Below are 57,671 nucleotides of genomic sequence, written 5' to 3' on the forward strand. Positions count from 1 at the left end.
TGAAGCAGCTATTCTTCTGCAAGATATTTAATCAAGTAAGTGCCGTAATCGGCTCTTTCTTTTCCCTGTCGTTCAATTAGTAGATATATATAAGGTGTTTGAATTAGTATATTTGATTGTATTAAATTAGCAAACTGGATCAGTTTTAAAAACTAAAAGAATATGCTTTTTTTGTTTCCATGTCAATTACGTCCGCACTGCGAACGCAATGGAAATGTACTTCAAAACTTGTGATATCGTCGCAGTTGATTTTTTTGCTGTAAATGGAGTAGGTTCTTTAAGAGACTTCAAATTCAGAATCCTCTTTAGAAAATCACTTAAACTTAGATTTCAGTTTCTCCATGTCTTCCATTATATTCACATCCAAAACTTTTGCATAATGCTGTGTCTGCTTGGTATTAGTATGTCCCATCATTGCAGAAACATTCTCGAGTCTCACACCATTTCCTAAAGTTACAGTGGTAGCAAACGTATGTCTGGCAACATACCATGTAAGATGTTTGTTTATGCCACAGACATCAGCAATTTCCTTTAGATAAGCATTCGTTTTCTGATTGGAAATTTTCGGGATAAGACCTTTCTGTTGGTTTTTATATTTAGAAATAATTTTCTCAACGGTAGGCAGTACCGGGACATTGGCCCTGATGGCAGTTTTCGCTCTGCTGGTCATAATCCATAAATTTCCAGTGGAATCTTCTGATAGGTTTCTTTCAGTCAGTTCCAAAGCATCGACAGGCGCATATCCAGTTTTATACATTTTCATATACTTTCCATCGAATTGTTTTTGATTCCTGTCTGGTCTTTAAAATTGCTCTCATATTTAAGGAACTGTTCCAGTTTAAATGCAAACGAGCTTGATAACTCAGATGCCGGCATGTCTTCTTGTTTATAGGTGCTGCTAATGAAGTTTAAAAGCAGATCTTTGGCTCTTTTGTATTTCTGCAGTGAGGCTGGAGCGCGTTCTCCCGAGTTCACTCTTTTGGTAAAAAAAATATTGTATGTTTCCATAATTTCAATTATGGTTGAACCTTTTGGCTGGTCTATTTTGGCTTTGCCTGTAATTTCAGCTTTTAATAATTGAAGGTTAACCTCAGGATCTATCCTGAAGAGTTCAGTAAATTTTTTGGCTGCATTAAGTTGGAAAAGATCAAGTAGATTTTTGATTACTATTTCCTTTTCAATTTTAAGCGGGTTTCTAAGGTTATTAGTGCTGGCCCATCTTTCTTTTGAAATCGCTTGTCCGGTTGACATTGAAATTTGTCTGTTATTGTAACTCAAACGCGCATAGATTGGAGATTCGCCGTTCTTGTTTACTCTATCAGATTTCTGGTAGAAAAGTACTTTTAACATGTTATCTAGTTTTAAAATTAATAATCAAATTGAATTAAAAATTTTAAGAGAGCCCATTGATAGCAGGGAATTCCCGGGGAATTCTTTTACTTTAGTTACCCATTTTTGAGAAAAAAGATTCAAAAAAAGACTGGGTAACTAATAGGGTAACCATTCTTTGATAAAACATGTGCTTTTTGAAAAGTGTGTAAAAACGAAAAAGCCTTTAAACACTAGTGTTTAAAGGCTTTTGACTTTTAAAGTTTCTTCTGAAACTTCTACTGGCGGAGAAAGAGGCTCCGTAGTCCTTATGTTGATCTCAGTAATTACAGATGTTTTGAGCTTTTTTAAAAATTAGGTACACCGATAGGTACATTAAAAATAGACTCTCACTAGTTATTGCTAAATTACAAAATATATGTATGGGTTGTTGTTTTTTGCTTTTTATATTTTTGCTAAATATTGACGATAATATCAATATTTGAAGTTCATGTGATTTTGGATTTCATCTATTTAATAGATTTTTTCTGATTCTGCTTAAAGTTTCTGGGGAGATGCCAAGATTGGTGCTTTCGTAGCGCATTAAGAGAATATCTATTTCTAAATCTAAGAAATTTAATTTTTCAGTTAATTAAGTAATTAGTTTAGAGATTTTATTATTAGTTCTCAATTTATTTACTTTATAAAGGAATAACTCTGTTTCCTCATTTTGCTATAAAAAAGCACTACAGGCTTATGGAACAGATTTCTACAAGTACTAAAATGATATAATTATTTTTAGTTTAATATAGCTCACAATGAATTGGTCGGAGTAAGGCTAGTGATCCAATACTCTAAAATTGTTTTCAATACTGTTTTATATTTAGAGAATTCCTCCTCTTTTTTAAAATATCCCTGTGCGTGGCAAGAGTACGCCTTAATAACATTTTCGGGAATTTTGGACGTCGACAGAAAGATATAAGGGATACACTTCTTGCTTATTTCTGTATTAGCAAGAATCTGATTGCGTAGTTCAAATCCATTTATCTTTGGCATATTAATGTCAGAAAATATAATGAAGGGTATAACCAAAGGATTTGACAGATAAGCTATGGCGTCCATTGGATCTTCAATAAATGTTATTTTATTCGGGTAATCTAAAGCTTCAAATATATCCTTTAACAATAACCTGTCATCTTCATCGTCTTCAATAATTATAATTTCATCGTTTTTTCTCATAATATTGTAAAGATAGTCTTACTTCTTCAGCTTAGCTAATTATTTAGTAATTAAGTTAGTATTTATGCTAACTATAATCAAAAGTTGGTAATTTGAATTTCTTAAAAATAACACAATTCAACTATAATACACTTGCAGATAATATTACAGAGCATAAAAATCGTCATAATTTATACACAGAGATTTTCCATTTTAAGATCAACGATATTTGCTTTCGTTGGTAAATGCTATAGTTATTGCCCGATGTAAGTCTTACAACCTCCTGTCGACACACTATTGGAAGGATTAGTTTAAATATTTAGATATGATATAAATAAAAAAAGAGCAAATAGTGGTTACTTGCTCTTTAGTGTGCCTTTAAAATTTAAAAAAAAAATTGTAACCATGATGTTATGGTTTATTATTATTTTAAAGGCATAAGCATATGCTGCGTTAATTTTGCTTTGGCATATAAAATAAAAACTTAGGTTTTCTGAAATGCAAGTAACACATTATCAAAGATATATAAAAAATAGCGAAATAAAAGAATTTACTTACATTTTTTTTATTAATATTTTTAGTATTTCTACATTCTTAACTTTTCTTCTGCAATAATGCCGATTTATTGAGTATGAAATTCTAGATAATGATGTATAATTTTAGTAAGTAATTAGATAAACTTAAACTCTATAAATTCATAATCTAAATATTGAGTTTCACATATGAAAATAAAACGCAGAACTTATGACAAGATTTTCAAAGAAAAGGCAGTTCAATTATCTTATAAAAAAGGTAGTATCATACAAGTTGAAAATGAGCTTGAAATATCAGGTTCATTAATATGTAAATGGCGACAGCAATATGAAAAATTTGGAATTGACAGCTTTTGTGGAAAAGGGAACGGATACCAAAGATTAAATTCAGGACAACAAAAAATTAATGAACTTAAAAGAAAAGCTAAACAATCAGAACTAAATTATAAAATTTTAAAAGAAGGGAGTAAGTATATTTCACAAGGGAAATCGATGGTTTTTAATTTCATAGAAAATAATGAAAAAGTATATTCTACAAAAAAAATGTGCAGAGTTTTAGGAGTAGGCGAATTGAGCTATTACCGATGGAAAAATAAAATTATTTCACCGACACAATCTCGCATAATTTTATTGAAACAAGAAATGTCTTCTATATTTATTGAAAGTAAAGAGCGTTATGGAAGTTCTAGAATTACTAAAGAGCTTCAAAATCGCGGCTATCAAATAACGCACTCCACTGTATCAAGACATATGATCCAATTAGGTTTACATAAAAAATCAATTAGAAAATTTAAGGTAACAACGAATTCAAATCATAATCATTATATTGCTCCTAATCTATTAAATAGAGAATTTAATGTGAATAAACCAGGTATAGCGTGGGTTTCAGATATCACATATTTACAAACTACAAAGGGTTTTTTATATCTCACTATTATTTTGGATTTGTTCGACCGAAAAATAATCGGCTGGAATATTAGCAATGAAATGTCTACAAAGATGACTATTATACCAACTTGGGAGATGGCGGTTAATAATAGAGAAATTACAAATGAATTAATATTCCATTCTGATCGAGGAACTCAATATGCCAGTAAAAGTTTTACAAAATTATTGGACTCCCATATGATTGTTAAGAGAAGTATGAGCCGTAAAGGAGATTGCTTTGATAATGCTGTTGCTGAGAGTTTTTTCAGTACATTAAAAAGAGAACTAATATATAGAAATACACTGTTTACCAAAAAAAAGATGAAGGAGGAAATATTCGAGTTTATAGAAAATTGGTATAATAAAAAAAGAATTCATTCTACCTTAAACTATATGACTATAGAAGAATTTAATAAAATGAATAATCAACTTACTTTAATTTTCTATATAAACTATGAAAGAAAATAAAAAAAATTATGATTCCACTTTCAAAGAGAAAGTAGTAAAGTTAAGTTATGAAAGTGGTACTATAAATGAACTTGAAAAAGAATTTCATCTATATGACAGATCTATAGCTATTTGGCAAAAAAATTATGAAAAACTTGGAACGGTTAGTTTTCCTGGGAAGAGTCACCAAAGATTTAGTCCAGAACAAGAAAGAATTTACTGGCTTGAAAAAAAAATTAAAGATTTAGATTTAAAATTTGAGATTTTGAAAAATGGCAGGTGGAATATTTCACAGGGAAAACCAATGGTGTTCGATTTTATAAAAAGCAACGAAAAAACATACCCTATTAGATTAATGTGTAAAGTTTTTGGTATAAGTTATATTACATATTGCAGATGGAGAAGCGAGTGTATTTCCGAAGCAAAAAAGCGAAGAATCTTAGTAAAGGAAGAAATAAGATCTATATTTTTTGATTCTAAACAAAGGTATGGAAGTGTTAGAATTACCATAGAGCTTCAAAATCGCGGCTATAAAATATCACGATCTTCAGTATTACTTTATATGAGAGAATTAAATCTGTACAGTAAGTTCACAAAAACAGCTTATAAGTAGCAAACTGATAATCCAGCATTTTTAAAAAGATTTTCATTAGAAATCTAACTACCCCTCATTGACTTGGATGTTCTTTTAATTTGTATTACTAAAACTCCTTTGAAGTAGCGAAAGCCTTTCTAAACTGCCTACGAATATCTACCATTTGATCAAACAAAACTATAATATAGTCGACCCTAAATTTCTTAAGTCTTAAATATTGCTAGATTTTTAATTGTTTTAAAAATATATGCCTTGATTTTGCAATAAAAATTCAAAGTACTCGCCTTAATAACATAATTTTTTTCCATTTATCTTTTTTGTGGATCATGAATTTGCTTGCCATTATGTATTTTTATATTTCTCGATTACCTTATTCATATCTTCTTTGATATTAGCATCTAAAACTTTAGCATAATGCTGTGTTTGTAAAATGTTTGTATGACCCATCATCGATGAAACATTTTCTATTCGCACGCCGTTTCCCAAAGTAACTGTTGTGGCAAAAGTGTGTCTGGCGGCATACCATGTCAATTTTTTTTTAATGCCGCATAACACTGCAATTTCTTTCAGATATTCATTCATCTTCTGATTTGATAATGGAGGCAGAAGAGTAAGCTGCTGCTGGCTGTATTTGTTAATTATTTTATGTGCTGGGTGAAGTAAGGGGGACATTCTCTTGTGTTGAGGTTTTTGTTCTGTTTGATATAATCCAGAGGTCATTGTTATTGTCGGCTACGAGGTTTTCTTTTGTAAGGGCAGAAGCGTCCGCCGGGCCGTATCCTGTATAACAACAGAATATGAAAATATCTTTGACTTTGGCTAACCTTTCCACGAAAATCTCTTACTTCAAATATTTTTAATTCTTCAGGTGTTAAGTAGATGGCACTTTTCTCGAATACTTTACCGTCATATGAATCGAAAGGGTTGTTAGTGATTAAACCTAATTTTACTGCATAATTAAATGCAGTTTTATACATCCGCATATATTTTACTGTTGAGTTGTTTTTAATTCCTGTGCGGCCCTTAAAACTGCTGTCGTATTTAAGAAATGATTCGAGATTATGAATAAAACTGTTGTTAATTGACTTACATATTATGTCGTCTTTTTGGTATTCTTCTTTTAAAAAATTGGAAAGCAGTTCCTTGGATCGTTCATATTTTTTGAGGCTTGCATAAGATCTTTCATCTTTAGCAACTTTCCGATTGAAATTGCTGATATGGGTTTCCAGAATCTTTAAAGCTGTGACTCCCTCTGCAGTAGTTTTTTTATTAAATTCATTTTTGAGTTTTAAAAGAGAAAAATCACCGTCTCTTTGAATGATTTCATTAAATTTTTTTTCAATATTCATTTGGAACAAATCTAATGTTTTTCTAAGAGTTTTTTCCTTTTCCATTCTGAGCACCCTGCGTAGTTTATTGGTAAAATTCCATCTTTCTTTTGTTATATACTGGCCCGTTGTCATGGTAATCGAATTTTCATAATACCACAGGCGTGCATAGATTGGAGATTCATCTCTCCAGTTTAACTTTCCAGGTTTAAGAAAAAAATAGATTTTTAGCATCACTTATTGCTATTTGTGTTTAATAATAGTTAATTAAGTTCTTGCTAAGGTCTGAAATTTTAATGAATTTATATATGAAGGTGCTGAAAATGAGATGTTTTTAGTGTGTTTTTACTAAGGGAAAGGCTACGATTTACGTGAAAAAAAGGGACACTAATAGGGACACAAAAATATACTAAAAAGTCACTTAATTTTGAAAACTGAAAAAGTGAAAGAAATGACGGTCTCAGTATTTAAAAGGATTGACAAAGGATAACCAGTCTTTTTAAAGTTAGGTTCCGAAGTTTTGAGCTAGTTCTAAAAACGTCGAAACCCCTAGTAAATGCTAGGGGTTTCATTTTCAGCGGAGAAAGAGGGATTCGAACCCCCGGACCTGTTACAGTCAACAGTTTTCAAGACTGCCGCATTCGACCGCTCTGCCATTTCTCCAGTATGTTGCGATCATTTGCTGATTGCGAGTGCAAATATAAGACGCTTTTTCGGTTCTCAAAACTTTTTTTAAGCTTTTTTACTGATTATTTTAAATTAATTTTCAAGTGCTTCATAATCAGTATTTATTTTAAAAACAATTTTACGTTAAATAATGTAATTAATCTAAAATAGGCGTCGGTTTCTTGTTTTCATCAACTGCAACAAACGAAAAAGTTCCTGAAACTACAGTTTCGCGAAGCTCAGAATACATTTGTTCCATGAAAATATCAACGTGAATTTTACAGCTGGTTCTTCCAACGTTAACAACTTTTGCTACTAATTCGATTAAAGTACCCGCCGGAATTGCTTTTTTAAAATCAATTTGTCCTGTTGAAATAGTTACTACTTTCTTGCGGCTAAATCTTGTCGCACAAATAAAAGCAACTTCATCCATGAGATGCAGCGCAGTACCTCCAAATAAAGTATCATAATGATTTGTTGTACTCGGAAAAACGGCTTTAAAAATATGAGTCTCAGATTTTGCAATTCTTTCTTCTAAAGTACCCATATATTAGTAGTTTACGTATTCAGTAATTTCAAGCCCGTATCCAATCATACCAACACGTTTTGTTTGCTCTGTATTAGACACCAACCTAATTTTTGAAATATCAATATCATGCAGGATTTGAGCTCCAATTCCGTAATCTTTACTGTCAATAATTACTTTTGGCGCTTTCATTGTCCCTCCGGCCTGTAAAGCTTTAAGTTCAGAGATACGGCTTAATAAATTAATCGCCTGCATATCCTGATTAATAAAAATAACTGCGCCCTTTCCATTCTCATTAATTACTTTAAACATACCATCCAGTTGTTGTTCAGCATTATTGGTTAAAGTACCTAGTAAATCATTATTTACCTGCGAAGAGTGAATTCTCGTTAAAATTGGTTCTCCAAGATTCCACGTTCCTTTCGTTAAAGCAATATGAATTTGTTTATTTGTCGTTTGTTCGTAAGCTCGTAATCTAAAAGTTCCAAAACGAGTTTCGATATCAAAATCTTCTTTTTTAACAATTAAACTATCGTGCTGCATTCTGTAAGCAACAAGATCTTCAATAGAAACTAATTTTAAATTGAATTTCTTAGCCACTTTTACAAGTTCAGGCAAACGAGACATAGTTCCGTCTTCATTTAGAATTTCGCAAATTACACCAGCCGATTTAAATCCTGCTAATCTTGCAAAATCAATTGCAGCTTCTGTATGACCGGTTCTTCTTAAAACGCCGCCTTGTTTTGCAACCAAAGGAAAAATGTGTCCCGGTCTTGCCAATTCATGTGGTTTTACATTTGAATCTGTCAATGCCAATACTGTTTTAGACCTGTCTGCTGCCGAAATCCCTGTCGTTACCCCATGTCCTTTTAAATCTACAGATACTGTAAATGCAGTTTCCATATGATCCGTATTATTAGTAACCATAGGTCTTAAATCCAATTCCTTACAACGGCTTTCTGTTAGCGGCGCACAAATTAATCCACGTCCGTGTGTAGCCATAAAGTTGATCATTTCCGGAGTTACTTTTTCGGCTGCAGCTAAAAAATCACCTTCATTTTCACGATCTTCATCATCGACTACTATAATTACTTTACCTTGACGAATATCTTCTATAGCTTCTTCAATGGTATTGAGTTGTATTTTTGCTGACATAATTATTGTTTGTTTTGAGCGGGAAAAAAGCGCTCGGAAATTTTTTGAAACAGTTGTGATATTGGAGTAGTAATGGCATCAAAATTAATTAAGCCATTATCGTTTGTAGCGCGATATGTTAATAAAACTGCTAACGGCAGCAATATAAATGACGACATCCATGAACCCATAAAAGGAGTCATACCGCCCTCTTGTGATAGTCTTTTTCCAAAAGTATTAATAAAGTGGAAGGTAATAAAAATCAAAACCGCAAATACAATAGGTAAACCCAGTCCGCCTTTACGGATAATAGCACCTAGCGGAGCGCCAATAAAAAACATTAAAAAGCAGGCAAAAGCAATGACAAATTTTTCGTATAATGCCGTTAAATGCTTGTTGATGTCTCTTTGTTTATCTTTTAAATCTTTTTGAGTAGTTTCGATAGAGTATATATTGCTCGTAACCGTGCTGCTCGCCATTTTTAAAATATCAGACTTTTGTTTGTTGGTATATAAAGATAAAAGATCGTTTGGCAATGCTTTTTTCTTTTTGTCTGTTTTTAAAACCTTAGGCGAAGGTTTAATTCCAACGCGCTGATTTATATTTTCAGAAAATGAAACTATTTCGTTATTCAGGTTTTTGTTTAAAGAATCTAAAGTATAGCGCAATTCATTCACATTCAGCATTCCGTTTGTGCTACTTACACTTGCTTTATCTTCATCAACCTTATTTAATTCAGATAAATCAATATTGATGATTTGTTTTTTAAACTCACTTTTTATAAAAGGAAGTTTAGAACGATCTTCGTATTTTTTTGGAGTAACATCCTGATAATAATAACCGTCATTCAGAACGAGCTTTAAGATACTTGATTTTTCATTACTGATTAATTTACCATTTTTAGCTTTTATAACTGTTTTGTTTTCACCATAATTATTCGCTTTTTCATGAATGGTAACGCCTGTTAAGATATTCCCGTTTTCTCCTGACTTTTTGTTTACTTTAATATTATAAGTCCCAACATCATTAAACTGACCTTCGGCAATAGCCATAGCGGGTTTAGCCTGAGCAATGTTTTTTCTGAAATTAACAAATTTATATTCGGCATACGGAATTACATTATTGGCAAACCAAAATGCAACAATACTTAAAACGAAAATAAAAATGATTAAAACACGCATTGCCCTTTGCAACGATATTCCTGAAGATTTCATAGCGGCAAACTCATAATTTTCGGCTAAATTTCCGAAAGTCATAATAGAAGCCAATAAAACCGAAAGCGGTAAAACCAGCGGAATAATTCGGGGCATTGAGAAAAGAAGGAATTTTACAACCAATATCAAATCAAGGTCTTTACCTGCTAATTCAGAGATAAAAAGCCATACAGTTTGAAGAATGAATATAAAAAAAAGGATTACAAATACCGTAGTAAATGTAATCAGAAATGTTTTTAGTAAGTATTTGTCTAAAATTTTCAACCTTTGATTAATCTAATTTGTTGATGTAGTATTTTGGATATTTGCTCGCTACAAAGGTAAATTGATTTTTTGATAAAGGCTGATTGGTTTTAAAAGAATTAACGGTTAAAGTGGTTTTTGTTCCATTTTTTCCTGTTTCAATCAAATTATAGATGTGTTTTGTTTGTACATCAATACCTAAAAGAATTTCTTTTCTTTGATCTTTAACATTTGTTGGAGCTAATTTAATGTACTGAATTTTTCTTCCTTTTACATTTTGAACAATGTCCATATTGTATTTATATCCGGAATTAAAGAAAGTAAGCATTTTGGAAGGTGTTATAGCTACATCATCTTTTTCGTTTACTTTAGAAATGGTAACTTCTTCATCTTCAGGAACAATAGTGTAAGTTTTTTGTCCGTCGAATATTTTAGTAACACCCATAAAATTCAATACATATTGATTGCCTTTCATAATAACATTTCCTTTGCTGTCCTGATTGATATTTTCTTTTGCATTATTCAGAGAATATTTAAAGTCAATAGCAATATTGTCGTAGCTTTTTATTTTGGCTGTTACCTCGTTCAATAAATCTTTGGCTTTTTTATCCTGAGCCTGAATAGAGGTAAAGCTCAAAAGAAATAAAAGTGCTATTTGCAAGCATTTTTTAGTTCTGTTTTTGATAGAATTGTTGTTGATTTCTTGAATTTTTGCTTTCATGATTGGATTAATTTTGTTCATTGTTAAAAAATTGATCAAGAGCACTTAAATCTAAGATGTTCACGCTGCGGGCTTTACTGCCTTCAAACGGACCAACAATACCGGCTGCCTCCAGTTGATCGATTAAACGACCCGCTCTGTTGTATCCTAATTTTAATTTTCTTTGCAATAAAGAGGCTGAACCTTGTTGTGCATTGACAATAATTTCAGCGGCTTCTCTAAATAAAGTATCTCTGTCAGAAATATCCATATCAAGATTAATGCCAGTTTCTTCTCCAACAAACTCCGGAAGTAAATAAGCTGTCGCGTATGCTTTTTGTGAGCCAATGAAATCCGTGATTTTTTCAACCTCCGGAGTATCAATAAACGCACACTGCACACGAACAACATCATTTCCGTTCGTATATAATAAATCTCCACGACCAATCAACTGATCAGCTCCCTGCGTATCCAAAATAGTTCTTGAGTCAATTTTTGAAGTTACTCTAAATGCAATTCTGGCAGGAAAATTCGCTTTAATCAAACCTGTAATTACGTTTACAGATGGTCTTTGTGTCGCGATAATCAAGTGAATACCAATAGCACGCGCTAACTGAGCCAAACGCGCAATCGGAATTTCGACTTCTTTACCGGCAGTCATAATCAAATCGGCAAACTCATCGACAACCAATATAATATAAGGTAAAAATCTATGTCCCGCTTCCGGATTTAATTTTCTGGCTTTAAATTTATCGTTGTATTCCTTGATATTACGCACCATTGCATCTTTCAACAATGAATAACGGTTATCCATTTCAACACAAAGGGAGTTTAATGTGTTCACTACTTTTGCATTATCCGTAATAATCGCATCTCCAGCATCAGGAAGTTTGGCTAAATAATGTCTTTCTATTTTATTAAAAAGTGTAAGCTCGACTTTTTTCGGATCGACCAAAACAAATTTCACTTCCGCCGGATGTTTTTTGTATAAAAGCGAAGTCAAAACCGCATTCAATCCAACAGATTTTCCTTGTCCTGTCGCACCAGCCATCAATAAGTGAGGCATTTTGGCTAAATCGACAACAAAAGTTTCGTTCGAAATGGTTTTTCCCAATGCAATTGGCAATTCCATTTCAGCTTCCTGAAATTTAGCTGAACCAATAACACTTTTCATCGAAACCATTGTAGGATTTTTATTCGGAACCTCGATACCAATTGTTCCTTTTCCTGGTATTGGCGCAATAATACGAATTCCCAAAGCCGAAAGAGACAAAGCAATATCATCTTCTAAACTCTTAATTTTAGAAATTCTGATACCCGCCTCAGGTACAATTTCGTATAAAGTTACCGATGGACCAACGGTCGCTTTAATTTGTGCAATTTCAATTTTGTAGTTACGAAGTGTATCTACAATTTTGTTTTTATTTTCTTCTAATTCTTCCTGATTAATCGTGATTCCGCCCGTCGAATATTCTTTTAATAAATCAATTGTTGGAAATTTATAATTCGATAAATCTAAAGTTGGGTCAAATAATCCAAAATCAGCTACTAAACGAGATGCCAGATTTTCTTCGATAATATCTTCTTCTTCTGCTTTTTCGATAACAAATTCCTCATGATGCGCAGGAGTTTCCGTTACCGGATTTATATTCATTTGAAGCGGTTTCGCAACAGGATTCAAATCAATTTCAGACGAATGATTTATCGTAGGTTTTAAGGCTTCTTTGTTGATTTCGAACTGAGTATCTTCTGTTTTTAAGTGAATATTATCCAATTCAGGATCTTCCTCCTCAATTGCAAATTCTTCTAAATTATAAGCGCTTTCCGTTTGTGGCTGCGTATTTAAAGAACTTAATTCTGATTTGATTTCTTTTTTAGTAGAATCAAAATAGGATTGAATTTTTTCAGGAGATAGTTTTATTTTGAAAATCAAGTACACAATTAATCCGAAAAGCAGCGCCAGTAAAGTTCCTGTTTTTCCGATATAATCCTGCGAGAATAAATTTAGTTCATAACCAATAGTTCCGCCTAATTCAGGGGCAGATGTGGCAAAGAATCCAAATAATATAGATACAATAATAATGGCAAATAAATCCCAAAACCAAATGTTTTTAAGTTTTCTAAGCGATAATTCCAGCGCTAAAAACATTCCAGTCAGGAAAAATAATCTAACAAGAATAAAAGATGCAATTCCAAATCCTCGATATACAATCAAATCTGCAAGATAAGCGCCAAATTTCCCCAGCCAGTTTTGCACCACTTCAGAACGATCATCAAGCTTACTAACAGCACTTTGATCTAACTGCCATTGCCCGTTGACGTAAAAAGAAATAAATGCAACTAATAATGCAATAGAAAATAATATCAAAAGACAGCCCATAACAAAACGTTGCTGTTTGTTGGGTCTCCAAGATTTTAAACTCTCAGCTTTTGGTTCGGTTTTTTTGTTTACAGTATCTTTTTTGGTTGTTTTTGCCATTCTTGCGTTTAGTATTGCCTATATAAATTTGGGTAAATAAATAATCAAGCCTATTGCTATTGCGGTCATTGCGGCAAAAAATACCGCCCCGGCAGCAATATCTTTAATAAATCCGATTCTTTTACTGTAATCAGGATGAATAAAATCGGCAATTTTTTCTACAGCCGTATTCAGTCCTTCAATACTCATTACCAAGCCGATGGCTAATACCTGGAAAAGCCATTCGGTTTGTGAAATTTTAAAATAGAACCCGGCAATAGTCATTACAATTCCCAATGAGAACTGTACCATAATGCTGTGCTCTGTTTTTATAAGTTTAACAGCACCGTTAAAAGCATACGTCATGCTTTTTAACCGGCCTGTTACAAAAGTATTATCTTTTTCAAATGTCATTATATGGATATTATAATGCTGCTAAAGCTGCTTCGTAATTTGGTTCGTTTGCAATTTCAGCAACTTGTTCTGTATGAGTGATTTTACCATTAGCATCAACAACAATAATCGCTCTAGAGTGTAAACCTGCTAAAGGTCCGTCAACAATTTCTAAACCATTTGTTTTACCAAAAGTTCCAGCTTGAAAATCAGATAAGTTTACTACATTTTCTAAACCTTCGGCTCCACAAAAACGTTTTTGAGCAAATGGAAGATCTCTTGAAATACATAAAACAGTAGTGTTTTCTAAGTTACTCGCACTTTCGTTGAATTTTCTAACAGAAGTTGCACAAGTTCCCGTATCAATACTTGGAAAAATATTTAAAACTAATTTTTTACCGGCAAAATTGCTTAATGAAGCTACTGATAAATCATTTTGTACTAATTTGAAATCAGCAAGTTGAGATCCAACTGTTGGTAATTCTCCCGAAGTATGAATAGGATTTCCTCCTAATGTTATTGAAGCCATGATTTTTGTTTAAATTTATGAGGTTCAAAAGTAAGGATTAATATTTGAATCTAAAAGTATTTGTTAGCGTTGTGATTAGAATTAGGCTACTTTTAAGATAACGAATAATTTGGCATTTTTGTTGTAAACGCCTGTTGTTTGTCTTTGAGGGGAACGAAGCAATCTCGCTGGCAAGAGCAAACTTTGAGGATCATTAAAACGGATCAACTGCGTGAGGTTGCTTCGTTCCTCGCAATGACTTTGCATGTGCTGAAAACTGAAAACTGCGACTGAAAAACCTAAAAACTGAAAACAGAGCCTGAGACTATAAACTAAAAAAAAGCGTTTTCTTATTCAGAAAACGCTTTTTTTAGTCATGTTTTTTATTTGTACTGAGGAAAGGCCGATTATTTATCTATAGAACCTAAAACACGTTTCATGAACGCATTCAATGCTTCTTTTTTGTCTGTGCCCTGAACCACCATTTTGTGTACTTCAAGTGCGCCATACATGTTTGAAATTAATTCGCCAATTACATCTAATTCTTCATCTTTTAGAGAAGGAATTTCAGTCATAGCCTCCAAAACTTCAATAGTTTCGATGATATAATCCTGATCGTTTTCTTCGATAAATTGCGTTAATTGCTTTATTACGGGTAATTTCATTTTTTTAGATTTTTAGATTACTCGATTATTGGATTTTTAGGTAAGATTCAAAAAATCTAATAGTCTAAAAATCTAATGATCTGTTTACGCAATTGCGTTTACCAAGTCGATTAAAACTTCTTGTTTGTTGGTTTGAGTTTCTCCAACTAATTTTCCGTTTACGAAAGTTGCGAATGTTGGCAAGTTGCTTACATTGGCTAATTTTCTTGATTCAGGAGAATTTTCAGCATCAACCAAAACAAAAGTGATAGCTTCATTTTCTGTTGCTAATTTTTTGAATTTTGGTTTCATAATACGGCAATTTCCACACCATGAAGCTGAATATTGTACTACTACTTTTTCGTTTTTAGCAACTAAATCTGCTAACGTATCTTCGTTTAAGTCGATTAACATTTGTTTGTTTTTTAAGGTTCAAAGTGGCAAAGGTTCAAAGGGACAAAGTTTTTGAAACTTCGTTTGTCTTCGTTGCTGTGCAACTTTGTAAAATTTTGAGTGGTTTAAGAGGCAAAGGTTCAGGGATATTAAGTTTAAAACTTAGTAAATCGCAGCAAAAAACCTTTGCTGCTTTGTACCTCTGAACCTTTGTACCTTTATAAAAATTAGTTTGCGCTCAAATACTCAGCAGTACTGATTCTGTCAGCAGACATAGCTTCTTTACCAGCTTCCCAGTTTGCAGGACAAACTTCTCCTTTTTCCTGAATGTGAGTGTAAGCATCAACCATACGTAAGTATTCGTTTACGTTACGTCCTAATGGCATATCGTTAACACTTTCGTGGAAAATTTTTCCAGTTTCGTCAATTAAATAAGTAGCTCTGTAAGTTACGTTTGAACCTTCGATGATAACTGAATCAGTTTCTTCGCTGTATTCTGTAGATTCAATATCTAAAATTCCTAAAATGTTAGATAAGTTACGGTTTGTATCTGCTAAAATTGGGTAAGTTACACCTTCAATTCCACCGTTGTTTTTTGGAGTGTTTAACCAGGCAAAGTGTACTTCGTTTGTGTCGCAAGAAGCTCCGATTACGATAGTATTTCTTTTTTCAAATTCTGGTAATGCAGCTTGAAAGGCGTGTAATTCAGTTGGACATACAAAAGTGAAATCTTTTGGGTACCAAAATAATAATACTTTTTTGTTATTGTTTACTGCTTCTTCAAAAATGTTAATTTTTAAGTTATCACCCATTTCTGAGATAGCATCTACTGCAATACTTGGGAATTTTTTTCCTACTAAAGACATATTTTTCGTTTTAAGTTAAATATTTATTTAGTGCAAAAGTAGGGTATAACTAAAGCTATTTACAATAAGATGTAATTATTAATATTTATTTAATAATAACTTTTAATTATGGTTTATGGATAGTGATTTGTAACTTATTGAAATTCAATATTAACGGGTAAATTTCCTGAATATTTTTTATTTTCAAGAAATTGAATTCCTGCAATTTTTTGAAATTCTTCAAAATCCTGATATGCCTCAATCAATCCTGAAGCCTTTGAAAGATCCGGAATTAATGGTAAAACATAAGGATTTCCGAAAACATAAATAACGCATTTTTTAGTTTGAAGAAGATGCGAAAGCAAAGCTAAAACTTCATCATTAACTTCAAAATTATTCAAAGGTTTTGCCTTCGGAACAAATAAAGATATAAGAATAGTTTCAAAATTTTCCAGTTCTTTTTTTATAGATGAAATATCAGAAATTTCTAAATTTTCAAAAGCAAATTCCGGCGAAGATAATTTTGAGTTTAAGGTTTTGAAAAAAGTATTCTCAACATTTTTATACAAACTCAATTTTGCTAATTTGTTTCTTTTTTGAGCTTCAAAAATCAATTCAGAATTTTGATTATCAATAACTTTTGTAATGCAGTTTTCTGCGATTTCAAGATTTAAAACGGATGCTTTTTCGAAATTTAATTCTCCGGTTGCAGAAAAAGAATCATTTAAAAGACCCACTTTTTCTTTGGCTTTCATAATTCTGTTGAAACTTTCTTCAATACGATCCGGCGAAGCATTTTTAAGAATGGCTTCAATTCCTTCGGGAACATTTTCGGCGAAGCATAAAATATCATTTCCGGCGTTGAACGCTTCCCATTCTAATTCACCTTTGGTTTCATACAATTTAGAAACGCTGTGCATGTTTAATGCATCAGAAATTACCAAACCATCATAACCTAATTTCTCGCGCAAAAGCGTTTCAATAATAGGTTTTGATAAAGTTGCCGATGTATTTTTTCCGTCATTTAAACTCGGAACCGCCAAATGTCCAATCATAATCGAGTCGACATTATTTTCAATTCCTTTAATGAACGGATATAATTCGTTTTCTAATAATTCTTCAAGAGTTTCATTTAAAACCGGCAATCCCAAATGCGAATCGACATTCGTATTTCCGTGTCCGGGAAAGTGTTTCAGGCAGCCTAAAATACCAACTTCCGACATTCCTTTCAAATATTCAACAGCAAAATCAGCAACTTTCTTTTTATTTTCACCAAAAGAGCGATACCCAATAACCGGATTATTTGGGTTATTATTAATGTCTGCCAAAGGAGATAAATTATAATGAATTCCGGCAGCTTTTAAATCTAAACCAATTTGTTTTCCAACTTCATAAACCAAATTAGATTTATTTTCGGGTAAAGCGCCAAGTGTAATGGCATACGGATATTGCGGTGTTTTTTCTATACGCATCGCCAAACCCCATTCTGCATCAATACTAATTAAAAGTGGAGTAGAAGCGGCCTTTTGATAGCGAACAATTAAGTCTTTAATTTTTTGATAACTATCGTCATTAAAAACAACTTTTTTCTTGCTTTCATAATTCGTTGCAGCGCTCGCCCGACTGTGAAAAAAAGTCAGTCCGCCAATGTTGTGTTCTTTGATCAAACGTTCGGTTTCCTGAATATTTTCTTCGGTATCGTTTATAAAAACAGCAGGAAAAAAGAATTGTCCCACTTTTTGTTTTAATGCTTCAGCTGTCATTTTCATTATTATAAAGTCTTTTTCATGCAAACACTATTATCCACGTTTTCATAAGGAGGATAATTAGGAATCTTTTTCTCTAAAAGCGCCACAACCCATAGCAATATCATTTTCATAAAAAACGACCGCATGTTTTATTTTATCAATTTTATTAAACTGATTATAAAAGCCGTGATCTTCTCCGTCTCTGATTGCTAAATCTTGGTCTAATAAAGCAACCAGATTTATAAAATCAATATCATCAGAGTTTGTGCGTTTTAAGCTAATCATGATACATGTTTGAAATTTATTTTATTTCAATTTGCTTTTCTTTTGTTTGGCAAGCAGCGTTTTAGTGTGTAATGCTTTTTCGAGTCGGTTTTTAAAACGAAAAAGTTTTGGCAAACCTTCAAGACGATCTTCAAGTGTGATTTCTTCAAAAACAATAATTGCTTTTTCTAAAACGCGAATCTCGTTATCGATGTCGTTTTGGTTTTTGTAGATCGTAGCTAATCGATCATAAGGATGATTTCCTTTAAAGCTTTCCGCGACATTTTCTTCATATACTTCAATTGCTTTTTCAAAATTTCCTTCTTTTTCGAACTCAGCGCCTTTTAGGTTGCGTTCGTTTTGCAAATTTTCATTGATTTCCATATTTCAGATGTTTGATTTGGGGTTAAACTTCTTCTGATTTTTTCCCAAAATCTTTCGGGAAAATTAAAAAACGGGAGAGAATCAATCCCGGAATTGTCGCCAACAGAACCCAGATAAAAAAGTGCTGATAGCCTAAATATTGTTGTATATAACCGCTTAACATTCCCGGCAACATCATTCCTAAAGCCATAAATCCGGTTGCGAGCGCGTAATGTGCTGTTTTTGATTCTCCTTCGGCGACATGTATTAAGAACATCATGAAAGCGGTAAAACCAAAACCGTAACCAAATTGTTCTAAAATTACAACGGCATAAATATAATGAATTGAAGCAGGATGGAAAAAAGCCAATAAAATAAATCCGATAATAGGAAGATGCATCGCTAAAAACATAGGAAACATCCATTTTGTAAGTCCTTGTTTTGAAATCGCAATTCCGCCTAAAATTCCGCCTAAAGTTAAAGCTCCAACACCAAAAGTTCCGTAAATTATTCCAACAGCTTCTGTATCTAAAGCCATTCCTCCAAGATTTTTTGCATCTAATAAAAACGGACTTAGCATTTTAAGTAATTGTGATTCTCCTAAACGGAATAATAAAATAAAAGCCAATACTAATCCGATTTGTTTTTTCTTAAAGAAACTTACAAAGATAGTAGCGAAGTTTTGATGGTGAAGTTCTTTGTTATTTTCAACGGCATTTATTTCATTTCTTGGTGTAAAAATGAAATTATAAACGGTTATAAAAGTCATTAATAAACCAACAGCGATCATTGTATAGGACCACGCTTTTGTATTGTCTCCGTATTTATGTTCTAAATATCCGGCAAACAAAACGATTAATCCGTTTCCGGCAAGTAATGAAAGTCGGTAAAAAGTACTCCTGATTCCTAAAAAGAAAGATTGTTGATTTTCAGGTAAAACCAATAAATAAAAACCATCGCTGGCAATATCATTAGAAGCAGATGCAAAAGCGGCAACCCAAAATATAGCCAGTGTCATGATGAAAAATCCACTTGCCGGAATTGTAAAACCGACCAATAAAAACGCAATCGAAATAAGCAATTGCATAGATAAAAACCATTTTCTTTTGGTTCCATTCAATTCAATAAACGGGCTCCAAAGCGGTTTTATAACCCAGGGAAGATATAATAAACTGGTATAAACTCCAATGTCTTCATTTGAAATTCCAAGATTTTTGTACATAATGACCGAAACGGAAATAATGACGGCGTAAGGCAAGCCAGAGGCAAAATTTAGTAACGGAATCCAAAACCACGGTTTATTATCTGTTTTCATTCGGTTGCGCAGGTGTATAGGTTTTAAATGTCTTTTTTGTGTCGATAGTAGTTGGGGTACTTTCGTTCGCAAAATAATCAATAAATGTTACAGCGCAAGCTTTATATTGATTCATTTTTTCGGCAGGAATAGAAAATGAGATTGTACCGTCGATTTCATGAACCGTAATCTTGTCAATTATTTGCGTAGCATCATTTGTATTGATTTTCGAAATATGATCTGCTCCGTAAATTACCATATAACGAACTTTGGTATTTAGTGGCGATTTAATATTGAAATAATATTTTGTACTGTCTTTTGAGAATTCGTTTACCGTTGGAATATCAATTACAATGCGCTTTAAATTAGGAACTGCCGGCGGAAGCGCAGGATATTTATATTGATTTTCTTCTAAAAGACGAACGATATCAAAGTTTTTATTCATGAACCATTTTGAACTGAAATAAGCACTTCCGCCCACTTTTTTGAAACTTCTGGCATAATCAATTTGAGTTGGAATCTCACTCACATAATTCCAGCTTTTGTCGCCATCTCCTCGAATTTTATAAGAAGCGTGACCAATATAAAGTGCTGTATTATTCGAGTTTTCAGACCACCATTTTACGAGTTTTGAATATGAAGCTCTGGGATTATTCATGCTCCAATATAGTTGAGGCATAATATAATCGATCCATTTTTGATCCATCCATAAAATAGGATCTGCATATAAATCGTCATAATTTGAAGTCGATTGTGTCTCGGAACCTTTTGGATCAACTGATTTATTTCTCCAAACTCCAAACGGACTAATTCCAAATTGAACCCAGGGTTTGCTTGCTTTTATAGTCGTAGAAATTGTGTGCACAAAATTGCTCACATTGGCACGACGCCAATCCGCAAGTGTTAAGCCGGAACCATATTTTTTGAATGAAGCGGTATCGTTAAAAACTTTTCCGGGAACGGCATACGGATAAAAATAATCATCAAAATGAATCGCATCGATATCATATTTGTCAACAACTTCTTTTACCACTTTCGTTAAATGTGCCTGAACTTCTGGCAAAGCCGGATCGTAATATAATTTTCCGCCATATTCGATCATCCATTCCGGATGTTTAAAAATGTCGTGTGTTGGGCTTAAAAGGTTTTTGTTTAAATCGAAAGTTGCACGATACGGATTCATCCAGGCATGAAATTCAAAACTTCTTGAATGTGCCTGCTCAATCATCCACGCCAAAGCATCGTAATACGGAGTCGGAGCCTGACCTTCTTTTCCGGTTAAAAAACGCGACCACGGCGCGAGTTCTGAAGGGTAAAAAGCATCGCCAACACTACGAATCTGAACGATTACGGCATTATAATTTAGTTTTTTATAAGCGTCTAAAATTTCAATAAAATCAGCTTTTTCTTTTTCAACATTGTCGGTTGCCGTTTTTGGCCAATCGATATTTACAACGGTTGCAATCCAGACACCTCTAAATTCATTTTTAGGATGTGTCAATTTTTCCTGAGAATTGGCATTCCATCCAAAGATTAGTAAAAATATGATAGAGTATATTAGGTGCTGATTTTTATGCATTTCAATCTTTTTTAAACAGAAATCAAAAATAGTTTTTTTAACGGACTATAATAAATAATTCAGAAATTATAATTTGAACGTTATTTGTTTGATTTTCATGTGTTTGGTTTTGAATAAATTTACGATAAATATTTATTATATGATGTGTTTGATTTTTTCGCCACGAATTGCACGAATTTTCGCGAATTTGTGAATGGTTTTTTGCCACAGATTTAAAAATGTTAACACAGATTATTTTAAATATGAATTTCACGCAGATTCAAAAAGATTTAAGCAGATGCCAGCAGATTAATTTATAAAAATCTAAAATTTAATCTGCTTAAATCTGCCGAATCTGCGTGAAACAAAATCATTTTAATCTTATAATCTGTGGTAAAAAACATTTTTAATCCGGAAAAGAAATTTTGCCCATTGTAACTGAAGGAATTCCTTTGTTTGTGCCAAAATTATAATCTCCGCCCGCAACTGTTTCATTGGCTAAAAGCGCAAATAAAACCGCTTCTTTGGCATCGCTTAAAATGCCTAAATCATCGCTTTTGTAAAATTGGCAAGGCAATAAATCTTTTAACCATTTTACTAATAAAGGATTATTTGTACCGCCGCCCGACATATAAATTTTAAAATCTTCGATTGGCTTTCCCGTATTTTTTACCACAAACTGAATCGCTTCGGCAATTGTTTCTGCACTTAATCTTGTTAAAGTCGCCAGCAAATCTGGTGCCGAAATAGTTGTGAGGTTTGTTTTTGAAAGCGCTTTTTGGACAAAATCAAAATTGAATAATTCTTGTCCAATGGTTTTTGGAAAGCTTTTCGTGAAGAAACTATTGTTTTTTAATTCTGCTAAAAGAGCTTGATTTACTGTTCCTGTTTGTGCAATTTCGGCATCTTTGTCGTAACTTTTTTCAGGAAAATAATGTTTGGTATAAATGTCGATTAAAGTATTCGCAGTTCCGGTATCGGTTACAAAAACGTCGCTGGCGTTTTGGGAAGCTGGCAAATACGTAAAATTTGCAATTCCACCCATATTTAGCATAATGCGGTTTTCGCCTTTTTTGCTAAACAATAAATAATCGCCATAAACGGCCAAAGGTGCGCCTTCGCCACCGGCAGCAACATGTTTTTGTCTGAAATCAGATAAAGTAATAATTCCCGTTTTTACGGCAATATGATCGCCGTCGCCAATTTGTAATGTCGCGTTTGGAAATTTTTCCTGTTGATGTAAAAACTTCGGAGCGTGTAAAACCGTTTGTCCGTGCGAGGCAATTAAGTCGACTTCTTGTGCGGGAATATTCCATTTCTCGAGACATTCGTTGACCATTCCTGCATGCAAAATCCCGATCCATTCGTTTAATAAAGCCAAATGCTGAAAATCGATTGTTTTCTGTGCAAACACTTTACGGATTTCGGTTTTAATGTCTTCGGTATAATTGATGGTTTCAAATTCCAGAATTTTCACAACAGTATTTTCGCCTGAACCGGAAATATTACAAAGCGCAATATCAAGTCCGTCAAGCGAAGTTCCGGACATTAAACCTATTATTTTTCGGGTCTCTTTTTGAGCAATTTCATAAAGGGAACTTATATTTTTATTCATTAAAATGATGTTTTAAGGAAAGTCTTTTGTTTGATAACGCTAAAATCAGATTTATTTGGATATAAATATAGTTAAAAAGGAATTTTTTATTTGAAACTAGATTTTATCAATGATCTGCATTTAGATTAAAAACATTTAACTTTGCTTTTACTAAAGTTAAGATACCAATGTTTGCAGTTTTTCAAAAATATCTTCAGGATAAAGCTTCTTTTACAGATCAGGAAATGGAGCTGATTACAAGTGTATCAAAAATAAAAAAACTCCGCAAAAGGCATTATTTATTACAAGAAGGAGATATTTGGAAATTTAACGCTTTTGTCTGTAAAGGTTTTTTGCGTACTTATTTTGTCGATGATAAAGGCGGTGAGCACATTATGAATTTTGCCCCTGAAAATTATTGGACAGGAGACAGGGAAAGTTTAACAAATGGTTCTCCGTCTAAATATAATATTGATGCACTGGAAGACAGTGAAGTTTTATTGATTAATAAAGTTGATTTTGATATGCTTTGTAAAGCAATACCAGTGTTCAATGACCTTATTAATACTATTTTACACAATAGCTTCTTGGCATCGCAACAGCGAATTCACTCAAACATAACAAGTTCAGCCGAAGAAAAATACAATAATTTCATTACCAGGCAATCCCATATTGCTAACCGTATTCCACTTCATATGATTGCATCTTATCTTGGAATTTCTGCCGAAACCGTAAGCAGGATAAGGACACAAGCCACAAAAAAATAATTTCCTTGACATTTATCAAGAGTTTTTTACCTCAAAAGTCAATGGAGTAAAGGGCTTCTTGTGTGCAACTTTGCATCATTAATTAACAATTTAAAGTTTAATAAAATGAGCAAAAAAATCTTCATTACAGGAACAAGTACAGGATTTGGAAAATTAACAACTATTACTTTGTCAAAAGCAGGACATACTGTTATTGCGGGTATGCGTGATATAAAAGGTAAAAACGAAGCGGCAGCTAAAGAACTTTCGGCATTGCCAAATGTAGAAGTCGTAGAAATTGATATTACAAATGATGGATCGGTAACAAAAGCATTTGAACAAACATTACATAAATACGGAAATATTGATGTATTGGTAAATAACGCGGGAGTTGCAGGTTTTGGATTGCTGGAAGCGACTTCAATAGATCAGATTCGTAATATGTTAGAGGTTAATTTTTATGGTGTAATTCGAACTTATCAAGCTGTTTTGCCTAGTATGCGAAAAGCAAAAAGTGGTTTGGTAATTAGTCTTACTTCTGGAGCAAGCGGACATACTTTGCCATTTATGATACCGTATTTAGCTGCTAAATTTGGAGTAGAAGCTATTGCAGAAGGTTTACAGGCAGAATTAGCACAATTTAATATAGAAAGCGTAACGATTCAACCCGGAGTTTATCCTACCGAAATGAATAATGGCAGTAAAACGGGAATTGGCGCTGATAAGCCTGAAATTGCTGCAGCATACGAACCTGTTGCTACCGAAATGTTTAATGCAATTGGCGCTGGATTATTTGGCAAAATGGCAGAATTTAATATGAATCCGCAAACTATTGCAGACGGAATTTTGACGTTAATAAACATGCAAGACGGAACTCGTCCGTTGCGTTTTCCATTAGATGCCATTGCGCAGGGAACAGACATTGAGTTTATCAATGCAAGAGCAGATATTAAAGCAAAATGGTTAGCAAAATATTCAGGATAATTTATAAAATAAAGTCTTTGTGTAATTTGCACAAAGACTTTACAATTGACTAAATAAAATTACAATGAAAGATCCTCAGGAATTTATAATAAAATTAGCTGTAGATAGTTGGCATTTGCAAGTTAAAAGAGCTGATTATTTAATAAGCTTGCTAACAGACGAAGAACTTCAAAAGGAAGTTTCACCTCAAAAAAACAGGGGTGTTTATCTGCTCGGACATCTTACGGCCGTCAATGACCTTATGTTGCCATTATTTAATATCGGAGAGCAATTGTATCCTCAATTAAATGATATTTTTATTCATAATCCGGATAAAGCAATTTATGAAATTCCAACAACAGCTGATTTAAGGCTTTATTGGAAAAAAGTAAATGAAAGCTTGTCCCGGCATTTTGATAAATTACAAGTTGAAGATTGGTTACAAAAACATAGTTCAGTTTCAGACGATGATTTCGCCAAAGAACCGCACCGAAATAAACTTAATGTTTTACTGAATCGAACCAATCATTTGTCTTATCATTTTGGGCAATTGGTGTTGCTAAAAAAATAGTTGAAGCAATATAAAAGGCATTTTGTTTATAAAACGAGTGCCTTTTTGTTTTAAGTTAAAATCAGATTTATTTGGATATAAATATAGTAAAAAAGAAATTTTTTATTTCTAAAATTAACTAATTCGGAAAAAGAAACACAATTTTGGAAAGGTTAAAAAATGCAGAAAATTTTTATAATTAATTGGTTAAGTTTGCTCGAAAATTCATCAGAATTGTTTTGTTGAATTTGAATCATCAATCAAACACTTAATCTAAAAAACTATGAAAACATTTTTTTATTCTGTTGCCTTGTTCATGCTTTCTTTTTGCATGCAGGCACAGGAAAACAGTCCTTTTACCACAGGATTTGAAGAAACCATTTCTTCAAAAATATTAGGACAGCAACGTAAAGTCTGGATCCATATTCCGAATAGTAACGGAGGAAATAAAATTAAAGACAGAGGCCATTATCCTGTAATTTATGTATTAGACGGAAGTGAAAATTTCAATACCGTTGTTAGCATTACAGAACACATGGAAGAATCGAACCTTTGTCCGCCAATGATTGTTGTTGGAATTCTGCACCAAAACAGATTGGTCGATTTAACAATGGGAACAGATAAAGAATTGCCAAATGTTGTGGGCGGCGGCGAAAAATTTATGTCGTATGTCGAAAAAGAATTAATTCCGTACATGGATGCCAATTATCCAACAACATCATATAAAACTTTTATTGGTCATTCGCTTGGAGGTTTGACGGTTATGAATGCTTTTTTGCATAATCCGACTTTATTTAATTCGTATGTTTCTCTTGATGCTTCGTTGTGGTGGGATAATCAGAAAACGATAAAAGAAGCCAAAACGATTTTGCCAAATCAAAATTATAAAGGAAAAACATTGTATATGGCAATGGCAAACCGTTTAGAAAAAGGCGTTGATACTTTAAGTGTTCAAAAAGATACAAGCGGAACTACGGGACTTATTCGCAGTAATTTAGAATTTATTAAAGAACTGTCTAAAAACAAAAAGAACCAATTGCGTTACAAATACAAATTCTATGAAGATGACAATCATCCTTCGGTACGTTTGATTGGGGAATATGATGCGCTTCGATTTATTTTTGAATTCTACAAACTTAAAATTTACGACAGCGAGTTAAAAAATCCTGATTTTAAATTAGATTCTTTATTGGTAGCGCATTACAAAAATGTTTCTGAAAACATGGGTTATATTGTAAAGCCAGGCGAAAGCCAGATTAATAATTTAGGTTACCAAATGATGGGCGCCAAACAATTAGCAAAAGCCGAAACCTTATTTAAACTCAACACAACTAACTATCCTGAAAGCGCCAATTGTTATGATTCTCTTGGCGATTTATATCTTGAAAAAGGCGATAAAGCAAAAGCGATTGAAGCTTTCAAAAAAGCATTAACGCTAAAAGCAATTCCAGAAACGAAAGAGAAATTAGAAAAGTTATTGAAGGAGAAGAAGTAAAATTTATTTAATTATATGTGGAAAAGCTCAACTGTTTTTGGTTGGGCTTTTTTTGTGGACAAAAATCAGGTATAAGTACTTGGTTATTTAGAATTGTTTATTGATATTTTTGAAGAATAAGATTTAACTCTACAAATAAGGTTTTCCGTAAAAAATTTGTAAATCAATAGTTTACATTTGAAAATTGCGTTTACGAGCGAGATGCTCGCGCCAGTTGGGTAATCTTTTTGCTACTGTGTAGAGAATTGAATAAACCCAAAGAAACATTTAAATAGCAATAGAAACACCAATATATTAAAATATGGAAGCAGATTTAAGACTAAAACTTGAGCAACTACACAAAAGAGTTGATTCACTAAAAGATCAAATTAACACCGAAGAAGCTACTAAAAATGCATTTGTAATGCCATTTATTCAAATTTTGGGATTTGATATTTTTAATCCGACAGAAGTAATTCCAGAATTTATATGTGACATTGGTACAAAAAAAGGCGAGAAAATAGATTATGTAATTAAGAAAGATGGCGAGCCTATTTTAATTATTGAATGTAAACATTGGAAAGAAAATGTTGATGCACATAATTCACAACTTCATAGATATTATCATGTTTCAAAATCTCGTTTTGGAGTTTTAACTAATGGGCATACTTATAATTTTTATGCTGATTTAGAAAAACCAAATATAATGGATGAAAAGCCATTTTTTACATTAGACTTGGCAAATATTTCTGATTCAAGCTTAAAAATTCTTGAAAATTTCACCAAAAGCAGTTATAATTTAGAAAATATTTTAGACTCTGCAGAAGCATTAAAATATATAAAAGCAATAAGAAATGAATTTGAAAAAGAATTACAAAATCCTTCTGATGAAATTGTAAAGCTTTTAGTAAGCAAATTTTTCAATAAACCATTAACTGCATCTAGATTATTAGCTTTTAAAGAATACACAAAAAAAGCTTTTTCTAACTCTATAAATGAATCAATAAATTTTAGGCTTAAAAACGCATTAAATATTGGTGAAACTATTCCATCAAAAGAAAATCAAAAATTATCTTCTGTTGATGAAGAAATTGAAACTCCAAGATTTATTACAACCGAAGAAGAAATAGAAGGTTCACAAATTATCAAAGCAATTTTAAGAGAATCAATTCCTGCTAATAGAATATTTTTTAGAGATACACAATCTTACTTTGGAATTCTATTAGACGATAATAATAGAAAACCATTATGTAGATTACATTTTAATTCTGCTAACAAATATGTAGAACTATTTCATAATGGAAAAGATAATGGTGAAAAGCAATCTTTGCAAAATCTTGATGAAATTTATAAATTCAAAAAAGAATTACTTTCTACTATAAAAAACTATGAATAAGTAATTGCTTTGTATTTTCAAGGTTTTTTCAATTATCTACTCTTCGAAGTCTGCTGACATGAGCGTTTCGTTCGTGAAAAGACATAGATGTGTTCACTCGTTGGTATGGACACGGATTGCAAATCCGCGCTATTGGGAATGTTTTTTTAAGTAATCTAGTAAAGACAGCTTGGAGAAAAATAATGATAAAAATTCAAATTCATTCTGAAATAAAACAAACAGAGAGACTTTACGTCTCTCTGTTAAACAAATCTTTTAATTATAATAAAATAGTACTTTCTAACTTTAGAAATTATAGCCTATTCTTAAATGTAGATCAACAGCGACTTCTCCTTTTTCACTATTTATTTTTTCTAAAAAATATCTGTAACCAAGACCAAAACCGGTTTCATAATGAAAATGATTTCCTAAGTTTCTGCGAATACTCCATTTAGTAATAATAGAAATGTTACTTATTCCATCAACATTGTTATTTGAAATGATAAATAAATCTGATTGATATTTTAAATTTAATGCTATAAAATTAGCACTGTTGTTAGATGTTGTTTTATTATTTCGCGCTCTTTTTCCGATATTGTAATAATATCTTGGTTCTAAAGCAAAGATCGGGACAAGTACGGTACCAATTTTGGAATCAGATGCTCCTCCAAAGAAACCTGCATCAAGACCTAATTCGCTTTTTAATGATAAGTTAGAAATTAGTCTGGTTTCGTTATTGACCCAAAAACCTAAAAAACCGGTTTCTACTACAAAAATCGATTTTTCTAATGTTTCTTTATTTTGCGATATACTCTTTGTTCCAAATGATAATAGAAATAAAAGAGTTATTATTTTTGATAATTTCATTGTTTAAATTATTAATATATTTCAATTCCTATTTTAAATCCGGCACTTTCAATATTATGATAGCTCTTTTTTTGATTGTCAGGACTGGTAAATGTTTTATATAAATTTTGGTGAGAATAACATAATTCAAAATCGCCAAGTATTTTTTTGAAAATGACAAATCTGTAACCAACACCAATTCTCATTAAAACACCAAATTTTTCTACTTGTCCTAATTGCCCGCCCAAATCAAAAGATGTTAATAGACTTTCTTTTGTATCGTTTAAAATCCATTTAATTCCTCCGGTAATTGGGATGTAATCAATTTTTGGCTGATTAATAAATTCGTACCCGATTCCTGCCCTGAAAGCAAAAGACTTAGAGATGTAATAGTTTAAGTGTACGTTTGTTCCTAATATTTTAGATTTTGTACTTGTTTCAGATATTTCATCATGTTCAGAAGGTATTTTAAAATCATATGGAAATAGGACTAGCGCTGATGTTTCAACGCTAAATCCTTTATTTTTAAATTCTTCTTTCTGACAATAAACTATTATTGGAATTAAAAATATAATACTAAAATACCATTTTAAACCCATGCCATTTTCCATTTTTTTTCGCCATTCCATAAATATTTAATCCTGTAATTTTAGGGTTTTTAAAGTCAAATTTTAAGTCATTAAAGCCGGTTTTAACATTAAAATCACCACCATTTCCGGCTCCAAAAGTGTATGTTATTTTTGGACTTATTATTCCCAATCGAAAGTCTTTTGTTTCTCAGAACAATTAATACAGTTTGTATCTAAGTTATAACACTGCATGTTAGTCTGACCTCTTTGATTTAGTAAAACTCCAAACTATCTACTAAATAAGCTTCCACTAAAGGCCATAAGAATATCAAAATAAGACAAAAAAACTCCTTAATTTATTAGAGAGTTTTTTTATGATTTACAATTATTATTCATTGGTATGGGCACGGATTGCAAATCCGCGCTATTGGGTGTAAATTATTTATGCTATAAAATGTGGAAGTTCAACTGTTTTTGGTTGGGCTTTTTTTGTGGACAAAATCAGGTATTTGTACTTGGTTGTTTGGAATTTGTAATTAATATTTTTGAAAAGTTAATAGAATATGGTTTTCCGTAATTTATCTAATGCAAAAAAAAAGATATTTGTTTCAGCAAAAATTATTTTAAAACTAATTTGAAGCAAAAAAACATCTAAAACCTTATTAATATGCATATATCTTCACTATCTATCAGGAACTACAGGAATTTTAAATCAGCTAAATTCTTTTTTACTAATGGTATTAATACTGTAATTGGAGAAAATGGTTCTGGAAAAACAAATCTTTTTTATGCATTAAGAATTTTATTAGATGATGCATTACCTAGATATATTAAATTTTCGGAAAGCGATTTTAATCGTTCTATAAGTTGGGCCGGTCATTGGATAATAATTTCTTTAGTTTTTGATGATTTAGATACTAGTGAAGAAGCTCAAGCTTTAGCTGTACAGTCTACCGGACAAATGGATACTGATAAACAAGGTAGCTATTCAGTTTATTTTAGACCAAAATATAAAACACGTAAAGAACTTTATGATTATTCTCAAACAGCTCATAAGAACATAGATGATTTAAGGCTTTTGTTAGATAATATTACTTTGGATGATTATGAAACCGTTTATCTTAGTCGTAGTTCAGTCGACTTCAGTGATGATTTAATTTATAATCAATATATTGGAAATTTTAATACTATTGAATTTCCTGATCCTGATGACAAAGAAGAGATGATATTTGGTACATGGTTACCTAAAGAAATAAATATTCATAATGAAGTTTCTTGTACTTTTATTAAAGCATTGAGAGATGTTGAAAGTGATTTACGTTCATATTCCAATAATCCATTAATAAACCTTCTAAGGGGTAAAGAAAAAACTGTTGCTGTAGCTAAACAAAATGAAATTATAGATAGTGTTAACGGTTTGAACGATCAAATTAGCTCCCTTGATGAAGTTAACGAAGTAAAAAAAGGAATTGATAAAAGTATTAAAGAAGCAGTAGGGACAACTTACGCTCCAAATATTGAATTAAAGTCAGAATTGCCAAATGAGATGGAGAAGTTATTTCAGTCATTAAAGCTTTGGGTCGGAGATTCTGATGAAGAAGATTATAAAGGTAAAATTTGGGAGTTAAGTTTAGGTGGTGCAAACTTAATTTATCTTTCATTAAAATTATTAGAATACGAAAAGATAAAAACGGATAAAATAGCAAATTTCTTACTTATTGAAGAGCCAGAAGCACATATACATACCCATATTCAGAAAACGCTTTTTAGTAATTTAGGATATAATAAAACACAAATAATTATATCTACACATTCAACACATATTTCATCTGTTAGTAAAATAAGTAGTGTAAATATTTTATGTAGAGGAAATAAGGAAGCATTAGTTTTTCATCCATCAAATAATTTATCAGGTAAAGAAATAAATAGGCTTGAAAGATATTTAGATGCTATTAGAAGTAATCTACTTTTTGCTAAAGGTATCATTTTAGTTGAAGGAGATGCGGAATTAATAATAATTCCAGAAATGTTTAAAAAAGTTTTTGGTTTAACACTCGATGAGATTGGAGTTAGTTTAATAAGTATTGGAAGTACGGGTTTTGAAACTGTAGCTAAAATTTTTCACAAAGATAGAATCAGAAAAAATTGTGCAATTCTAACAGATTTAGATAGCTCAGTTATACCTTTACCAGCTGATCCATTAACGGATAATAAATATCAAAAACATTGCAGAGCATCAGAACAAAAAGGTGCTGAACGAAAAGTTAAGTTAGACGCCTTTTGCAATAATAATGAATATTTGAAACCATTTTACGCTTCAAATACTTTTGAAGTCGATTTACTAATGAATGATAATAGAATTGAATTTATTAATTGCTTAGATAATGTTTATAAAAAAGCAGCAAATATTAAGACTGTAACAGAAAGGCTTGAAAATGCTTCTTTAGAAATAGCAGGTGTAGAAATTCTTAGAATAGCAGATAAATTTGGCAAAGGCTGGTTGGCATTATTGATAGCTGAAGAATTATTATATAATACAAATATTCCTGACTATATTCTTAATGCCATTGCATTTGCCTCATCTCATATTAATATTTCATCAAAAGCGAAAGCAGTTCGTTATCGTATAGGTGCGCTTAAAGCGGATGGAGATGGTGAAGCAATTAAATTTAAATTTGATCATAAAACTGACGAAGAACTGATAGAGGAATTTTGCGACATTTTTGAAGACGATCAATTATCTACATTTTACAATTTATTATGATTCTTGAGAAACTAAGCGAAGAACAAAAAATTGCGGTGATGCAGTCTGGAAACGTAATTCTAACAGCTTGTCCAGGTAGTGGAAAAACGCGAGTTATAATCCATAAGTTGGCTTATGAAGTGAGTCAAATTTCTGAGGGGAGTAAAAAAAGAATTGTGGCTCTTACATTCACAGTTAGAGCTTCTGAAGAAATTTTCAGAAGGCTAAATCGAATGGGATTAAATAGTGATAGAATATGGTCTGGAACATTACACTCATTTTGTTTGGAATGGATAATCAAGCCATATTCAGCTTATTTATCAGAATTACAAAATGGTTATTCAATTGCAGATGAAACATTTTGTGGAGATTTAATTAGTAGTTTAAAAGATAAATATGGTTTAAAGCAAATAGATCCAGTTAATTTAAGATTTAAAAGAGATGGAAGTTTTGCTGAACCATTATCTATTCAAAAGAAATTACTTTTAGAATACCACGAAATTCTTAAAGAAAACAAAGTTATAGATTTTGAATTAATACTTTTATATTCCTATCGTCTTTTATGTGAATTTCCAAAAATCGCAAAAACCTTATCAAATATTTTTAAACTTATTTGCGTTGATGAATATCAAGACACACAAGATTTGCTCTATGCAATTATTTGTTCAATCATTAATGCTGGAGATGGTAGTACTTCTTTATTTTTAGTTGGTGATACTGATCAAGCAATTTATACTTCTTTAGGAGGTGTTGCCAAAGATATCGATGCAATTCGTACTGAAATTGGTAATAAAAATATTCTTCCTTTAACTCTTACAGGTAATTATAGATCAAATCAGAGAATAATTGATTTTTATAAACACTTTCAAACGCAGAGAATTGAAATTAAAGCTTTAGGTACTAATGCTAATGAAAAAGGTTTGATTACTTTTAATAACTCAATTGAGCAAAAAGATGTAGTTAATGAGATTGCAAGATTAATTCAATTAAGTTTAGATCAAGGTATACCTGAAGATGAAATATGTATACTAGTACCACAATGGTGGTTGATGACTTCTATATCACGAAAGCTAAGGTCACTTCTACCCAATGTAAATTTTGACGCTTCTGGGTTGGCTCCAATGTCAAGAAATAGAGAAAATATATGGTATAAGCTTTCTCGATTATTTCTAACTGAGCCAAATCCGAAAATTTACTCTACAAGATATCGATGGGCTTCAGAACTAAGAGATCTTTTTAGAAGTCAAACTAACACTCAATTTAAAGAAGAATATTTAGAAACAAGGGATTTATTAAGATTAATAAATTCAATTAAATCTGATGAAATTGAGGCGATTCATTATTTAATAGATTGCTTTGATCAATTTTTAATTTCCGTTGAGATAGATTATACAAATTTTACAGAACTAGTTGAAAATAGGAAAATCTTTTTCGATAATATTGAATCTCGATTAAATGATCCTGAATTTAAAGTTCCAAGTGATATTGTCTCATTTAAAAGTTTTTATAGAGAGATGACAGGTGTAATAATAAATACGTGTGTTGGCGTAAAAGGCGAAGAATTTGAAACAGTAATAGCTTATGGTCTTTTATTTGGATATGTACCCCATTGGAATGAAATATATTCAGGTAATGGAATTGATGCGTCAAAAAAATTGATGTATGTAATTTGCTCAAGGGCAAAAAACAATCTTCATCTCATAAGTGAAAAAGGTAGAACAACTAGGAGGGGAGATGAACTTATTGTTAATCCAGAATTAAATAGTAATACATTTGTTTATGATGAAATTTAACAAATAATACGGATTTTCAACCCGACTTTGTAGCCGTCCCAAATATCAATTACGACTTAATAAAAAAAACCTCGATCTTTTAAAATCGAGGTTTTCGTTTATAATAAATTCAAAAAAAAAACTTACTTCAAATTCAAATAAGGATTTAAAACTTCAGCTAATTCATTTAACCAATAAAAGCCGTCTTCTAAGTTGATTAGTTCGTTTTTAAGAGTTGGGTCTTGGCGCAGAATTCCTAAGGAAACTACATAATTTAGTTTTCTTATTATTCTTGACATTTCTTCGGGATCTATTGTGTCGTTAAAAAAATCGGTTAGCCTTTTTTCGGCTTCTTTTGAAAGGGTGTTTGTACTCATAATTTACATTTTGTGAATAGAAAGCCCATGGTAGCAAGACAAATTGCGCTATTGTTTCCAATATCGTTGCCATACTACAAGGGCAAAGTTTTTAAATTTCATTCTGTAAATTAGGAACGGCTAATATAGAAAAATTCTATCTAATACATAAGATTTTTCTCTCTAATAAAAAGGAATTTGTTTTAATGGAATCATCTTCTGTAAATCAATTTAATAAGTCTTTTGAAACCAAATGTCCTAGCCCTGATAGTCCCGAAGTATCGGGAGGAAATCCTTTTGCTTTTTTCTTTAAAAAGCAAAAGATTGCAACGGATAGCAGGAAATAGCTTCAAATTAAAATAAGTCTTATTCTGATATACTTGTGTCTTTTGGTTGGCTTTTCTGGTTTTTTTCAGTTCTAAATTCGAGGTTTAATATACGCCTCAATTTAAATGAAAAGCCTTTTTAAACGCGCACTCTTTTTTCTTTTACTGGTTATTTGGAGTTTTGATGGAAATGCTCAATTATTTCCTGTTCAGTTAACGCCTGTATTTAATAGTCCATATAGTTTAAAATTAGCAGATTATGCACTGAGTATGGATACTAAAATGCAATTAATGATTAATCCAACCGATGTTATGATTTCGCAGCGACAAGTACGCTTAAAACTATACATTCAAGGTAACGGACTCAATATTCAAAGCAGCGATTACATGGCAGGACAGCGTCCTATTTTTATCAATGGAGGAGAATTGCAAACGCTTACCAATACTGATATTGCAGCTTTATTCAGACTCGAAAACCTACAGGGAATTACAGCATCGCAATATGCAAATGGATTACCGGAAGGCATGTACAGTTTTTGTTTTGAGATGTTTGATTTTATCACCAATCAAAAAATATCGCAAAAAAGCTGTGCGGGTTTATATCTGATTTTAAATGATCCGCCTTTACTGAATACGCCTCAGAAAAACGAGCAAATAGCAGCAAGCGAATTCCCGAATATTATGTTTACCTGGACGCCGCGCCAAATGAACGCAACCAATATTTCGTATAAGTTCGAATTAAAACAGCTTATGGATTCAAGCGTAGATCCTCAATTTGCATTTCAGATGTCTCCCATTTTATATGAGGAAATTTTATTTGGAACAGCGCTTTTGTATAATTTAAGCATGCCAATTCTAACTCCCGGTATGCGTTATGCATGGCGTGTAAGAGCGATTTCGACAACGGGACTTTCAGAAAATGCAGTTTTTAAAAACAACGGTTATAGTGAGATTTACTCCTTTAAATACACTCAAAAGTGTGATTCTCCAACATTTGCTCTTTCGGAAATTGTATCATCAACAAGCGTGAAAATAAATTGGCAGGGATTGCCTGATCATACCAAATATCAGGTTCAGTACCGAAAAAAAGCAATTGTAGAAACCAATAAAAGAGGCAAAGAAAAAGAAAAAACCTTTGAATGGTTCTCAACTTTCAGCAAAAACAATCAGGTTTTGTTGACCAATTTAGAACCCGAAACAACTTATGAATTTAGAGTAGGTTCTACCTGTAGTTTAGAAAGTGACGGAATCCAGAGTTTTAATTACTCAAACACAAACACGTTTACAATACCTAAAAGAGAAAAGACTATTGCCAGTTATAATTGCGGTATAAAACCAACGCTAAATATTGGTAATAAAACCCCAATTACAAATTTAATTGAAAGTGAAACTTTTACCGCAGGAGATTTTCCGGTGACTATTTTAGAGTTGCAAGGCAAAGGCTCATATTCTGGAAAAGGATACATTATTGTGCCTTATTTGGCAGATACTAAAATAGCCGTTGAATTCAACAATATCATAATCAATACAGATTATCAATTGATTAGCGGTGTAGTTGAAACAAGCTACAATGCAGATTGGAAAAATGTTACCGATTTGGAAGATTTTACAGGCGAAGGACAAGGCGGACAAATCGAAGAAAAGGTTCTGTTTGACATAAAGGATATTGTTATCAATGCCAATGACGATATTGTTGTAAATGGTAAAAATGGCGAACAGGTAACAATTCAAGGAGGAAAAAATACTGTAATCATCGATAGCAGTGGAAAAGTATATACAGTAGATAGCAAAGGAAACGGTAGCAATGAAGGAACTGCGCCTGCTCCGGGAGGAAAACCAACACCCGAAAATACCGATGGCGTTGATAAAAGTGGTCAGGCGACGGCTTTTACAGCCAAAGGAGCTACAATTGTTTTTTCGGTAAATAGAAACAAGTATGCTTTTGATGTAATGCCAAATAATGCATCGGCTACTATCCAAAAAGCATACAAAAAAGTGGGCGATACTGCATTGTCATATAAAGCAGTTTTAAACGGAGATACAGATACAGTTGAAGCAACAGTAACCATTACCGATACGATTATAAAACCGGAAAAAATTGTTTTTAAAACCCAAAATGGAGCAAATGTACCATCTACCCGAAACGATAAAACATTCGTACTTACTGTAAAAGGAAACCAGACTTATGCCGAAGAACAAATATTGGCAGTTATTCAGCAAGGCGACAAATGGAAAGTAATTGGCGCTTTTATGCTGGTTCATATTTCGGAAAAAGAAGTGAATTTGGTATTAGTTCCTTTAAATAAAGAAAATCAAATTCCGCCAAATGCAGAAAATGATATTAGTGCGATTTATAAAAAAGCAGGCATAAAACTGAATATTACGAGATCTGAAAAAATTAATTATGCAGATGCAGACGGAATGATAGAAGTTGGTGACACTGATTTTTTTGAAACTTACACAAATGAAGAACAAACGATCAATAATCTAATTAAGAATTCAAGTAATTATAAAACAGATTCTTATTATTTAATTTATAGTGATTTACCAGCTAGTAAACCTGCAATAGAAGGATCTATGGCTTTAAAAGGACAATTTGGATATGTTTTTTCCAGTAAAAATAAAGTGGTAAGTCATGAATTAGGACATGGTATTTTTGGTTTGGAACATCCTTTTAAAAACAAATCAGAAGAAGACAAAACAGATTTTTTAATGGATTACGGAAACGGTTTAAATCTTTGGCATAACGACTGGAAACAAATTAATGACCCGAAATTTAGATTGTATTTGTTTCAGGGAGACAGTGAGGGAGATTTTAATTCGCTTCTTTATGAAATATCTCATTATGAAAAAATTAATTATGAATATGAGGATCTAACGCCGGATTCTTATTTTAATTTAGGAAAAGTAGACATCGCAGGTGGAGGAGACAGAATCGTTATAAAAGATAAAACAGGTCGAGTTACGGATTTATTTACGTCGCCTAACTATACTGCCGAAATGTGGAAAAAGATAAAACAAAGATTTTGGGTTTACAGCCAAAGCAAAACCACAGAAAGCTACAAATGGACTAGCGGTTATGAAAAATATTCTCTGGGACAAGGTGGAAAAAGCAATTATTTTTATGGAAACACAGGAACTCTAACTATGATTAATACAGGTAAATATTTGTCTCTGGATTTTGATAATTTCAAATTAAATATGATGGGAAGTATATATATTGGACCTTTTAATCCTATCGCAAATTCAGGGTTTGAACATATGGGTGAAGATCCTGTTGATGATTATAGTAGAGAGCCACAGGATTTGGCAGATGCAGCGGCAATGGCCCATGATCATGGATATGACGAAGTTGAAGCTGCGGGTGCACATGGAGCATTTATTGCTACAGTAACAATTGAAGCCGATATTCAATTAGTGCGGGGAGCGAGGAAAATAGAAGATATGTATTTAAAAAAAGTAATTGATCCTTACACTAAAAATCCAATTTCAAATGAAACTTATATACGAGCCAAAAAAATAAATACATTATTTACGTTAATTGTAAGAAGCAAAGTTTTAGAAATAAATAAAAAAATCACTCCAGAAAAACAAAAACAATTAGACAAGTTGGAAAATTTCTCTAATCTCACTATTAATGATATTATAAATCCAGTGAATGGAAGAGGTATAAAATATATATGGACAAATTGAGAAAAATTATAAATTATAGCATATTAACACTTATTGCGGGATCCTTTATTTTCTATTTATCTCTATATTTTATAGGAGGTTACTATGTTGGAAGTTATGGAAGCGGTAAAATAAGGATATATCAATTTGAAACAAAAAAAGAGAATTTAGAACAGGCATTAAATAGCATTTGCAATGATTCTAAAAATATCTCTTGTAAAGATTCGATAAATTATATTGGAAGAACCTATAAAAAATCCTTAATAATAAAATTAAATGATAAACCAGTTTATATTTTAAAATTGTCAGGGGATTCAGTTTATAGTGATCTTCATTTAATCTATATAAATGGAAAAAAAAATGATGATTTTGGTTGGTTTTCAATCGAAAAATATAAAAAAGTCAAATTATTTGAAAAAGAAATTATTGAACCATTGTCTAAAAAATATGAATATGAAAAATTAGAATGAAAATTATAAAATGGTTAGCTATTTTAAGCTTTACAGCAATTAGTATTGTTGTATTATATTGGGTTGGTTTTGCTATTCTCTTTTCTTATGGTGCAGGATCGGGAGGGACAGGACTTATTAAAGTGTATGAATTTAAAGGGGAAGTGAATGATATGAAGGCAATATTCGATCAAACATTAGATAAAAAAACAATTCATATTCGCGATTCAATTGTAGATGGTGATTATAGAGGAACATTTGATAAAAGACTTCTGATAATTAATTCAGACAAGAGTAATATGCAATATATTATTGAATTACCTCATAATGAAGGAAGTTTTTATTTTTATCTTATTTATATAAATGGTAAAATAAATGATGATTTTGGTTGGTTTTCTATTGAAAAATATAATAATATAAAATTATTTGAAAAAGAAATTATTGAACCTTTATCTCAAAAATTTAAAAGAATTGAAGCGGAATAATTTGATAAAAAACAGCAATGGATAAACTAATAAAATATCTAGCAATAATTATTTTTACAATATTTCTGATTTACATTACACCTATAGTGTTTTTTGGTTTTTTATATTCTTATGGTGCAGGGGGAACAGGAAAAATTGAAGGTTATGAATTTAAAACAGAACCAGCAAAGTTAAGAAAAGAGCTAAAAATGATATGTGATAAATCAAAATATTTGTCCTACAAAGATACTCTTGAAAGTAAAAGTAATAATGGCTTTGAAGAAATACTAATCACCATTAGAGTTGTTAAAGATTCAAAAGAAATAGCTTATGAATCAAAATTAAATGGGTTTTCAGATGAAAAAAATGGGATATTGTTGTTATTGATTTATATAAATGATAAGTCAAATGATGACTTTGGATGGTTTTCTAGTGAAAAATATAATAAGATAAAGTTATTTGAAAAAGAAATTATCGAACCATTAGCTAAGAAATATAAATATGAAAAATTAGAATGAAAATTATAAAATGGTTAGCTATTTTATTATTTGAAAAAGAAATTATTGAACCCTTATCTAAAAAGTTTGAAAGAATAGAAGTTAAAGATTGAAAATTTCCAAATTCCAATTTTTTCACTTGTCTGAAAATTTTCGAATTCAGTTTTCAAAAGCCACCGACTTCGCTCAGGATAACAAACTTGAAAAAAACCTTTGAACCTTTGTTACTTTGCAACTCTGAACCTTAAAAAAACCTATTTTTGTAATTCCAAAGAAAGCCATAAATTCAGTTATAATGTCAATAATTAAGGAGTTAGAACAATTATCAGCATCATTAGAAGGAACACTTTTATACGATGATCTTCATAAAACGCTTTATTCGACCGATGCTTCGGTATATCGTATTAAACCAAAGGCGGTTGCAGTGCCTAAAACGATAGAAGATATTAGTAAACTGATCAGGTTTGCGGCGCAGCATCATGTTTCGATTACACCAAGAACGGCCGGAACTTCGCTTGCAGGACAAACTGTTGGCGATGGAATTGTGGTCGATGTGTCGAAAAATTTCACCAAAATCCTGAATTTTGACTCCATTAAAAAAACAGTTACGGTTCAGCCCGGTGTAATTCGGGACGAACTGAATTTATTCCTAAAACCTCACGGCGTATTTTTTGGTCCGAATACTTCGACTTCAAACCGTTGTATGATTGGCGGAATGGTGGGAAATAATTCTTCGGGAACAACTTCGATTCGTTATGGTGTAACGCGCGATAAAATTGTCGAAATCAAAGGAATTTTGAGCGATGGTTCACAAGTAGTTTTTAGAGAACTGACTTCGGATGAATTTATCGAAAAAACCAACGGTGATACTTTAGAAAATAAAATATACAAAAGTATTTACGACGAACTTTCGGTAAAAGCAACGCAGGATGAAATTATAAAAGAATTTCCGAAACCGGAAATTCACAGAAGAAATACAGGTTATGCCGTTGATATTTTATTAAAATCGGATTTGTTTGGCGGAACTGAACCAACAATCAATCTGGGTAAATTACTTTGCGGAAGCGAAGGAACTTTAGTTTTTACAACCGAAATCACTTTGAAAGTTGACGACTTACCGCCAGCAAATAATATTATGGTTGTGGCGCATTATCACAGCATTCAGGAATCGCTGGAATCTGTTGTGGTGGCAATGAAACATCATTTGTACACTTGCGAAATGATCGACGATACAATTTTAGATTGTACCAAAACCAATCGCGAACATGTAAAAAACAGGTTCTTTTTGCAAGGTGAACCCAAAGCGATTATGATGTTTGAAGTGGCCTCGCACGACGCAGAAGATGTCGAAAATCAGGCAAATGCTTTAATTGCCGATTTAGAAAAAAACAATTTTGGTTATGCACTTGTAAAAATTTATGGAGCAGATATTGAAAAAGTAAACGAACTTAGAAAAGCCGGTCTCGGACTTTTAGGAAGTATCGTTGGAGACGACAAAGCCGCAGATTCTATAGAAGATACAGCAGTTGAATTGAGTGATTTACCGGCATATATTGCAGAATTTTCGGCAATGATGTTGCGTCACGGACAAGGCGCGATTTATTACGCGCATGCCGGTGCGGGAGAACTTCATTTGCGTCCGGTTTTGAATTTGAAGAAAACATCTGACTTAAAACTTTTTAGAACCATTGCAACCGATGTGGCAATTTTGGTGAAGAAATACAGAGGTTCATTAAGTGGTGAACACGGCGACGGAATCGTGCGCGGAGAGTTTATTCCGTTTATGATTGGCGAAACGAATTATGAATTGCTGAAACGAATTAAATTGGCATTTGATCCAAATTCGGTTTTGAATATTGGGAAGATTGTAAATGCCTTGAAAATGGATGAAAACCATCGTGTGGTTTCGGGCAGAACAGAACCGGACATTAAAACGTTTCAAGATTTCTCAGACAGTTTAGGAATTTTGCGTGCTGCCGAAAAATGTAATGGATCGGGAGATTGTAGAAAATTGCCATCGGCGGGAGGTGCAATGTGTCCGAGTTATCGTGCAACTAAAAATGAAAAAGAAACAACGCGTGCGAGAGCCAATGCGTTACGTGAATATTTGACATATTCTGAGAAAGAAAACAAATTTGATCAGAAAGAACTTTACGAAGTTTTTGAGTTGTGTGTGAGCTGTAAAGCCTGCGCCAGCGAATGTCCTAGTAATGTAGACGTTGCAACCTTAAAAGCAGAATTTTTATACCAATATCAAAAAGCAAACGGATTCTCAACCCGAAATAAGATTTTTGCGCACAATGCAAAACTCAATAAAATGGGAAGTTTGTTTCCGTCCATAACCAACTTTATTTCGAATCAATCGCTCGTTAAAAAAAGCATGGGAATTGCGCCTGAAAGACAAGTTCCTCTTTTGGCGAAAAGAACTTTCAAAAAATGGCATGAAAATCATAAACCGCAAGAAAACAATTTCCCAAACGGAAAAGTGTATTTGTTTAATGATGAATTCACAAATTATTACGACGTAAATATTGGAATAGATGCTTTCGAATTATTAACCAAATTAGGTTACGAAGTTCTGGTTGTAGATCATGAAGAAAGCGGAAGGACGTATTTATCAAAAGGATTTCTGGAAGAAGCGAAGAAAATTGCGAACATTAACGTGAATATATTCAAGGATTTAATTTCCGCAAAAGCACCATTAATCGGGATTGAACCTTCGGCAATTCTAACTTTTAGAGATGAATATTTACGCCTTGCAGATGATAAAGAAGCAGCTGAAAAAGTATCACAAAGTGCTTTTACAATAGAGGAATTCTTTAAAAAAGAAATTATCGACGGTAAAATTAAACCGGATTCATTCTCAGAAGAAAAGAAAGAAATCAAAATTCACGGACATTGCCATCAGAAATCATTAAGTTCTATTGAGGCGACTTTCGCGATGCTGAATTTACCAACAAATAATGTTGTTACGATTTATAATTCGGGTTGTTGCGGAATGGCGGGATCATTTGGTTACGAAAAAGAACATTATCAGGTTAGTATGCAAATGGGAGAAGATACCTTATTCCCAAAAGTGCGTGCCACCGCCCAAAACGTAAAAATTGCCGCTGCAGGAACGAGCTGTCGTCATCAAATTTTTGACGGAACAAATAGAGAAGCGCAACATCCGGTAAGTATTTTGAAGAGCTGCTTACGTTGAGAGATTGCAAGCGGATTGCACGGATTCACTTCGTGAAAACGCGGATGAGCACGGATTTTTTTGTTTCACGCAGATTTTACAGATTAAAGCAGATTTAATTTAGATTTTTATAAAATTATTTGTGCATATCTGCTTAAATCTTTTTAAATCTGCGTGAAATTTAGATTAAAATAATCTGTGTGAATCATTTTAATCTGTGGCAGAAAAAAAATTCGGGAAAATTTGTGCAATTCGTGGCGAAAAAAAACATACTCTAAAACAAAATGGTTTTATATATTTGAAATCAGGATAATTTTTGCATTATTTGCAAAATAAAACCACAAAGACCGAAAAATATTAATTTATAAAGCAAACTCACATATGGCATTATCAGGTTTATTCCGAAAAAAAACGGTACAAGATATTCTAAAGCAAGTTGCAAAAAACGAAGCAGATGGTCATAATGCATTAGGAAAGCATTTGACAACTAGAGATTTAACTGCATTTGGAATTGCTGCAATCGTTGGCGCAGGAATTTTTAGTACTATCGGAAAAGCCAGTGCAGATGGAGGTCCTGCCGTTATTTTCTTGTTTTTATTTACAGCACTTGCCTGTAGTTTTGCCGCTTTTGCTTATGCAGAATTTGCCTCGATGGTTCCGGTTTCAGGAAGCGCTTATACGTATTCGTATGTTGCTTTTGGAGAAATTATCGCCTGGATTATCGGTTGGGCTTTAATTATGGAATATGCTGTAGGGAATATTACGGTCGCGATTTCGTGGAGTGATTATTTTACGGGACTGCTCCAGAGTGGCGGGATTCATTTGCCACAATGGATTCAGATGGATTACCTGACCGCTTCAAACGGATTTAAAGATGCTACGGCTTTAATGCATGGCGGAAAATCATACGAAAATTTAAGTTCGGGATTGCAAGCCGCATATACAGCCTGGACAACAGCGCCAACAATTGGATCTTTCCATTTTGTGGCCGATTTGCCTGCTTTATTCATTATTATTTTAATTACTGCATTGGTTTACAGAGGAATGAAAGAATCTCGTAATGCGAGTAATGTCATGGTTGTCGTAAAACTTTGTATTGTACTTTTAGTAATAGCTGTAGGTGTTTTTTATGTAGATACAGCCAATTGGGATCCGTTTGCGCCAAATGGAGTTAGCGGAGTTTTAAAAGGAGTATCAGCAGTTTTCTTTGCTTACATAGGTTTTGATGCCATTTCTACAACAGCAGAAGAATGTAAAAATCCACAGCGCGATTTACCACGCGGCATGATGTGGGCGATTATTATTTGTACACTTTTATACATTGCCATTGCCTTGGTTTTAACCGGAATGGTGCGTTATAACGAATTAAATGTTGGAGATCCTCTGGCGTTTGTATTCGATAAATTAAACTTAAAATGGATGTCGGGAATTATTGCCGTAAGTGCAGTAATTGCTATGGCGAGCGTTTTGTTGGTTTTTCAAATGGGACAGCCGCGTATCTGGATGAGTATGAGCCGTGATGGTTTATTGCCAAAGAAATTTTCTACCGTACATCCAAAATTTAAAACACCATCATTTGCTACAATTGTAACCGGTTTTGTGGTTGCGATTCCAGCCTTGTTTTTAAATTTAACAATGGTAACAGATTTATGCAGTATCGGAACTTTATTTGCCTTTGTATTGGTTTGCGCCGGAGTTTTAGTGTTGCAAAATAAGCCGGAAATTCCAAGAGGAAAATTCAAAACACCTTATGTAAATTCAAAATTCATAATGCCTGTTTTAATCATCGCAGGGTTGTATTATGCTTTTGCTTTCAACAATAAAGCGACAATGGCTTTTATCAATAACGAATCGCAAACTTATGATGCAACGACTATTATTACATCTTTAAATAAAGACGAATCAGCAAAAGTTTTTAATTATTTAGAAAGTATCGACGTTCATAATAAAACTGCCGAAACATCAGACTTAGAGCATTTATTAGCTCAATATCAGGATGACGATGTAAAATATGCTGCTGTTGTAAAAGGATTACCAATTAGCGATTCATTAAAATATGAATCAGGATTTAGCTTATTCAAACACAAAATTCCAATGTGGATTTTCCTTTTAGTTTTAGTTGGATTAGCCGTTTGGTCATTCAGACAAAATTTATCTTTAATTCCACTTTTAGGATTAATCTGCTGTCTTTACATGATGGCGGAATTAAGCGTCTGGAACTGGATTTACTTCACAATATGGTTACTAATCGGATTGTTTATTTACTTTACCTATAGTAGAAAAAACAGTAAGCTGAACTTTCCTCAACAAGCGTAGATAATTATTAATTGTGAATTATAAATTATAAATGGAAAAGCCGTTCGGAGATTATTCTCAGAACGGCTTTTTTATTAAAGAACCCCAAGCTCCACCATACAGGCCTTCATCATTTCATAAGTACGCTGAATATCATTATCCAGCCCAATCGAAAAACGAATCAAACCATCCGTTAATCCCATTTCGTGTTGTTCTTCTAACGGAATTTCACTTGAAGTCGAAGTTCCGGGCGCGCTGAATAATGTTTTGTAAAATCCTAAACTTACTGCCAAATATCCTAAGTTTCTGGCTTGCATCAATTCCATTAATTCATTGGCTTTTGCCAAAGTTCCAACATCAATTGTCATCATTCCGCCAAAACCATATTCAGGATTAATCATCGTTTTGTATAGTTCATGACTCGGGTGACTTTTCAATCCTGGATATACCGTTTTTAAGCCATCAGCTTCAAATTGATCAGCCAGAAAATGCGCATTATGACTATGTTGTTTAATTCGGATATGAAGCGTTCGTAAATTTTTCATTACCGAAGCAGAGCGCAAACTATCCATCGTTGGTCCCAAAAGCATGCTCGCTCCCGAGTTTACATTTTTCAGCGAATTAATAAATTCTTTCGAAGCACAAGTCACACCGCCAACCGTATCGCTGCTTCCATTAATATATTTTGTCAAACTATGAATGACGATATCTGCGCCTAACTTTGCCGGAGAAACAGATAAAGGCGAAAACGTATTATCAACAACCAATTTCAAATTATGCTTTTTAGCAATTTTAGCCAAACCGGCAATATCAGCCACTTCCAATAACGGATTACTAACCGTTTCGCAATACAAAACTTTGGTTTTTGGTGTAATTGCCGCTTCCACAACATCCAGTTTTGTGATATCTACAAAGCTCGTTTCAATCCCAAATCTCGGAGTAAAATTTTTCAAAAAAGCATATGTTCCACCATAAATAGTTCGGCTTGAAACGATATGATCGCCCGCGCCGCAAAGCTGCAATAGAGTAGGCGTAATCGCTCCCATTCCCGAAGCCGAAACATTCGCAGTTTCCGTTCCTTCCATCGCTGCCAAAGCCTGATCCAGATACAAATTACTAGGCGACGAATGGCGCGAATACAAATAACAACCTTCCATATTTCCCTCAAAAGTATCGAACATCGTTTTAGCCGATAAAAAAGTATAAGTCGAAGAATCAGAAATTGACGGATTCACACCTCCAAATTCCCCAAAGTATTGTAAATCCTGAATTTTGTCTGCCGGGTTAAAGTCTTTCATTTTTTATGTCATTGCGAGGAACAAAGCAATCTCCTCTGGTTAGTATTTATTGTTATTGAAATTGATTTTTAAAATTGCCATTGTCACTCTGAGCGGAGTCGAAGAATAAGGAGCTATTTCCAGCACTCGTTTTCAAAAGAAATTCTATTCAAAATAACTCTTTATTAGAAAATTAATCAATCATAAACTATATAATTAGATTTTAAAACTATATAAATGTGATTATTAGGATTATTATTCTAAATTTGATACAGAAAGTATAATTCAATAGATTTTCTTTCACTTAATAATTAACCAAAAAGAATAACTATGAGGATGAGATTGCTTTTCCTCGCAATGACACAGCTATGACCTTAGACACCACCGATAAAAAACTCTTAGTTTTACTTCAAACCGACAGTAAAAAAACAACCAAAGAATTATCATTAAAACTTAATCTTTCGGTAACCGCGGTTTACGAACGCATTAAAAAGTTAGAGCGCGAAGGCATAATCAAAAATTATGTAGCGTTAGTAGATAAAACCAAAATTGATAAAGGCTTTGTCGTATTCTGTCACTTAAAACTCATTCAGCACACCAAAGAATTCTTAACCAAATTCGAAAGCGAAGTCATCAAACTAAACGAAGTTTTAGAATGCCATCACGTAAGTGGCGATTACGATTATATACTGAAAGTTTTAGTAAAAGACATGGAAGAATACAGGGAATTTCTGGTAACAAAACTAACCTCGCTGCAACATATTGGCAGTACGCAAAGTATGTTTATGATTAGTGAAGTGAAGAATTCGACGGTAATTTTTTAGCTTTTTTGTCATTTCGACGAAAGGAGAAATCACATTAGTTAGTCGACAAAGATTGAAGATATACTTTGCGGAGTTTCTTGTGTGATTTCTCCTTTCGTCGAAATGACATACACACTTCAATATAAACTTTGTGCCATCAAGTCTTCGTGGCAAAAAAACAAATCTTAGCTCCATTCGCAGTAAAACCTCCAACCAAAATTTCACACAAAAAACATTGAAATTTAAACTTTAAACAAAACTTTATTCCTTAATTTTGTATCGCTAAAAATAAAATAGACAAACTATGAGTTCATTTGACGTAGTCATTATAGGTTCAGGTCCTGGCGGATATGTATCAGCAATTCGTTGCGCACAATTAGGTTTCAAAACAGCAATCGTAGAAAAGTATAACGCTTTAGGCGGAACCTGCCTTAACGTAGGTTGTATTCCTTCAAAAGCTTTATTAGCTTCTTCTCATCATTATTCTGAAATTGCACATTTTGCAGATCACGGAATCGAAGTTTCGGGTGATGTAAAGATCAATTTAGAGAAAATGGTTGCCCGCAAACAAGCAGTTGTAGATCAAACCGTAGGAGGAGTCAACTACTTAATGGACAAAAATAAAATTACAGTTTTTACAGGTTTAGGTTCTTTTGTAGACGCAACACATATTGCAGTTGCAAAAGCTGACGGAACATCTGAAACTATCGAAGCAAAATATACTGTAATTGCTACAGGTTCAAAACCATCTTCTTTGCCTTTTATCAAAATTGATAAAGAAAGAATCATCACTTCTACAGAAGCTTTGGCTTTAAAAGAAGTTCCAAAACACTTGGTAATTATTGGTGGAGGCGTTATCGGAATCGAGCTTGGACAAGTTTACCTTCGTTTAGGAGCACAGGTTTCTGTAGTAGAATTCATGGACAGAATTATTCCTGGAATGGACGGTGCTTTGTCTAAAGAATTAACTAAAGTATTGAAAAAACAAGGAATGAAATTCTACGTTTCTCACAAAGTAAAATCAGTAGAAAGAAACGGCGATGCTGTTGTAGTTCAGGCTGAAAATGCAAAAGGAGAAACAATCACTCTAGAAGGAGATTATTCATTAGTTTCTGTTGGTCGTCGTCCTTACACAGACGGATTAAACGCTGACAAAGCTGGAGTTAAAATTTCAGACAGAGGACAAGTTGAGGTAAACGATCATTTACAAACAAATGTTCCTAATATTTATGCAATTGGTGATGTTGTTCGTGGAGCAATGTTAGCGCACAAAGCAGAAGAAGAAGGAACAATGGTTGCTGAAATCTTAGCAGGTCAAAAACCGCATATCGATTATAACTTAATTCCTGGTGTAGTTTACACTTGGCCGGAAGTTGCTGCAGTTGGACAAACTGAAGAGCAGGTAAAAGCTTCTGGAACTGAATATAAGGTAGGAAGTTTTCCATTTAAAGCTTTAGGTCGTGCAAGAGCAAGTGGAGATCTTGACGGATTTGTAAAAATCATCGCTGATGCTAAAACTGATGAGGTTTTAGGAGTTCACATGATTGGAGCCCGTACTGCCGATTTAATTGCCGAGGCAGTTACTGCAATGGAATTTAAAGCTTCTGCTGAAGATATTTCAAGAATGAGCCACGCGCATCCAACTTTCGCGGAAGCGGTAAAAGAAGCAGCATTGGCAGCAACAGATAACAGAGCATTACACGTATAATTACGTAAAGCCATATTTTAAAACCCGTCAAGTTATTCCTGACGGGTTTTTTGTTTTCAGCAACTATTTTTATAAATATAAAATATAAAATTCAAAAATAATTTTGTAAATTAGATGTGAAATTCAGATGTTATCTCTACTTCTATAAAAAGATAATATCATGAAAAATAGATATATAACAGCACTATAAAAGTTGATAATAGGGGCTATAATGTCACAAAAGACAAATGGGAAGAAAGCATCGCGAAAGCCAAGTTCGTCAAAAAGGACAATGTTGGTATGCTTAGGGTCTCATTTTTTGGTCCTTTTTATTCTGGTTATAATAGTTGCAATGAACTGATATAGGTAAAACACGATAAAAATTAAAAAAGAAAACCCGACATTGTAAAGTGTCGGGTTTTTTTATGTTTGAATGAGAATAATTTATGCTCTGAAAACACTTCTGTAATTATCCCAATATCTGTAAATTAAAAATAAGTTGGCGAGAAATAATAAACCTGCAATTGGCAAACCTTCCGGAGCCAGAAAATAATTAATAAACAAAATATTTACCGTAATAGGTAAGATCAAAATATTAGCTAATGTTACATAACGTCCTGTTACAAATGCAATTCCGCAAAGCAATTCAATTGATTTAGCAAGAGGCATTAAATAAGTCGAAGCCATCAAACCTACATTAAAGGCTTTAAAATTTCCTGTAGTTTCTGGCTCAGGCATTAGGTGGAAAAAATAACTGATGGAAGCAAAAAGCAATAATAGACCAATTAAGACGCGAACAATAATAGTGGCAATTTTCATAATACTAGGATTTTAGATAGGTTAAAAAATATAATTTATTTTGCTGATAAACATTACAAATTGAATTCTCTGCTAAAATGAAAATCTGTTTCTAAGCCAGATTTATTGAGAATTTTATAATCAATACAATCCTATTTTAGGATAAATCTAATCCTATATCAAATATAATGAATTTTTTCTTATTAAATTGCTGGTTTATTAACAGTTTTTGTTATTTCCTGATATATTTTCTATAAAGAAAAAATCCTCCCAAACCAATCAAAATAAAAGGCCAAAGATTTAAAAAGAATACAAAAACGGCTTCGAGAATATACCAGCCATTTTTAAGTGCATCAATAATCTGAATGCCTAAATTTGGTTTGTAAGCATCGCTGTTTTTTTCACTTGCCAATATTTCCTGTTTGATTGTTTCGTTTTGATAAAGCTGTAAAGTGATCGTGCTGAAATTGACCTGATCCTGTAAAGATAAATTATCAATTGTTCGATTATCATTTGCTTCTTTTTGGTTAGCCAAAGTATTTTCGGCATCCATAATATCATTTATCTTTTTGCCTTTTTCATCAATCGCTTTTTCAACTCTTTTTTCGTTTACGGCACTTCTTTTTTGCGAAAGTTGATTGGCTAGTAATTTAAGCGAAACATCATCGGCTTTAATTATTCTAAAGTCCAGAAAATCAATTTGTCTGGCGATACTTTTTATAATTGTATCAAGTTGTGTGTTGGGTACGCGAATTGTAATATTATTTTCTACAGAATATTTAGTAGTTTCTAAAGTGCTGTCCTGGCTGATTTTAGTTTTAATCTGGTCATGAATATTGCTTTGTAAATTGGTATAAGTAACAAAACCTCCAAATTTAGCGACAGCGTTTTCAATTGCATAAGTAGATTTGACGACGTTTTTTACCTTGAATTTAATATCGGCAGTTCGAATAAATTTCTGTTTGCTGTCTTTTTTTTCCACCGCTGCCGATGATGAAACAGCCGTGCTGTCTGTTGTTTGATAATCTGCAGTTGCTTCGGCAGAAGCATAATCTGCTTTTTTACAAGAAAATAGTAATGCGATGATTACCACGGCTGTCAAGCCTAATTTTGCAATTGTTTTCATAAAGGTTTTTAAAGTTGATTAATAAATGACTTGCCTGTCTTTCAGGCTAGTTTTGTTTTTTTGCCACAGATTAAATGATTTTAGATGATTTTTTTATCTGCGTTAATCTGTGAAATCTGTGGCGTATTTTTCTTCTTCTTAGAATATCTGTGAGTAATTTTCAATTAATTGGCAAAAGTTTTAATAATAAGTGTTAATTCGATATACTAAAAAGTGTGCCAATAATTTTTCGGGATTACTTTATCGAAGGATTTTTTTTGTCGTAATTTTGAAGTCTAAAATTTATACTTTTTTGAGAGTTTCCATTCATAAACATATTCCAAATCCAGAGCAGTTTAAGCAGCAACTTCTAACCTGGTCACAGCAATTTCGCGAAGTCGTTTTTTTGGATAGTAATTCCTATCCGCAAGAATATTCAAGCTTCAATTATATGCTGGCCGTGGATGCTTTTACGTCTTTAAAAACAGATTTTCATAACGCGTTTGAAGACTTAAAACAATATCAGCAAACTACTAAAGACTGGCTTTTTGGATATTTAACATACGATTTAAAAAATGATGTTGAAGATTTAAAATCATCAAATTTTGATGGATTAAATTTTCCGGATTTGTTTTTCTTTCAGCCAAAAAAAATATTTATACTGAAAGAAAATCAACTTGAAATCCAGTATTTATTGCTTTGTGATGATGAGGTTGAAGATGATTTTGATGAGATAGTCCAAAGTAATGACGAACCATTTGTTACACTGAGCGGAGTCGAAGTGGAACAGCGAATTTCGAAAGAATTTTATATAGAAAAAGTAACAAAAATGCTGGATCATATTCACGCAGGTGATATGTATGAAGCCAATTTTTGCATGGAATTTTATGCTGAAAATGCGGATATAAATCCGTTAGAAAAATTTCAGAAACTAAATGAAATTTCAAAAGCGCCATTTTCTGTTTTCTTCAAAAATTATAAACAATATTTGCTTTCAGCTTCGCCGGAACGTTATTTAAAAAAAACAGGAGAAACTTTAATTTCTCAACCAATAAAAGGAACTTCAAAACGTTTTTCAGATCCTGCAGAAGACGAAAAATCGAAACAATTTTTAGAATCAGATGCTAAAGAACGCGCTGAAAATATCATGATTACAGATTTGGTTCGGAATGATTTATCGCACACCGCACAAAAAGGTTCTGTAGAAGTCGTAGAACTCTGCAAGATTTATTCTTTTTTGCAGGTTCATCAAATGATTTCGACTATAACTTCAAAATTAGATCCTCAATATTTACCAATTGATGTTTTAAAAACCACTTTTCCAATGGGAAGTATGACGGGCGCGCCCAAGATTTCGGTTATGAAAATCATCGAAAATCTCGAAGAAACCAAACGTGGTTTATATAGCGGAGCAGTAGGTTATTTCACGCCTGACGGCGATTTTGATTTTAATGTAGTAATCAGAAGTATTTTGTACAATCAGGAAAATAAATATGTTTCGTTTTCTGTTGGCAGCGCCATTACATCGCAATCAATTCCAGAAAAAGAATATGAAGAATGTTTGTTGAAAGCGAAAGCTATGCATGAAGTTTTGCAGTAATTTTTAAAAAATGTTAGCTGTGAATTGCACGAATTATTTTTTTGCCACAGATTACTGGATTAAAATGATTTAGTTTTACGCAGATTCTGCAGATCAAAGCAGATTGAATAGATTTTTTTAAATCTGCGTGAAAAACAATTAGCACAATTCGTGACGAAAAAATATAGCCACAGATTACTGGATTAAAATGATTTAGTTTCACGCAGATTCTGCAGATTAAAGCAGATTTGAATAGATTTTTATTAAAATTAATTTGCGTGAATCGGCTTAAATCTTTTTAAATCTGCGTGAAAAAATTAGCGTGAATTAGTGCAATTCGTGGCGAAAAATAACAGTAATAAATAAAATTTAATTTCTACTTTTATAAAATGCTTTCAAAATTTCAAAATCATCTCGCATCAAGATTTCCATTTTTGGAATATAAAAAACTGTTTCTTGCCGTAAGCGGAGGTTTAGATAGTATGGTTTTGCTGCATTTATTGAAACAACTACCTTATGAAATTGCTGTTTTGCATTGTAATTTTCAGCTTCGCGGATTAGAAAGTTTTGGTGATCAGGATTTCATTCAAAACTATTGCGATCAAAATAATATTCCCGTTTTTACAACGCAATTTGATACCGAAGCTTTTGCAAAAGATTATAAACTTTCTACACAGGTTGCGGCTCGCGAATTGCGTTATAGCTGGTTTTATGAACTTTTAGAAACCAAAAACTTCGATTATATTGTAACGGCACATCATGCCGATGATAATCTGGAAACTTTCATTATCAATTTAACACGCGGAACGGGATTAGATGGTTTAACCGGAATTCCGGAACAAAATGATAAAATTATACGTCCGCTTTTGCCTTTTTCGAGAGAAGAAATTTTGAAATACGCAGAAGAAAATAATATCGAATGGCGTGAAGACAGCAGTAATGCATCGAATAAATATCTGAGAAATAAAATCCGTCATGATCTGGTTCCGATTTTAAAAGAAATAAATCCGAACTTCCTGAATGCTTTTCAGAAAACACAATCGTATTTGCAGGAATCAAAAGAAATGATTGAAGATGCTTCGATTATGATTTATCAGCAAGTGGCGAAAGAAGTTGGCAATGATATTCATTTTGATTTAAATCAGCTAATAAAACTTCCTAATTATAAATCGTATTTGTACCAATGGCTGAATGAATTTGGCTTTTTGGCTTGGAATGATGTTTATGATTTAGTTGACGGACAATCTGGCAAACAGGTTTTTGCTGCGGAATTTCGATTGCTAAAAAATAGAAATACGTTGATTTTAAGTCCGATTTTAGAAGAAGATGAAAAGGATGAATATCTGATTACTGAAAATGAAGAAGACGTTAATTTTCCCTTAAAATTGAAGCTTTGTCGGGTAGATGACATTACAATAGATTCAAATAAGTCTATCTTTGTTGACGCTAAAAAAATCCAGTTTCCTTTGGTTTTACGTAAATGGAATGAGGGAGATGTTTTTCATCCTTTTGGCATGAACGGCAAATCAAAAAAGGTGAGCAAACTTTTTAAAGATGAGAAATTGTCGCTAATTGAAAAAGAAAAAACGTGGATTTTATGTTCCAATAATCAGATTGTATGGGTTGTTGGAATTAGACAGGACGAACGTTTTAAAATAGAAGATACCACAAATAATATACTTAAAATAGAATTACAATAATGAACTTTACTCAATCCCATCAGGCTGAAATATCAAAAAGTGTTTGGACTAAAACCATTGTTTTTTTGTTATTTTTCATATTTGCTTTTGCAAAAGGCAACTCTCAAATTTTAGAACCGGTAAAATGGACGTCTAAAATTGAAAAGAAAGGCAATAATGCGGTTTTAATTTTTGATGGAACGATTGAAAAAGACTGGCATATGTATTCGCAATTTACGCCGGATGGAGGTCCGCTTGCGTTAGAAATTGCCTTTAAAAATCAAAAGGGAAACTACGAATTAGTTGGTAAAGCCAAAGAAGGGAAAACCAGAACAGCTTTTAATGATGTTTTTGGAGTAAATGAAACTTTCTTTGAAGGAAAAGCGCATATCGAACAGGAAATCAAGATTATAAATCCGAATTTAAAAACGGTTGATGTTGATTTTGACTTTCAGGTTTGTAAAGAAGTTTGCATTAATTCGAATAAAAAATTCTCAATCAGCGTTCCATCGACTTTTAAAATGGATGCTGTTCCAACTATTTCAGAGACAAAATTAGATGAAACTAAAGTTCCGGCTTTAGTTGTAGATACTTTATCAACTTCAGTTGCAAAAGCTAAAACAGAATCTGCAAAAACAGAAGTTAGCGGAGCTTCAAAAGAAGATGAAATTCCTGCGCCTGCACCAACAAGAAGTTTATGGTCTATCTTTTTTATTGCTTTCATTTCAGGATTTGCAGCGTTGTTAACACCTTGCGTTTTTCCAATGATTCCAATGACGGTAAGTTTCTTTACCAAACAAAGTAAAAGCAGGGCAAAAGGAATTAGAAACGCTATTATTTACGGCTTTTCGATTATTGCTATTTATGTAATATTAGGTTTAATTGTAACTAAAGTTTTTGGTGCCGATGCCTTAAATGCATTGTCTACAGATGTTTGGTTTAACTTGATATTCTTTATTTTATTGATTGTTTTTGCGGTTTCATTTTTGGGAGCTTTCGAAATTATGCTGCCAAATTCATGGGCAAATAAAGCAGATCAACAAGCAGACAGAGGCGGAATTGTTGGAATATTATTTATGGCTTTGGCTTTGGCAATTGTATCATTTTCTTGTACGGGACCAATTGTTGGAACTTTATTAGTTGAAGCTGCTTCAAACGGGGGAATTGCTCCAATTGTTGGAATGTTAGGTTTTTCATCAGCATTGGCTTTGCCATTTATGTTGTTTGCAATGTTTCCGGGTTGGTTAAATTCATTGCCAAAATCCGGCGGCTGGTTGAATACTGTAAAAGTAGTTTTAGGGTTTTTAGAACTGGCATTAGCATTCAAATTTTTATCAAATGCTGATTTAGTTCTTCAATTGCATTTATTAGAAAGAGAAGTTTTCTTAGCGATCTGGATTGCCATTTTTGGAACTTTAGCATTTTATCTTTTCGGAAAAATCACATTGCCACACGATAGTCCAACGCATCATATTTCAGTTGGAAGATTATCATTAGGATTAATCGTTTTGACTTTTACAATTTATATGATTCCGGGACTTTGGGGAGCGCCTTTAAAATTAATAAGTGCTTTTCCGCCGCCACAAACATATAGTGAAAGTCCGTTAGGAATAGGAGGAAAAGAGGGAGGAAATGGTATTGCATCTGAAAAAGGATTGCCTGAAGGTGCAGAATTAGGACCGCATGGAATTATGGTTTTTCATGATTATGAAGATGGATTAGCTTTTGCAAAATCAATCAACAAACCAATTATGCTTGATTTTACGGGTTATGCCTGCGTGAATTGCAGAAAAATGGAAAACAATGTTTGGTCTGACGAAAGAATTTTACCAATCTTAAAAAATGATGTTGTTTTGATTTCTCTTTATGTAGACGATAAACGCGAATTGCCAAAAGAGGAACAATTTGTAACAGCTGCAGGAGATAAAATCATAACGGTTGGTGATAAATGGACAGATTTTATGATCTCAAAATACAAAACAAATACGCAGCCTTTATATATAATTACTGACTTAGAAGGAAAGAATTTAAACGATTCAAAACCTACAATTAGCTATGTAAGTGCAGATGAATATTTGGCTTGGTTAAAACACGGGATTTCTAATTTTAAGTAAGAAGTAAGAAGTAAGAAGTAAGAAGTAAGATGTAAGATGTAGAAAGTACAATTCATAATCTAAAGTCTACAATCTAAAGTCTACAATCTAAAGTCTACAATCTAAAGTCTACAATCTAAAGTCTACAATCTAAAGTCTACAATCTAAAATCTACAATCTAAAATCTACAATCTAAAATCTACAATCTAAAATCTTCACTCTAAAATAAATTCAAAAAGCACTCTAAGTAAACTCAGAGTGCTTTTTTTTTGTGTTAGTTGTTTTGGAAATTGATTTTATAAGTATTCTCCGTGTTGAGAGATATCTAATCCTAATTCTTCTTTTTCTTCAGTAACTCTTAGAGGTGTAATTTTATTTACAACAAAGAATAAAATATAAGAACCTACAAAAGCAAAGATTGAAACCAGTACTAATGCTTTTAATTGTGTTAAGAATAAAGTAGCATCACCAAAGATTAAACCTTGATTGTCACCAACAACTGCGTTTACGCTTTTAGAAGCAAATACACCTGTTAATAACATACCTACCATACCTCCAACACCGTGACAAGCAAAAACGTCAAGAGCATCGTCGATTTTTCCTTTAGGGAATTTACTAACCACAAGATTACTTATTACAGCGGCAATAATACCAATTGCTAAAGCGTGTGGAATGCTCACAAAACCTGCAGCAGGCGTGATAGCTACCAAACCAACGACAGCACCAATACAAGCTCCCATAGCAGATAATTTGTGACCTAAAATTTTATCAAGAAAAACCCAAGCCATAGCAGCAGAAGCAGCAGCAATAGTTGTAGTTCCTAAAGCCTGAGCAGCAAGACTTCCGGCTCCAACAGCAGAACCTGCATTAAATCCAAACCATCCAAACCATAGTAAACCTGTACCTAATAATACATACGTAATTCTGGCAGGATTAACTTTTTGAACTTTACGTTTTCCTAAGAATATTGCTCCCGCCAAAGCAGCCCAACCAGCACTCATGTGTACTACAGTACCACCAGCAAAGTCAAGAACTCCCCATTTGAAGAACATTCCGTCAGGATGCCACGTCATGTGACATAATGGAGCATATATAAATATAATGAATAAAACCATGAATAATAAATAAGCCCAGAAACGTACACGTTCAGCAAAAGCTCCTGTTATTAATGCCGGAGTAATAATTGCAAATTTTGCCTGAAATAATGCAAATAATATCATTGGAATTGTTGGCGCTAATTCCCAGGCGGTGTTTGCGCTTACTCCCTGAAAAAATATATTTGATGAAGGATCTCCAATGAAACCACCTATAGTTGGTCCAAAACACAACCCGAATCCAATTACTACCCAAAGTACTGTAACAATTACCATTGCCATAAAACTTTGAAGCATAGTACTGATTACATTTTTCTTACCTACCATTCCTCCATAGAAGAATCCTAATCCCGGAGTCATTAATAATACAAACGCAG

General features: G+C 32.8%; 50 protein-coding genes and 1 tRNA gene (1 of these 51 cut by a window edge). 21 read left to right on the forward strand and 30 right to left on the reverse strand.

What is annotated here, in order from left to right; all coding sequences use genetic code 11:
- Positions 1–313: 313 nt before the first annotated feature.
- The 3 genes from OLM54_RS00405 to OLM54_RS00415 all read right to left on the reverse strand — a co-directional run bounded on the left by OLM54_RS00405 (position 314) and on the right by OLM54_RS00415 (position 2,547).
- On the reverse strand, positions 314–763 hold the full coding sequence (locus OLM54_RS00405) for a site-specific integrase (protein ID WP_319802301.1): 450 nt from the start codon (positions 761–763) through the stop codon (positions 314–316).
- Positions 760–1,350: a hypothetical protein gene (locus OLM54_RS00410; protein ID WP_264536651.1), complete on the reverse strand. Its 591-nt coding sequence runs from the start codon at positions 1,348–1,350 to the stop codon at positions 760–762. Before OLM54_RS00410 ends, OLM54_RS00405 begins: the two co-directional genes overlap by 4 nt.
- Positions 1,351–2,121: 771 nt before the next feature.
- The gene (locus OLM54_RS00415; protein ID WP_264536652.1) at positions 2,122–2,547 is read right to left on the reverse strand and encodes a response regulator; all 426 of its coding nucleotides are present in this window, start codon (positions 2,545–2,547) and stop codon (positions 2,122–2,124) included.
- Between the two features lie 701 nt (positions 2,548–3,248).
- Between OLM54_RS00415 and OLM54_RS00420 the strand changes: the two genes are divergently transcribed.
- Positions 3,249–4,454, forward strand: coding sequence for an IS3 family transposase (locus OLM54_RS00420; protein ID WP_264536653.1), 1,206 nt, complete (start codon positions 3,249–3,251; stop codon positions 4,452–4,454).
- The gene (locus tag OLM54_RS00425; RefSeq protein WP_264536654.1) at positions 4,441–5,046 is read left to right on the forward strand and encodes an IS3 family transposase; all 606 of its coding nucleotides are present in this window, start codon (positions 4,441–4,443) and stop codon (positions 5,044–5,046) included. The genes OLM54_RS00420 and OLM54_RS00425 overlap by 14 nt, the downstream gene beginning before the upstream one ends.
- A 324-nt stretch (positions 5,047–5,370) precedes the next feature.
- On the opposite strand, the gene OLM54_RS00430 is transcribed toward OLM54_RS00425, so the two are convergent.
- The 19 genes from OLM54_RS00430 to OLM54_RS00520 all read right to left on the reverse strand — a co-directional run bounded on the left by OLM54_RS00430 (position 5,371) and on the right by OLM54_RS00520 (position 22,922).
- The gene (locus OLM54_RS00430) at positions 5,371–5,700 is read right to left on the reverse strand and encodes a site-specific integrase (RefSeq protein ID WP_264536655.1); all 330 of its coding nucleotides are present in this window, start codon (positions 5,698–5,700) and stop codon (positions 5,371–5,373) included.
- Between the two features lie 50 nt (positions 5,701–5,750).
- Complete coding sequence (locus OLM54_RS00435; RefSeq protein ID WP_264536656.1) at positions 5,751–6,590, reverse strand: phage integrase SAM-like domain-containing protein; 840 nt, start codon at positions 6,588–6,590, stop codon at positions 5,751–5,753.
- A 344-nt stretch (positions 6,591–6,934) separates the two neighbouring features.
- Positions 6,935–7,019 (reverse strand) — tRNA-Ser (locus tag OLM54_RS00440).
- A gap of 160 nt (positions 7,020–7,179) precedes the next feature.
- Complete coding sequence (locus OLM54_RS00445; protein ID WP_264536657.1) at positions 7,180–7,569, reverse strand: acyl-CoA thioesterase; 390 nt, start codon at positions 7,567–7,569, stop codon at positions 7,180–7,182.
- Positions 7,570–7,572: 3 nt separating this feature from the next.
- Positions 7,573–8,703, reverse strand: coding sequence for a 3,4-dihydroxy-2-butanone-4-phosphate synthase (gene ribB / locus OLM54_RS00450; RefSeq protein WP_413614460.1), 1,131 nt, complete (start codon positions 8,701–8,703; stop codon positions 7,573–7,575).
- A gap of 2 nt (positions 8,704–8,705) precedes the next feature.
- On the reverse strand, positions 8,706–10,160 hold the full coding sequence (locus OLM54_RS00455; protein ID WP_264536658.1) for an LptF/LptG family permease: 1,455 nt from the start codon (positions 10,158–10,160) through the stop codon (positions 8,706–8,708).
- 7 nt (positions 10,161–10,167) lie between these two features.
- Entirely contained in the window at positions 10,168–10,860 is a 693-nt protein-coding gene (locus OLM54_RS00460; protein WP_264536659.1) for a LolA family protein, read from the reverse strand.
- A 7-nt stretch (positions 10,861–10,867) separates the two neighbouring features.
- Positions 10,868–13,318 (reverse strand): DNA translocase FtsK, encoded by a 2,451-nt coding sequence (locus tag OLM54_RS00465; RefSeq protein ID WP_264536660.1) that lies wholly within the window; start codon positions 13,316–13,318, stop codon positions 10,868–10,870.
- Positions 13,319–13,336: 18 nt separating this feature from the next.
- A complete protein-coding gene (locus tag OLM54_RS00470; protein ID WP_264536661.1) occupies positions 13,337–13,711 on the reverse strand; it encodes a diacylglycerol kinase family protein in 375 nt (124 codons plus the stop codon).
- Between the two features lie 10 nt (positions 13,712–13,721).
- Positions 13,722–14,219: a thiol peroxidase gene (gene tpx, locus OLM54_RS00475; protein WP_264536662.1), complete on the reverse strand. Its 498-nt coding sequence runs from the start codon at positions 14,217–14,219 to the stop codon at positions 13,722–13,724.
- Positions 14,220–14,605: 386 nt separating this feature from the next.
- On the reverse strand, positions 14,606–14,863 hold the full coding sequence (locus OLM54_RS00480) for a DUF6952 family protein (protein WP_017495510.1): 258 nt from the start codon (positions 14,861–14,863) through the stop codon (positions 14,606–14,608).
- Between the two features lie 84 nt (positions 14,864–14,947).
- On the reverse strand, positions 14,948–15,256 hold the full coding sequence (locus OLM54_RS00485; RefSeq protein ID WP_041519142.1) for a thioredoxin family protein: 309 nt from the start codon (positions 15,254–15,256) through the stop codon (positions 14,948–14,950).
- A 206-nt stretch (positions 15,257–15,462) separates the two neighbouring features.
- Complete coding sequence (locus tag OLM54_RS00490; protein WP_264536663.1) at positions 15,463–16,101, reverse strand: peroxiredoxin; 639 nt, start codon at positions 16,099–16,101, stop codon at positions 15,463–15,465.
- A gap of 134 nt (positions 16,102–16,235) precedes the next feature.
- On the reverse strand, positions 16,236–17,849 hold the full coding sequence (locus OLM54_RS00495; RefSeq protein ID WP_264536664.1) for a glycoside hydrolase family 3 protein: 1,614 nt from the start codon (positions 17,847–17,849) through the stop codon (positions 16,236–16,238).
- 57 nt (positions 17,850–17,906) lie between these two features.
- The gene (locus tag OLM54_RS00500) at positions 17,907–18,113 is read right to left on the reverse strand and encodes a hypothetical protein (protein ID WP_264536665.1); all 207 of its coding nucleotides are present in this window, start codon (positions 18,111–18,113) and stop codon (positions 17,907–17,909) included.
- Between the two features lie 21 nt (positions 18,114–18,134).
- A complete protein-coding gene (locus tag OLM54_RS00505) occupies positions 18,135–18,476 on the reverse strand; it encodes a hypothetical protein (protein WP_264536666.1) in 342 nt (113 codons plus the stop codon).
- Positions 18,477–18,498: 22 nt separating this feature from the next.
- The gene (locus tag OLM54_RS00510) at positions 18,499–19,770 is read right to left on the reverse strand and encodes an MFS transporter (RefSeq protein ID WP_264536667.1); all 1,272 of its coding nucleotides are present in this window, start codon (positions 19,768–19,770) and stop codon (positions 18,499–18,501) included.
- Complete coding sequence (locus tag OLM54_RS00515; RefSeq protein WP_264536668.1) at positions 19,757–21,328, reverse strand: glycoside hydrolase family 10 protein; 1,572 nt, start codon at positions 21,326–21,328, stop codon at positions 19,757–19,759. The genes OLM54_RS00510 and OLM54_RS00515 overlap by 14 nt, the downstream gene beginning before the upstream one ends.
- A 385-nt stretch (positions 21,329–21,713) precedes the next feature.
- The gene (locus tag OLM54_RS00520) at positions 21,714–22,922 is read right to left on the reverse strand and encodes an anhydro-N-acetylmuramic acid kinase (protein ID WP_264536669.1); all 1,209 of its coding nucleotides are present in this window, start codon (positions 22,920–22,922) and stop codon (positions 21,714–21,716) included.
- 167 nt (positions 22,923–23,089) lie between these two features.
- Here OLM54_RS00520 and OLM54_RS00525 point away from each other — a divergent pair, with 167 nt between their 5' ends.
- The 5 genes from OLM54_RS00525 to OLM54_RS00545 all read left to right on the forward strand — a co-directional run bounded on the left by OLM54_RS00525 (position 23,090) and on the right by OLM54_RS00545 (position 28,030).
- Entirely contained in the window at positions 23,090–23,668 is a 579-nt protein-coding gene (locus tag OLM54_RS00525) for a Crp/Fnr family transcriptional regulator (RefSeq protein WP_264536670.1), read from the forward strand.
- A gap of 105 nt (positions 23,669–23,773) precedes the next feature.
- Positions 23,774–24,631: an SDR family oxidoreductase gene (locus OLM54_RS00530; protein ID WP_264536671.1), complete on the forward strand. Its 858-nt coding sequence runs from the start codon at positions 23,774–23,776 to the stop codon at positions 24,629–24,631.
- A gap of 64 nt (positions 24,632–24,695) precedes the next feature.
- Complete coding sequence (locus OLM54_RS00535) at positions 24,696–25,181, forward strand: DinB family protein (protein WP_264536672.1); 486 nt, start codon at positions 24,696–24,698, stop codon at positions 25,179–25,181.
- A gap of 262 nt (positions 25,182–25,443) precedes the next feature.
- Positions 25,444–26,655, forward strand: coding sequence for an alpha/beta hydrolase-fold protein (locus OLM54_RS00540; RefSeq protein ID WP_264536673.1), 1,212 nt, complete (start codon positions 25,444–25,446; stop codon positions 26,653–26,655).
- Positions 26,656–26,956: 301 nt separating this feature from the next.
- A complete protein-coding gene (locus OLM54_RS00545; RefSeq protein ID WP_264536674.1) occupies positions 26,957–28,030 on the forward strand; it encodes a type I restriction endonuclease in 1,074 nt (357 codons plus the stop codon).
- 285 nt (positions 28,031–28,315) lie between these two features.
- Here OLM54_RS00545 and OLM54_RS00550 read toward each other — a convergent pair whose 3' ends face one another.
- From OLM54_RS00550 to OLM54_RS00560, 3 genes are read right to left on the reverse strand one after another with little or no spacing between them, the layout of a single operon-like run.
- Positions 28,316–28,876, reverse strand: coding sequence for a hypothetical protein (locus tag OLM54_RS00550; protein ID WP_264536675.1), 561 nt, complete (start codon positions 28,874–28,876; stop codon positions 28,316–28,318).
- 11 nt (positions 28,877–28,887) lie between these two features.
- Entirely contained in the window at positions 28,888–29,466 is a 579-nt protein-coding gene (locus OLM54_RS00555; protein ID WP_264536676.1) for a hypothetical protein, read from the reverse strand.
- Positions 29,432–29,614 (reverse strand): hypothetical protein, encoded by a 183-nt coding sequence (locus tag OLM54_RS00560; RefSeq protein ID WP_264536677.1) that lies wholly within the window; start codon positions 29,612–29,614, stop codon positions 29,432–29,434. The genes OLM54_RS00555 and OLM54_RS00560 overlap by 35 nt, the downstream gene beginning before the upstream one ends.
- A gap of 477 nt (positions 29,615–30,091) precedes the next feature.
- On the opposite strand from OLM54_RS00560, the gene OLM54_RS00565 reads away from it, so the two are divergent.
- Entirely contained in the window at positions 30,092–32,188 is a 2,097-nt protein-coding gene (locus tag OLM54_RS00565; RefSeq protein ID WP_264536678.1) for an AAA family ATPase, read from the forward strand.
- Positions 32,185–33,960, forward strand: coding sequence for a UvrD-helicase domain-containing protein (locus OLM54_RS00570; protein WP_264536679.1), 1,776 nt, complete (start codon positions 32,185–32,187; stop codon positions 33,958–33,960). Before OLM54_RS00565 ends, OLM54_RS00570 begins: the two co-directional genes overlap by 4 nt.
- A 122-nt stretch (positions 33,961–34,082) precedes the next feature.
- On the opposite strand, the gene OLM54_RS00575 is transcribed toward OLM54_RS00570, so the two are convergent.
- Complete coding sequence (locus OLM54_RS00575) at positions 34,083–34,316, reverse strand: hypothetical protein (RefSeq protein ID WP_264536680.1); 234 nt, start codon at positions 34,314–34,316, stop codon at positions 34,083–34,085.
- Between the two features lie 185 nt (positions 34,317–34,501).
- Here OLM54_RS00575 and OLM54_RS00580 point away from each other — a divergent pair, with 185 nt between their 5' ends.
- The 7 genes from OLM54_RS00580 (at position 34,502) to OLM54_RS00610 (ending at position 45,200) form a co-directional block, all read left to right on the forward strand.
- Positions 34,502–34,642, forward strand: a complete 141-nt coding sequence (locus OLM54_RS00580; protein ID WP_264536681.1) for a hypothetical protein — start codon at positions 34,502–34,504, stop codon at positions 34,640–34,642.
- Positions 34,643–34,747: 105 nt separating this feature from the next.
- Entirely contained in the window at positions 34,748–38,314 is a 3,567-nt protein-coding gene (locus OLM54_RS00585) for a fibronectin type III domain-containing protein (RefSeq protein ID WP_264536682.1), read from the forward strand.
- Entirely contained in the window at positions 38,311–38,763 is a 453-nt protein-coding gene (locus tag OLM54_RS00590; protein ID WP_264536683.1) for a hypothetical protein, read from the forward strand. Before OLM54_RS00585 ends, OLM54_RS00590 begins: the two co-directional genes overlap by 4 nt.
- Positions 38,760–39,227, forward strand: coding sequence for a hypothetical protein (locus tag OLM54_RS00595; protein ID WP_264536684.1), 468 nt, complete (start codon positions 38,760–38,762; stop codon positions 39,225–39,227). Before OLM54_RS00590 ends, OLM54_RS00595 begins: the two co-directional genes overlap by 4 nt.
- A 17-nt stretch (positions 39,228–39,244) precedes the next feature.
- The gene (locus OLM54_RS00600) at positions 39,245–39,724 is read left to right on the forward strand and encodes a hypothetical protein (protein ID WP_264536685.1); all 480 of its coding nucleotides are present in this window, start codon (positions 39,245–39,247) and stop codon (positions 39,722–39,724) included.
- Positions 39,725–39,998: 274 nt separating this feature from the next.
- Positions 39,999–42,905, forward strand: coding sequence for an FAD-binding and (Fe-S)-binding domain-containing protein (locus tag OLM54_RS00605; protein ID WP_264536686.1), 2,907 nt, complete (start codon positions 39,999–40,001; stop codon positions 42,903–42,905).
- A 360-nt stretch (positions 42,906–43,265) separates the two neighbouring features.
- Positions 43,266–45,200 (forward strand): amino acid permease, encoded by a 1,935-nt coding sequence (locus tag OLM54_RS00610; protein ID WP_264536687.1) that lies wholly within the window; start codon positions 43,266–43,268, stop codon positions 45,198–45,200.
- A 74-nt stretch (positions 45,201–45,274) separates the two neighbouring features.
- Here the strand turns inward: OLM54_RS00610 and OLM54_RS00615 are convergent, their stop codons facing one another.
- Positions 45,275–46,477, reverse strand: a complete 1,203-nt coding sequence (locus tag OLM54_RS00615) for an aminotransferase class I/II-fold pyridoxal phosphate-dependent enzyme (protein WP_264536688.1) — start codon at positions 46,475–46,477, stop codon at positions 45,275–45,277.
- A gap of 347 nt (positions 46,478–46,824) precedes the next feature.
- Between OLM54_RS00615 and OLM54_RS00620 the strand changes: the two genes are divergently transcribed.
- Together OLM54_RS00620 and lpdA are read left to right on the forward strand one after the other, a co-directional pair.
- Positions 46,825–47,280 (forward strand): Lrp/AsnC family transcriptional regulator, encoded by a 456-nt coding sequence (locus OLM54_RS00620; protein ID WP_264536689.1) that lies wholly within the window; start codon positions 46,825–46,827, stop codon positions 47,278–47,280.
- A gap of 283 nt (positions 47,281–47,563) precedes the next feature.
- Entirely contained in the window at positions 47,564–48,967 is a 1,404-nt protein-coding gene (gene lpdA, locus OLM54_RS00625; RefSeq protein WP_264536690.1) for a dihydrolipoyl dehydrogenase, read from the forward strand.
- 423 nt (positions 48,968–49,390) lie between these two features.
- On the opposite strand, the gene OLM54_RS00635 is transcribed toward lpdA, so the two are convergent.
- Complete coding sequence (locus OLM54_RS00635; RefSeq protein WP_264536691.1) at positions 49,391–49,765, reverse strand: DoxX family membrane protein; 375 nt, start codon at positions 49,763–49,765, stop codon at positions 49,391–49,393.
- Positions 49,766–49,976: 211 nt separating this feature from the next.
- Entirely contained in the window at positions 49,977–50,870 is an 894-nt protein-coding gene (locus tag OLM54_RS00640; protein WP_264536692.1) for a DUF4349 domain-containing protein, read from the reverse strand.
- A gap of 292 nt (positions 50,871–51,162) precedes the next feature.
- Here OLM54_RS00640 and OLM54_RS00645 point away from each other — a divergent pair, with 292 nt between their 5' ends.
- The 3 genes from OLM54_RS00645 to OLM54_RS00655 all read left to right on the forward strand — a co-directional run bounded on the left by OLM54_RS00645 (position 51,163) and on the right by OLM54_RS00655 (position 56,221).
- On the forward strand, positions 51,163–52,449 hold the full coding sequence (locus OLM54_RS00645; protein ID WP_264536693.1) for an anthranilate synthase component I family protein: 1,287 nt from the start codon (positions 51,163–51,165) through the stop codon (positions 52,447–52,449).
- Between the two features lie 368 nt (positions 52,450–52,817).
- A complete protein-coding gene (tilS, locus tag OLM54_RS00650; protein ID WP_264536694.1) occupies positions 52,818–54,128 on the forward strand; it encodes a tRNA lysidine(34) synthetase TilS in 1,311 nt (436 codons plus the stop codon).
- Positions 54,128–56,221: a protein-disulfide reductase DsbD family protein gene (locus OLM54_RS00655; RefSeq protein WP_264536695.1), complete on the forward strand. Its 2,094-nt coding sequence runs from the start codon at positions 54,128–54,130 to the stop codon at positions 56,219–56,221. The genes tilS and OLM54_RS00655 overlap by 1 nt, the downstream gene beginning before the upstream one ends.
- Before the next feature lie 275 nt (positions 56,222–56,496).
- Here OLM54_RS00655 and OLM54_RS00660 read toward each other — a convergent pair whose 3' ends face one another.
- On the reverse strand, positions 56,497–57,671 hold the 3' portion of the coding sequence (locus tag OLM54_RS00660) for an ammonium transporter (RefSeq protein ID WP_264536696.1). 151 nt of this gene lie beyond the right edge of the window; only the last 1,175 of its 1,326 coding nucleotides appear in the window; the start codon falls outside the window, past its right edge; the stop codon is at positions 56,497–56,499.

The sequence above is a fragment of the Flavobacterium sp. N1736 genome, from assembly GCF_025947065.1.
GTDB lineage: Bacteria > Bacteroidota > Bacteroidia > Flavobacteriales > Flavobacteriaceae > Flavobacterium.

Coding starts and splice junctions, on each gene's coding strand:
- OLM54_RS00505 (WP_264536666.1), bottom strand. CDS start 18,476: ATGGAAATCAATGAAAATTTGCAAAACGAACGCAACCTAAAAGGCGCT.
- OLM54_RS00525 (WP_264536670.1), top strand. CDS start 23,090: ATGTTTGCAGTTTTTCAAAAATATCTTCAGGATAAAGCTTCTTTTACA.
- OLM54_RS00570 (WP_264536679.1), top strand. CDS start 32,185: ATGATTCTTGAGAAACTAAGCGAAGAACAAAAAATTGCGGTGATGCAG.
- OLM54_RS00490 (WP_264536663.1), bottom strand. CDS start 16,101: ATGTCTTTAGTAGGAAAAAAATTCCCAAGTATTGCAGTAGATGCTATC.
- OLM54_RS00515 (WP_264536668.1), bottom strand. CDS start 21,328: ATGCATAAAAATCAGCACCTAATATACTCTATCATATTTTTACTAATC.
- OLM54_RS00550 (WP_264536675.1), bottom strand. CDS start 28,876: ATGAAATTATCAAAAATAATAACTCTTTTATTTCTATTATCATTTGGA.
- OLM54_RS00640 (WP_264536692.1), bottom strand. CDS start 50,870: ATGAAAACAATTGCAAAATTAGGCTTGACAGCCGTGGTAATCATCGCA.
- tilS (WP_264536694.1), top strand. CDS start 52,818: ATGCTTTCAAAATTTCAAAATCATCTCGCATCAAGATTTCCATTTTTG.
- OLM54_RS00430 (WP_264536655.1), bottom strand. CDS start 5,700: ATGTCCCCCTTACTTCACCCAGCACATAAAATAATTAACAAATACAGC.
- lpdA (WP_264536690.1), top strand. CDS start 47,564: ATGAGTTCATTTGACGTAGTCATTATAGGTTCAGGTCCTGGCGGATAT.
- OLM54_RS00565 (WP_264536678.1), top strand. CDS start 30,092: ATGCATATATCTTCACTATCTATCAGGAACTACAGGAATTTTAAATCA.
- OLM54_RS00420 (WP_264536653.1), top strand. CDS start 3,249: ATGAAAATAAAACGCAGAACTTATGACAAGATTTTCAAAGAAAAGGCA.
- OLM54_RS00580 (WP_264536681.1), top strand. CDS start 34,502: ATGGAATCATCTTCTGTAAATCAATTTAATAAGTCTTTTGAAACCAAA.
- OLM54_RS00585 (WP_264536682.1), top strand. CDS start 34,748: ATGAAAAGCCTTTTTAAACGCGCACTCTTTTTTCTTTTACTGGTTATT.
- OLM54_RS00530 (WP_264536671.1), top strand. CDS start 23,774: ATGAGCAAAAAAATCTTCATTACAGGAACAAGTACAGGATTTGGAAAA.
- OLM54_RS00535 (WP_264536672.1), top strand. CDS start 24,696: ATGAAAGATCCTCAGGAATTTATAATAAAATTAGCTGTAGATAGTTGG.
- OLM54_RS00575 (WP_264536680.1), bottom strand. CDS start 34,316: ATGAGTACAAACACCCTTTCAAAAGAAGCCGAAAAAAGGCTAACCGAT.
- OLM54_RS00405 (WP_319802301.1), bottom strand. CDS start 763: ATGAAAATGTATAAAACTGGATATGCGCCTGTCGATGCTTTGGAACTG.
- OLM54_RS00410 (WP_264536651.1), bottom strand. CDS start 1,350: ATGTTAAAAGTACTTTTCTACCAGAAATCTGATAGAGTAAACAAGAAC.
- OLM54_RS00435 (WP_264536656.1), bottom strand. CDS start 6,590: ATGCTAAAAATCTATTTTTTTCTTAAACCTGGAAAGTTAAACTGGAGA.
- OLM54_RS00545 (WP_264536674.1), top strand. CDS start 26,957: ATGGAAGCAGATTTAAGACTAAAACTTGAGCAACTACACAAAAGAGTT.
- OLM54_RS00480 (WP_017495510.1), bottom strand. CDS start 14,863: ATGAAATTACCCGTAATAAAGCAATTAACGCAATTTATCGAAGAAAAC.
- OLM54_RS00465 (WP_264536660.1), bottom strand. CDS start 13,318: ATGGCAAAAACAACCAAAAAAGATACTGTAAACAAAAAAACCGAACCA.
- OLM54_RS00495 (WP_264536664.1), bottom strand. CDS start 17,849: ATGAAAATGACAGCTGAAGCATTAAAACAAAAAGTGGGACAATTCTTT.
- OLM54_RS00555 (WP_264536676.1), bottom strand. CDS start 29,466: ATGGAAAATGGCATGGGTTTAAAATGGTATTTTAGTATTATATTTTTA.
- OLM54_RS00605 (WP_264536686.1), top strand. CDS start 39,999: ATGTCAATAATTAAGGAGTTAGAACAATTATCAGCATCATTAGAAGGA.
- tpx (WP_264536662.1), bottom strand. CDS start 14,219: ATGGCTTCAATAACATTAGGAGGAAATCCTATTCATACTTCGGGAGAA.
- OLM54_RS00610 (WP_264536687.1), top strand. CDS start 43,266: ATGGCATTATCAGGTTTATTCCGAAAAAAAACGGTACAAGATATTCTA.
- OLM54_RS00540 (WP_264536673.1), top strand. CDS start 25,444: ATGAAAACATTTTTTTATTCTGTTGCCTTGTTCATGCTTTCTTTTTGC.
- OLM54_RS00445 (WP_264536657.1), bottom strand. CDS start 7,569: ATGGGTACTTTAGAAGAAAGAATTGCAAAATCTGAGACTCATATTTTT.
- OLM54_RS00425 (WP_264536654.1), top strand. CDS start 4,441: ATGAAAGAAAATAAAAAAAATTATGATTCCACTTTCAAAGAGAAAGTA.
- OLM54_RS00485 (WP_041519142.1), bottom strand. CDS start 15,256: ATGTTAATCGACTTAAACGAAGATACGTTAGCAGATTTAGTTGCTAAA.
- OLM54_RS00655 (WP_264536695.1), top strand. CDS start 54,128: ATGAACTTTACTCAATCCCATCAGGCTGAAATATCAAAAAGTGTTTGG.
- OLM54_RS00595 (WP_264536684.1), top strand. CDS start 38,760: ATGAAAATTATAAAATGGTTAGCTATTTTAAGCTTTACAGCAATTAGT.
- OLM54_RS00415 (WP_264536652.1), bottom strand. CDS start 2,547: ATGAGAAAAAACGATGAAATTATAATTATTGAAGACGATGAAGATGAC.
- OLM54_RS00470 (WP_264536661.1), bottom strand. CDS start 13,711: ATGACATTTGAAAAAGATAATACTTTTGTAACAGGCCGGTTAAAAAGC.
- OLM54_RS00600 (WP_264536685.1), top strand. CDS start 39,245: ATGGATAAACTAATAAAATATCTAGCAATAATTATTTTTACAATATTT.
- OLM54_RS00620 (WP_264536689.1), top strand. CDS start 46,825: ATGACCTTAGACACCACCGATAAAAAACTCTTAGTTTTACTTCAAACC.
- OLM54_RS00500 (WP_264536665.1), bottom strand. CDS start 18,113: ATGATTAGCTTAAAACGCACAAACTCTGATGATATTGATTTTATAAAT.
- OLM54_RS00510 (WP_264536667.1), bottom strand. CDS start 19,770: ATGAAAACAGATAATAAACCGTGGTTTTGGATTCCGTTACTAAATTTT.
- OLM54_RS00520 (WP_264536669.1), bottom strand. CDS start 22,922: ATGAATAAAAATATAAGTTCCCTTTATGAAATTGCTCAAAAAGAGACC.
- OLM54_RS00460 (WP_264536659.1), bottom strand. CDS start 10,860: ATGAAAGCAAAAATTCAAGAAATCAACAACAATTCTATCAAAAACAGA.
- OLM54_RS00635 (WP_264536691.1), bottom strand. CDS start 49,765: ATGAAAATTGCCACTATTATTGTTCGCGTCTTAATTGGTCTATTATTG.
- ribB (WP_413614460.1), bottom strand. CDS start 8,703: ATGTCAGCAAAAATACAACTCAATACCATTGAAGAAGCTATAGAAGAT.
- OLM54_RS00615 (WP_264536688.1), bottom strand. CDS start 46,477: ATGAAAGACTTTAACCCGGCAGACAAAATTCAGGATTTACAATACTTT.